Here is a 55,494-nt window from a genome sequence, read left to right as displayed (position 1 = left end):
GAAGACCGGGCCGAGGGGGCTGATCTGGCCGCTGTCGTCGTCTGGCCAGTAGAGGCCGTCGTGTTTGCCGGGTGTGCTGATGATTTTCTGTGCGTATTCGAGGGCACCGTCGCCGTCGCGGTCTTCCGAGGCGTAGTCCATTTGGGCGTCGTGGTAGGCCAGGGCCGATTGCACGGCGGCCAGTTCGTTGTGGCCGATGCGGCGGGCACGGATTTCGGCCTTTGCGGCGTTCATATCGAAGCGCCAGCCGTTTCCGGCCTTGATCAGCGGAATGGGCAGCGTCCAGTGGTCGGGTCCGACGGACAGCACGGCTTTGCTGTCGCCGGTTTTTTCCAGGCTGTGCTGCGCGTGGTATTGAGCCAGAAACGCATCGACGTCGCTGCGTTGCACGCCTTCGCGGGGGATGAAACTGTGCCATTCCTCGCCGAGCAGTTCGGTCAGGCGTTTCTGGTCGGCGTGTTCGGTGCCGAGGGCTTCGACGAAGGCGTCGACGGCTTTTTCCGGGGTTGGAAAGGCCTGTTGGGCGGTAGCGAGGCTCGACCATGCGAGGCCGAGGGCGAAGGCCAGGCAGCCCTTGATAAAAGAATGAGTGTTCATCGGCGGCCACCTCCTCTCTGACGCATCGGTGCGGACGGCCGGTTGATCTGATGGCCGGCGGCGCGGGAGGTGTTGGGGCGTTGCGCGGAAATCTGGCTGGCCCGGCCACGATCGGCCTGTTGCCGGGTTTGCGACGGTGAACGGGCGCCGGCGAAGGCGTTGTTGCGAGCGCTGCCTGCACTGGCGGCCGGGCGGTTTTGCGCGGTCTGGCGTGCCTGAGGCGTACGATTTTCACGCTGGTTGACGCCGGGCTGACGGGCATCGCGCGCATCGCCTTGAGCCCGGTCGGCCGTCCGGGGTCGCTCCGTACCTCCTTGCATCCGGTTTCCCGTATTAGCGGATTGCGCTGCCCGTGCCCGGTCGCGTGCTTCCAGATTGCTGGTGGCCGGGCGCTCGATACCGGCCCTGTCCATGGAGTTACGCGCCTTTTCCCGAGCCTGGGCGCGCTGCGCAGTGTCCCCGCGATAGGCTTCCCGCTGAGCGGCGCCGTCCAGTTGGCGGCCGTATTGGCTGCGGCTGCGATTGTCCCGATAAGGGACGCCGTCGCGGTGAACGGCGTTGTGTTGCCATTTGTTCTGGTTATTGGTGATCCGGTTGTTGCCGTTGATGTTGTTGTAGCGGTTCACATCGATGTCGATGTCGTTATTACCCCAGTCGCAGTCACCCCACAACGACGCGACAATCGCCACACCGGTGCCGAATGCCAGCCCGGCCATCAATGCCTGGCCTGGGTAATACGCGGGAGGTGGCGGGTAGTAAACCGGCGGCGATGCCGGGTACGGCCAGGTGCCGTAGGTGGTGGTCGGGTTGTAGGTCGGGACGTACACCACCTGCGGGTCGGCCGGTTGAATGATGATGGTGGAGCTGCTGGCGGCGGGCGCGGATGCCGGAGCAGCGGTCGGTGCAGGTGCAGGTGCAGGTGCCGCAACGTTCTGTACCGTCACATTCTGATATTGATTGCTCTGCAGATTGCCCGCTGCCTGGGCCTGATGCCGCAAACGCTGCACGCCGTCCATGAGGTCGTCGGGCTGCGCCAGAAACGCATCACCCAGGCGTTGCACCCAGACCGGATCCTGTCCCAGCGTTGCCAGCACCTGCGGAAATGCCACCAACGCTTGCACGCTCGGGTCCCATGGCTGAGTCGCCACTTGCTTGACCGCGTCATCGCCCTTGGCCTTCGGGTTGGCCTTGGACCAGGTCACGGCTTCTGCCACTTCTCCCGGATACGTTGCCGCCATCAGAACCTGCGCCAGCAGTGGATCCGGATACAGCGCAATCGGCGCCAGCATCTGATCCAGCTGTTCCTGGGTAAACACCGCGTCTTTGGCGGGCGCCGTGGCGGGGGCGGAGTCGGAAGCATTCGACGGGGGATCTGCGGCTTGCAGCAATCCCGGTGCTGCGCTCAAAGCGAACACGACTGACACGGCGTACAAGAACGAAATGTGCATGACCGCTTCCCTACGTCGATTGGCAGGCTGAAACGAGCGAGGCATGAGCCGTCGGCAATGAATGCCGCTGATGGAGAATGGTTCGCTATTGGCGTTCCGTCAAAATCCTGCACAGGCTTTTTCGCAATAAGCACGTTGCCCACCGAACGCCGCTTGTTCACTTGCGTTTTGCGATAAATGGCTAAACTTTCCTGTTCCAGGTCATGCGATGCCAGGGGCCCCTGGCAGCCACTTCAACCCTAGAGGTCCGGTCATGGCAAAAGGCAAGAAGAAAGACGCTACCCGCGACACACCTCCCGAGCAGACGAAGCTGTCGAACAAGGACTACCTGAGCGAATTGCGCAGGCTGCATGTCGAGCTGGTGAAAATGCAGGAATGGGTAAAGGCCGAAGGGATCAAGATCTGCATCATCTTCGAAGGCCGGGACGGGGCGGGGAAGGGCGGGACAATCAAGGCCCTGACTGATCGGGTCAGTCCACGGGTGTTTCGCGTGGTGGCGCTGCCGGCGCCGACCGATCGCGAAAAGAGCCAGATGTACATTCAGCGCTATCTGCCTTACTTGCCGGCGGCCGGTGAAGTGGTGATCTTCGATCGCAGCTGGTACAACCGCGCCGGGGTCGAGCGGGTGATGGGGTTTTGCACGGACAAACAGGTCGACAAGTTCCTCAAGACCGTACCGCTGGTGGAACGAGCGGTGGTCGGCTCGGGGGTGATCCTGCTCAAGTACTGGCTCAACGTCAGCGCCGAGGAGCAGACCCGGCGACTGCAAGAACGTATCGCCGACGGCCGCAAGATCTGGAAACTGTCGCCCATGGACCTCAAGTCCTACAGCCGCTGGTATGACTACTCCAGGGCGCGGGACGAGATGATCGAGGCGACCGACACCGATTACGCACCTTGGCTGGTGGCCAATTCGAACGACAAGAAACGTGCGCGCCTCAATATCATCTCCGACCTGCTCAGCCGCATTCCCTACAAGGAAGTGCCACGGGAAAAGGTGACATTGCCCAAGCGGCAGAAACCGGGCGGTTACAAGGAAACGGATTATCCGTTCAAGAACATCCCCGAAAGGTTCTGAATCAGGTTGGCCGCAGCTGCCCGAATCGGCGGGCAGCCCGGCGCCTGGCGTGTTTTCTAGATCTCCCTGACCGGCGTTTCCCCCTGCACGCCCTTGATCAGTTCGATCACATGCAGGCAATCCGCCTTGTTCACATACGACTCGCCACTGGCGATCGTCTCGTGATTGCCCGCCCTCAGCCTCCAGCGCCATTGGCCTTTGCCGGTGCTCAGGGTGCCTTTGGATTGCCTGTAAATCTCGAAATACATTCTGTTCGCTCCATGCGATTGGGATATGGCGACAACCTGTGTGACGCACCGTCGCAAGCCTAGCGGAGCCTCGTCATTTGGCTATCGAGGATTTGTTTCCAATCGTTGGCGAATGTTTCTGCGAAGCGCGGCCCAGAGCGCACGGAACGGCCTCCGGATTGGCCGGAACGCCCTCGTCTCGACCTTGCATGACACTCGAGGGTGCTGCTTAATACGGGGCGGCTCATGGCGTCGAAGCGGTTTCGGCGACCGACTATCACTATAAAAAAAGAGCAGTCCCTTGACTCATCCGCACGGCACGCCAAACGCGGGGCAGGTGACGTTGTCGCTGGTGGTTCCCGTATTCAACGAAGAGGACAGCCTTGACGGTTTCCTCCTGCGCATCCAGCAGGTTTTCGAGCGCGAAGCGCTGATCGACCTGGAACTGGTGTTCGTCAATGACGGCAGCACCGATGCCACGCTGGAGCGCCTGTTGCAGCGTCAACAGAGCGATTCGCGCCTGCGCATCGTCGATCTGAGCCGCAATTTCGGCAAGGAAGCGGCGCTGTCCGCCGGACTGCACACGGCCAGCGGCCAGATCGTGGTGCCGATCGATGTCGACCTGCAGGACCCGCCGGAAGTCATCCTGCAGATGATCGAACGCTGGCGTGAGGGCTTTGAAGTGGTCCTCGGTCACCGGATCAGCCGCCGCAGCGATACCTGGGCCAAACAGACGTCGGCCCACTGGTTCTATCGCTTGCACAACAGAATCGCCGAACAGCCATTGCCCGAGGACGTCGGTGATTTTCGCCTGATGGATCGTTGTGTGGTGGATGCCTTGCTGACGCTGCCCGAGTCCCGACGCTTTATGAAAGGCTTGTTCGCCTGGGTCGGTTTCCGCACCACTCATGTTGAATACGAACGTCCCCAACGGGTGACGGGCAAGAGCAAGTTCAACGGCTGGCGGCTGTGGAATTTTGCCCTCGAAGGCATTACCAGTTTCAGCACCGAACCGTTGCGGGTCTGGACGTATCTGGGGGCGCTGGTGTCGTTGGTGTCCTTTGCGTTCGCCATGTTCATCGTGGTGCGCACGCTGATCTACGGTATCGATCTGCCCGGTTATGCCTCGCTGATGGTCGCGGTGACCTTCCTCGGCGGTTTGCAGCTGATCGGCATCGGTGTCCTCGGCGAGTACCTGGGCCGCACCTATATCGAAGCGAAACGCCGACCGGTTTTCCTGGTGCGGCGCATTTACGATCCCAAGGACTGACCCATGGATCTCAAGGAAACCGACATCCTCGGCGACAGCATCGGGGAGCATTGGTACTACTGCTCGAAAGCGGCAGCGACCACACGGATGCTGGGCGATGCATCGATCAAACGCATTCTCGACGTGGGCGCCGGTTCCGGATTTTTCTCCCACCATTTGCTGACTCACAGTGCCGCGCGCGAAGCCTGGTGCGTGGACATCAGCTACCCGGCCGACTCCAGCGCCAGCACGGCCGGCAAACCGGTGCATTACCGCCGTTCGGTCGATGCGCTGGACGCCGATCTGGTGTTGCTGATGGACGTGCTGGAACACGTCGACGACGACCTCGGCCTGCTCAAGTCCTACGTCGACAAAGTGCCGTCCGGCAGCCGTTTCCTGATGACCGTGCCGGCGTTCCAGTTCATGTGGAGCGGTCACGATGACTTTCTCGAACACAAACGCCGCTACACGCTGGCGCAGTTCGAAACCCTGGCCGGCGATGCCGGATTGACGGTGCAGCGGGGCGCGTATTTCTTTGGCGCGGTGTTCCCGATTGCGGCGGCGCTGCGCCTGCTGCCCGGTGCTGCGAAAGGGGCGCCGCCGCGCTCGCAACTCAAGCGCCATCACCCGTGGGTCAATGCGCTGCTCAAAACCCTGTGCAGGCTTGAGCTGCCATGGATGGCCGGCAATCGCCTGGCGGGTCTGAGCGTGTTCGTGCTGGCGCGCAAACCGTGACCGCAACCGAAAGGGCGGCGTTGATCCAGCGTGGTTTGCGCTTTGCCGTGACCGGTGTGTTCGTCACCGCGCTGCATGCGCTGGTGGCGGTGCTGTTCATCAACTTCGTCAGCCCTCATCCGCCGCTGGCCAATGGTGTGGCGTTCGTCGTGGCGACGGTGGTGTCTTATGTGATCAACACGACCTGGAGTTTTTCTGCCCGATTGCACGGCAAGACCCTGCGGCGTTTCCTGTTGGTGTCGGCCGGTGGTTTTGTACTGGCGATGTTGGTCGCGTGGGCCGCGCAACTGGCCGGTTTGCATTATCTGGCGGGGATCGTTGCGGTGGCGCTGACGATCCCGGCCTTCACCTTTGTGTTGCACAACTTCTGGACGTATCGATGACAGATTCATCCAGGCATCCGGCGTTGGGTCTGTTGCCTTTGCTGTTCGGTGTGCTGACGTTTTTCTGGGTCATCGGGCCGCAAGCGCTGAATCCGCAAAACATCGCCTGGCTGGAGCTGGGCGATACGGCGACGCACTACCTGGGCTGGGAATTTTTCCGGCACTCGCCATGGACATTTCCCCTCGGGCTCAACCCGGCTTATGGACTGGAACTGGGCAGCGCGATCATTTTTTCCGACTCCAATCCACTGCTGGCGCTGTTGTTCAAACCCTTCAGCGCGTGGTTGCCGCAGACCTTCCAGTATTTTGGCCTGTGGCTGCTGGGGTGTTTTGTCCTGCAAGCCTGGTTTGGCTGGAAACTGCTGGGGCTGATCACGACCAATCCCTGGACTCGTCTGCTGGGAGCAGAGCTGCTGGTATTCTCGCCACCACTGTTTCTGCGTATGGGCTGGCACCCTTCGCTGGCGGGGCATTTCCTGATTCTGGCGGCGTTGTACCTGGCGTTGCTGCCGAATTTGCAGCGTCGCTATCTGGCCTGGGGGACGTTATTGGCGGCGACGGCGTTGATTCATGCCTATCTGCTGGCGATGGTGGCGCTGATCTGGGTGGCGGATCTTCTCGGCCAGGCATTCAGCCGACGTCTGACCCTGCGTCACAGCCTGAGCGAAGGCGTGGCGCTGTTCGCGCTGGTGAGCCTGTGTTGCTGGCAGGCCGGGTATTTCAGCATTGCCGACGGCGCGGCGTCCGGTGGTTTCGGCTTGTACCGGATGAATCTGTTGGCGCCGGTCGATCCGGCGGGCTGGTCGTTGCTCCTGCCAAATCTGCCGCAGGCCAGCGGGGACTATGAAGGCTTCAACTATCTGGGCCTGGGCGTGCTTTTGCTGGTGCCGCCGGCGTTGCTCGCGTGGCTTGGAAACCGGCAGCTGTTGAAGGATGAGTTGCGCGCTCGCCCCTGGTTGGTGCTGGCATTGCTCGGGTTGTGGCTGTTCGCGTTGTCGAACCAGATCGGCATCGGCGGGATGACGATTCACTATCCGCTGCCGGAAAAAATCATCGGCCTGGCGAGTATCTTTCGGGCCTCGGGGCGGATGTTCTGGCCGGTGTTTTACGGGTTGATCCTCACGCTGATTTTTCTCGTGGTGCGGGGGTATCGACCGCGCGTCGCCATCTCGTTGCTGGCGCTGGCGCTGCTGATCCAGATCGTCGACACCCGCGACGGTTGGATGGGCCTGCGCGAGGGGAAAATGACCGCATCCTCCTCGACCTGGAACAGCCCGATGGGCGACCCGTTCTGGACCAGCGCCGCCGCGCATTACCCGAATGTGCGCAGCCTGATGCCGCAGAATCAGGCCGAGCGCTGGCAGATGATTGCCGGGTTCGCAGCAACCCACGGCCTGCACACCGATGCGGTTTACCTGGGACGCATGAGCGTCTCGGCGCTGGCGCGGGCGCAGCAGAGCGCGCGACAGATGCTCGACTCGGGTCACTACGGCAGCGATTCGCTGTACATCCTCGATGACGACGCTCTGGCCGATGCTGCCAAGACCATCAACAGCGACGCCGATCTGCTGACGCGGGTGGACGGGCTGGTGGTATTGGCGCCAGGCTGGAAGCGCTGCGCGGCGTGTCTGCCGATGCAGGATGAGGGGCGCGGCATATCGCTGATTCCGCTCACGCATCCGGGGCAGGCGCTGACGTTCAATTACAGCAGCCGCCAGTTGAGCCATGGCTGGGCGACGCCGGAAAGCTGGGGCACCTGGTCCAACGGTCGGCAGGCGCAGATCGCATTGCGGGTGCCCCCTCAGGCGCGAGGGCTGGTGATCGACGCCCTGGCATTCATCCAGCCACAGCACGCCGCGCAACGGGTGATCGCCAGCCTGAACGGCGAGCCGGTGCTGTCCACGCAACTGACGCAACTTCAGGGCAACCGGCTGGAGCTACCGATCAGCCCCGCGATCCGTCAGCGGCTCAAGGACGATGACCGGCTGAATATCGAGTTGCAATTGCCGGACGCCATCAGCCCTCAGGCGCTGGGCATCAACGATGATGCGCGTCTCATGGGCCTGGGCCTGAAGACCTTGACGGTGTATTGACCATCGTCGCGATGGACGCCGCCCCCAAGGCCTTTCTACACTGCCTGACATCTGGGGACGGGGGGCAATGGATGAACCGCAACGAACTTCGCAAGGCCGATATCAACCTGATGGTGGTGTTCGAGACATTGATGCTCGAACGCAACGTAACGCGGGCTGCCGAGAAACTGTTTCTCGGCCAGCCGACCATCAGTTCGGCGCTCAACCGCTTGCGCACGATGCTCAACGATCCGTTGTTCATCCGCGTCGGTCACCGCATGGAGCCGACGGCCCGCGCCGAAGATATTTTTCGCCATCTGAAACCGGCGCTGGACTCGCTGTCGGTGGCGCTGAGCCTGACCCGCGATTTCGACCCCGCCGTCAGTACCATGACCTTCCGCATCGGTCTGTCCGATGACGTCGAATTTGGGTTGCTGCCACCGCTGTTGCGCGCGCTGCGTCAGGAAGCGCCAAGCGTGGTGTTCGTGGTGCAGCATGTCGATTACTGGCGGATTCCCGATCTGCTGGCGTCCGGCGAGATCACTGTCGGTATCAGCCAGACCCGTGGCCTGCCGGCCAACGCCAAGCGCAAGTTGTTGCGGCATATCCTGCCGAGCATCCTGCGCGCCGATGCCTCTGACACACCGCTGACCCTCGATGAATATTGCGCACGTCCCCATGTGCTGGTTTCCCACACGGCCAACGTCAGCGGTTACGCCGATGAATGGCTGGCGGACATTGGCCGCACTCGTCAGGTGGTATTGTCGGTGCCGCAGTACAGCTCGTTGCCGGCGCTGCTGGCCGGCACCGATCTGATTGCCAGCCTGCCGGACTACACCGCCGAAGCCATGGCCGCCTCCGGGCTGTTGTTCAAGGAGCCGTTCCCGTTCAAGACCCCGACCCTGGACCTGTCGATGGTCTGGCTCAGCCACGTCGACAGCGACCCGGCCGAGCGCTGGCTGCGTTCGCGGCTGGAGGCGTTCATGAGCGAGCGGCCGCTGCAGCATGCCATTTAGAGGCTGTGATATACCTACGCCCTTTTCGCCGATCCGATGGAGCACCGACATGCCACACCTGCACATGGAATACACCGCCAACCTGCCGCAGTTGAACGCCGACGTGGCGTTGATCCGGCTCAACAACACTTTGGTGGGGTCCGGTCAGTTCGCGGCGGAGTTCGATATCAAGAGCCGGGCGGTCAAGGTGGAAACCTTCAAGGTCGGCACCGGCATCGGCGAGCGCGGTTTCGTGCATGTGAAGCTGGCGCTGCTCAGCGGACGTTCGCCGGAGATCAAGAAGCAACTGTCGCAAAGCCTGCTGGCCGTGTTGCAGGAGCTGTGCGAATGGCCGACCGAGGTCGAAGTGCAATTGTCCGTGGAGCTGGTTGACATCGACCGTGAGTCCTACAGCAAGATCGCCATCGGCGTGTAGGACTCAGGCGGCCTGCAATTCCTCGCAGGTCTTGACGATCTGCTCGCGCAGCCAGACGTTGGCGCTGTCCTGTTCAACGCTCTGGCTCCACTGCATGTCGAGGGTGAACCCCGGCAAGCCATTCGGCGCCTCGCAATGATTGAACACCGCCTCGTTGGTCAGCAGCCGCTGGATCCGCCGGGGCAGGGTGAGGATGAAGTCGGTGCCGGTGATCATCTTCAATGCCGCGCTGTAGCTGTTGGAGCGGGCGACGATCTGACGCTTCTGCGCCTGTCGCGCGAGCCAGCCATCGACCATGTTGGTGGTGGACGTCCACGGCGTCGGGAACACATGCCGGCGCTCGGTGAAGGCTTGCAGGCTCAGGCGCGGCTCCAGCGGCGTGGCGCGTTTGTCGAAGACGCAGACCAGGTCATCTTCCAGCAGCATCCGTGATTTCAGGTCGGCATGGCTGCGGTGGAAATGCGGGCCGAAACAGATCACCAGATCGAGACTGCCATCGCGCAGTTCCTCGGCGGGTACGTCGGTTTCGAACTTGTGCATGTTGACCATCACCGGCAGGTCATCGAAGTCGAAGCGCTTGAGCAGTCGCGGCAGGATCAGTTGTTCGAAGTATTCCGGGGCGCAAATGTTGAAGGTGACTGCTTGGGCGGTCGGGTCGAAGGTCGGCGCGCCGGCGTGGCACAGGTTGATGCTTTCGAGGATTTTCCGCACATGGTCGTACATGCTGCTGGCCTTGTAGGTCGGGCGCATGCCGGTGCGGGTGTTGACGAACAAGTCGTCCTCGAAGCTGGTGCGCAGCTTTTTCAGGCAGTAACTGACGGTGGACTGGCTGACGAACAGCGCCTCCGACACATCGGTGACGCTGCTTTGCTCATACACGGCGACAAACACCATGAGGTCCTGCATGTCGAGCTTTCGAAGCAAGTTACTGTTCAGCATCCGTTCTGTCTCGCTTGGCTCCTTGCGCTGAATCCGCGCAAACGTGTGCGCATGATCGTAACGGAACGATGGTGCCAGGAGAAACCCCTGTAGGACGTTTCACGTTCAGTTGTGGGACAGAAAGTTTTAGCAACACGACGCTGCAAACCAATCCGCTGAAAGATGGCCAGAAGCCTTTAGCCAGAGCGGGCAGAAACGCCTTTCAGCGAATGTGGCGCGGGTAATCCCGGGGATTGAAGCGCAGCGCGATTAGCAGCATCACCAGCATCACCCCGGTCAGCGACCACCAGGCCCATTCGAAACTGCCCAGCCGATCACGGATTACCCCGGCCAGCAGCGGCGAGAGCCCCGCGATCATATAACCGATGCCTTGCACGAACGCGGTCAGGCCACCGGCGCGTTGCGGATGGTCGAGGTGATCGAGGGACACGATCAGGCTCATCGGGAACAACCCGCCGATCCCCAAACCGAGCAGACACGGCCAGAGCAGGCTCAGAGACCGCGGGCTGAGGGTCAGCCCGCAGAAACCGGCGACGATCAGCCCCAACAGAACCATCAACACCCGACGCCGATCGCGGCTGCGATTGGCGATGGCTGGCACCACCAGGCCGGAAATCACCTCCATGGCCGTCAGAAAACCCAACAGCAGGCCGGCGTTTTGTTCGCTCCAGCCCTTTTCCACGTAGTACGGCGCCAGCCAGGCGAGTACGCAGGTGTAGGACGCGGTGCCCAGGCCGAAGAAGATGGCGAGCAGCCAGGCGCGGGAATTGCGCAGGAAGGATTCTTTTCTGACCGGCGCGCTGGCAGCGACTGGCGTGTTTGCGCGCTGCGTCCACCAAAACAGCAGGGCCAGCAACGCCAGGGTCGCCCAGATCGCCAGCCCGACGCGCCAACTGCCGGTATGCCGCAACACTTGCGGTGCGAACGCGGCAGCAAGTGCCGCGCCACCCATGATCGACGTGACGTACAGGCCCATGCACAACGCAACGTTGTCGGGGAAACGCGACTTGATCAGCGCCGGCATCAGGGCCTGAATCAATGCGATGCCGATCCCGGCGAGAATCGCACTGGCGATCAACTCCGCCGCCGTGTCGAGAAACAGTCGGGACAGCGTCGCCACCCCGATAATCAGCAACGACAACAGCACCGTGCGCTGCTCGCCCAGGCGCTGGCTGATGCCAATGCCGAAAAACATCGCCAGCCCCATGGCCATCACCGGCAGCATGGTCAGCAGCGACGCGAGGCTGAAACTCAGCGGAATATCGCCACGAATTGCCGAGAGCAGCGGACCGACCGCCGCCATCGACGGGCGCAGGTTGAGGGCGACCAGAACAATGCCGAGCATCAACCAGGCAGCGGGGCGGGACGTGGCGCGAGCGATTTCCATCTTCAGACCTGTGTGCGAGAGGCCGTCGATTAGGCGCGTGCAGGGGCGGGGCCGGCAAACCAGAAAGTACCGGGCAGTATTTAAAAACTCGATAACACTCTGCTGCTCCTGTGCAGGCCGCCTGGAATGGCTGATGCAGTTCCCCTCTGTGGGAAGGGGCTCGCTCGCGAAGGTGGTGGGTCAAGCGAGTCAGTCAAACCTGCCGGCCCCCACAAGTAAAAGGTCAATCAATTGAGTCAGTCCAGAACCATTCTCAAATACTCCATCCGATTCGGGTTAATACCGCGAGCCAACTAATCGTTGGCTTCTTTTTCACAAAATATTGATGGTTGCCTGCCTAAAGTTTGTGTCGCTTTAGTCAATGAAATTTTCACAATTGACGGCAGCGTTTCTTTTCAGGAAATAACCCCACACTATGTTGAAGTTAAAAGCCGTGCGCCCGGAATGGGTGACGTTGATTGCCAGTGCCTTTCTTTTGCTCGGATTCAATGCCGTACTCTGGCAACACCTGTTCGAGATCACCGCGACGGACGGCAAGGGCCTGGTAATGCGGGCGGCTTTCGGCGTGATGATCTTCGCTGCATTCAACGTGGTGCTGACATTGCTGGCCTTCCGTCCGGTAATGAAACCGCTATTGACCTTGATATTTTTAATCAGCGCCGGCGTGGCTTATTTCATGAGCCAGTACGGTGTATTGATTGATGCGGGCATGTTTCGCAACTTTGCGGAAACCAATGCCACGGAAGTTCGTGACCTGCTGTCGTTGAAGTTATTCGCTTATTTATTGTTTCTCGGTGTCCTGCCGTCCTGGTTATTGTGGAAGTTGCCCATCCATTACCGGCGCTGGCATCGGGAGCTGTTCAGCAAAGTGCTGGTAAGTGTGGCGTCGGTGGCGGTCATTGGTGGTGTGGCGCTGATCAACTATCAGGGCTTGTCTTCGCTGTTTCGCAATCATCATGAGCTGCGCCTGATGCTGGTGCCGAGCAACTACATTGGCGCATCGGCCGGTTACCTGCGTGAGCAAGTGGTGTCCGCGCGGCAACCGTTCATCAAGATCGCTGAAGATGCCCGGCGCAACCCTGAGCTGCAAAATCACCCGCGCAAATCCCTGACGGTGCTGGTGGTCGGCGAAAGTGCCCGGGCCGAGAACTTCGGCATCCTCGGTTACAGCCGCGACACCACGCCCGAACTGGACAAGGAAGCAGGCCTGATCGCGTTCACCGATGTGCATTCCTGCGGCACTGAAACCGCTGTTTCGGTGCCGTGCATGTTCTCCAACATGGGCCGCAAGGATTACGACGCCAGCAAGGCGAAACATGAAGAAGGTTTGCTGGATGTGCTCAAACGCGCCGGTATCGACGTGATCTGGCGCGACAACCAGTCTGGCTGCAAGGGCACCTGCGATCGGGTTACCCTGCAGGATGTCAGCAATCTGAAGGACCCGGCGCTGTGCGCCAACAGCGAATGCCGCGACGAAATTCTCCTGCAAGGGCTGCAGAGTTTCATCGACAACCTGGACAAGGACACCGTGCTGGTTCTGCACCAGATGGGCAGCCACGGCCCGGAATACTTCAAGCGGTATCCCAAGGCGTACGAGCATTTCACCCCGGTGTGCGAAAGCAATGCGCTGAACAATTGCAGCCGCGAAAGCATCGTCAACGGGTACGACAACACGCTGGTGTACACCGACCATGTGCTGGCGAGCCTGATCGACGTGTTGCGCGCCAATCAGCACAAGGTCGACACCGCCATGCTCTACCTGTCCGATCACGGCGAGTCGCTGGGTGAGTACAACCTGTTCCTGCACGGTACGCCGTACATGCTGGCGCCGGAGCAGCAGAAGCATGTGGCGATGCTGGCGTGGTTTTCCGACAGCTATCAGAAGGCCTACTCGGTCGACACCCATTGCCTGCAAATGAGCCGCGACAAGCCGCTGAGCCAGGACAACCTGTTCCACTCCATGCTCGGCCTGCTGGAGGTACACAGTTCGGCGTATCACCAGGATCTGGACATGTTCGCCGGTTGCCGTGGCTCGGTGATCGACGGGGTGTTGGCCAAGGACTGAGCCTGCGGACACGTTCTGTCAGACTATTCTTGCTCTCACGCAGGAGATTTCATCAAAGCTCCTGCCCTGTAGAGGCGCGGAAAGCGCCGGCGGCGATATATACTGCGCGCCATTCTTCAAGGGAGAGCCGTGTGGCCATCGATATTCACTGGATTCGCGACAACGATAGCCTCGCGCGGTTTTGCGCCGAGTGGCAGCAGTTGCCCTTCGTTGCCCTCGACACCGAATTCATGCGGGTCGACACCTTTTATCCGATTGCCGGCCTGTTGCAGGTTGGCGACGGCAAACGCGCCTACCTGATTGATCCGCTGACCATCGACGCCTGGCAACCGCTGGCCGCGTTGCTGGAGAACCCGGCGGTGCTCAAAGTCCTGCACGCGTGCAGCGAAGACCTCGAAGTCCTGTTGCGCCTGACCGGCAGCCTGCCGGCGCCGCTGTTCGACACGCAACTGGCCGCCGCTTACCTGAACCTCGGTTTTTCCATGGGCTATTCGCGGCTGGTGCAGGAAGTGCTCGGCATCGAGCTGCCCAAGGGCGAGACCCGTTCCGACTGGCTGCAGCGTCCGCTGTCCGACACCCAGATCAGCTATGCCGCCGAAGATGCCGTGCATCTGGCGGAAGTTTTCGTACAACTGCGGCCGAAGCTGTCCGACGACCGATTCGCGTGGGTGCTGGAAGACGGAGCCGAACTGGTCGCCAACCTGCGGCGCGAAACCGATCCTTACGAGGTGTACCGCGACGCCAAGCTGGCGTGGAAGTTGTCCCGGGCACAACTGGCGGTGCTGCGAGAGCTGTGCGCCTGGCGTGAGCGCGAGGCCCGTGCCCGTGACCTGCCGCGTAACCGCATCGTGCGCGAACACTCGCTGTGGCCGCTGGCCCGCACGCAACCGGACAACCTCGGGGCGCTGGCGAAAATCGAAGACATGCACCCGCGTACCGTGCGTCAGGACGGCGAATTTCTGCTTGATCTGATCAAGCGCTCTGGCAGTGTGGGGCCTGATCAATGGCCGCCGGCCATACCGGAGCCGTTGCCGATCGAGGCTGCCGCACTGATCAAGCAACTGCGCGCGCTCGGGCAGGCCGAAGCCGAACGCCTGGGCATCGCGCCGGAACTGATGCTGCGCAAGAAAACCCTCGAAGCGCTGGTCAAAAGCGGCTTCCCCGAGGGGCCTTACCAATTGCCTGATTCGCTGCGTGGCTGGCGCCGCGAATTGATGGGCCAGAAGCTGCTCGACAGCCTGGCCACCGCCGGAGAACAGCCTTGAAACGTATTTGCTCCATTTATCAAAGTTCGAAGAAGGCCGGCATGTACCTCTACGTGCTCAAGAGTGACGCGCTGGAGCGGGTGCCGGAAGCCCTGTTGGCTGCGTTCGGCAAGGCCAGGCACTCCTTTGACCTGGTGCTGACCCCCGAGCGCAAACTGGCGAGCGAAGACATCACCGTGGTCCTGGAAAACCTCGAGAAGCAGGGTTATCACCTGCAAATGCCGCCGGCCGAGGAGGAGTACATCGAACACCTGCCCGAAGAGTTGCTGCGACGCAACGACCCGGTCTGATCCACGAGGCCCCGTCCTGGGGCCTTTTGTAACCCTGGAATTGTTTTTACGGCGATGACCGCCCCGATGCTGGCGGCCGTCTGCACGGCTTGCGAAAGGTTTGAAGATGCGCGTTCTGATTGCTGAACACGACCACGCGATATACGCCCGGCTGCTGCGTCAGGCGGCTCCGGAGCTTGAAGTGATGACCAGCGGCGATTCCGCCGAGCTGGCCCGTCAGGCCGTTGACTGTCCGGTGTGGCTGGGGCAACCGGACCTGCTGGCGACCCTGCTGCGCCAGGGCCATCAGCCGCAATGGTTGCAATCGACCTGGGCTGGTATTACCCCGTTGCTGGCCGATGGCTTGCGCCGCGACTACCGGTTGACCCGGGCGGTGGGGATCTTCGGTCAGGTGATGGCCGAATATGTCCTGACCTACATGCTCGGTCACGAGCGCGAAGTGCTGGCACGGCTGGTCAGTCAGGTCGAGCGCAAGTGGGATAACCGCACCGGCCAGAGCCTGGCCGGGCGCAAGGTGCTGATCGTCGGCACCGGTGACATCGGTCAGAGCGTGGCGCAGTTCCTGCGGCCGTTCGGGGTCGAGTTGTATGGCATCGCCAGCAGCGCCCGTGAGCAGGAACCGTTCGTGGAAGTCGGCTCGATGGCGGACTTGCCACGGCTGGTGGGCGAGGTGGATTACGTGGTCAATCTGCTGCCCAACACCGAGCACACCCACGACATTTACGACGCAGCGCTATTCAAGCAATTCAAACCGACCGGGTTGTTCATCAACGCCGGGCGCGGTGTGGCGGTGGTCGATGCGGATCTGGTGGCCGCATTGAAGGAAGGCCATCTGGCCGGCGCGGTGATCGACGTCTGCCGTCAGGAGCCGTTGCCGCAACGTCATCCGTTCTGGACCGCCTGGGGCTTGCTGCTGACCGGGCACAGCTCGGCGCCGACATCGCCGGCGATGATGGTGCAGTTGTTTGTCGAGAATCTGAAGGCCTGGCAGGCGGGCGAGGCGTTGCGCGGGGAAGTGGATTTCACTCGGGGTTATTGAGTTTCCCCACACCCAGAAGTGGGAGCGGGCAAGCCCGCTCCCACCGTTGTTTTTGCGCTGCGGCTCAGAGGGTGAAGTCGCCTTCGGCCGCCGTTTCGTTCAGCGGGCGACGCGGGCTTGGCTCTTCGCGCGCTTGCAGGTAGTCCGCCAGGGTCGCCTTGTCGCCCAGCTTGCCCACGGCAACTGCCGCGTGCAGCGCGTAACCTTCAGGAATCTTCAGCTCCTTGCGGGTCAGCTCCTGATCGAAACCGGCCATGCCGTGGGTGTGCCAGCCGCTGATGCTCGCTTGCAGCGCCAGGTGGCCCCAGGCCGAACCGGTGTCGAAGGTGTGCCACAGCGCCGGGGTTTCTTCGCTGGCGCCCGGTGCGGTGAACGTGGTCTTGGAGATCACGATCACCAGTGCCGAGGCGTGTTGCGCCCAGGCACGGTTGAATTCGTTGAGCAGACCCAGGTAACGCTCCCAGTTCGGCGTGTCGCGGCGGGCGTAGAGAAAGCGCCACGGCTGCGAGTTGTAGGCCGACGGCGCCCAGCGCGCGGCTTCGAAGAAGCTCAGCAGGGTTTCTTCGGGAATTGCTTCGCCGGTGAAGGCGCGGGGCGACCAGCGATCGGTGAACTGCGGGTGAATGGCGTAATCGGCAACGCGAGGGTTGGCACTCATCGAGAGATTCCTTGCTGTGTTCGAGTAAAAGTCGAAATGAAAACCCGGCGGGATCAGTTGGGCTGAACGATAGGGTCTGGCGCAGGCCTGCAGTTCACCGGAATGCAACGCGGTCGAGCGTTAATGGCACGCCGGTCAGGGCTTGCGGTGCCTGGCAAAGCTACTTGGCCGCGCAAAAACTGACAAGTGCCACGCAACCGGCAGTCGCCAGCGCTTGGCCCGCAAGGCCTTGGGCACTAGACTGGCGGCCTTTTCACCACCTGATGTTGATGCTTGAGCCATGGCCGCCAAAGTCGAACCGTTCTGGATACGCAAAACCCTCGATCAACTCGATCTGGAGGAATGGGAATCGCTGTGCGACGGCTGTGGTCTGTGCTGCCTGCAAAAACTCGAGGATGAGGACGACAACAGCGTCTATTACACGCGAATCGCCTGCAAGCTGCTGGATCTGAAAACCTGCCAGTGCAGCGATTACCCGAATCGCCGTGAGTTTGTCCCGGACTGCATCCAGCTCACGCCGGGCCAGGCCGAAGAATTCAAATGGCTGCCGCCGACCTGCGGCTATCGGCTGGTCAGCGAAGGCAAGGATCTGCCGCTGTGGCATCACCTGGTCTGCGGCGACCGCGATGCGGTACACCACGAGCGGATTTCCCAGTCCGGGCGCATGCTCGCCGAGGGCAGCGTGCCGGAAGAAGACTGGGAAGATCATCTGATTTTCCGGGCGGGCTGAAGGTACTGATTCACGAAGGAGTGTGTATGGCTGGGGGACGGCGCCACGCGCTGATCGTCGGACTGCTGGCGCTGAGCGCGCCGGTGTGGGCGGCGAAGAAGGTCGATCTGGATTATCACGTGCGCCTGTTGCCGCAAAGCGATCAGGCTGAGGTGCGCCTGACCCTGGCCAAGGGCGAGGCGGTGCGCAGCCTCGATTTCGACCTCGGCGATGGCAGCCATTACAGCGACTTCAAGGCCGACGGCCAGTGGCAACTGACGCCGGGCAAGCAGGCGCGCGGGGTGTGGCGTCCGGCGGCGGACAAGGCCAGCCTGACCTACCGCGTGCGTATCAGCCACGGACGCAAGAGCGGCAGTTTCGACACGCGCATGACCCCGACCTGGGCGCTGATGCGCGGCGATGAACTGGTGCCGCCGGCCAGACTCGATCAGCAGGATGGCATCGAGCTGATCTCACGCCTGCAATTCGAACTCCCCGAGGGCTGGAAAAGCGTCGAAACCGCCTGGCCGCGCATCGGCAAGAATAAATTCCGCATCGACAACCCGTCACGTCTGTTCGACCGCCCGACCGGCTGGATGCTCGCCGGGCATCTTGGCAGCCGTCGCACGCGCCTGGGCGAAACCGAAGTCACCGTAGCCTCGCCGCAAGGCCAGGGCATGCGGCGGATGGACGTACTGACCTTGCTGACGTTTGTCTGGCCGCAGGTGCAAGCGGTGTATCCGCGTCACCCGGGCAAACTGCTGATCGTCGGTGCCAACGACCCGATGTGGCGCGGCAGCCTGGCGGCGCGCGAATCGATTTACCTCAACACGCGTTTGCCGCTGGTCAGCGAAAGCGGCAGCAGCGCCGTGGTGCGCGAGTTGGCCCAGGTGTTCGGGCGGATCAACGACGAGCAGCGCAGCGACTGGATCAGCGAGGGGTTTGCCGAGTACTACGCCATCGAACTGGTACGCCGCGCCGGTGGCATGAGCGATGAGCGTTATCAGGCGTTGCAGGCGAAACTGGCGAAGGACAGCCAGAAAGTCACGACCTTGCGCGGCGAACAGGTCAGCCCGGCGCAGCTGTCAAAAGCGGTTCTGTTGATGCAGGAACTGGATCGCGAGATTCGTTTGCAGACGCGCAACAAGCGCTCGCTGGATGATGTGTTGCGTGGCGCGATGCATTTGGGACGGGTCGACACCAAGGAGTTCGTGCAACTGGCCGAGAGCGTCATTGGCGAGTCGTCGAAGGTACTGGATACCGCGTTGCTTCAGTAAAAACGCTTCGCGGGCGAGCCCGGCGCCCACAGAGATTACTCACCCGTGGGAGCCGGGCTCGCCCGCGAAGGGGTCATCGGCCTTGGCGCAAATCGCGCATCAAACCCCGGCTTTCGGCGACTTCACCGAATCATTCCCGGTCACCGTCGCGGTGCTGGTCGCTGCTTCGGCATTGGCCTTCAGCTTGCTCAATTCCTCACCGGCCCGCTCGATTTTGGCGCGCACGTTGTTCATGTCCTGACGGCTTTTTTCCAGCAGGCTTTTGACCGAGCTGTGCCCGGTGATGCCACGGGCCATGGCCACGCCGCCAATCGCCACCTGAATCAGACCGAACACGCCGCCACGGCGCAGGCCCTTGCCGACCATCAGCACACCGCCCGCCAGCGAGCCGATGCGCTCCCAGCCTTCGACGTTCTGTTCGGAACGGCTCTGGAAAGGGGTGGATTCGATACGTTCGACGCGTTTGAGTTCGGTCATGATCTTTCTCCAGGCAATGCGTAATGGATAGATAAGCTGACTGCCGCAGCTGTCAGCTCGTTCCATCGAATGTGCGGCGCTTCAGCGGAATTTCGGCCCGGAGCGGGTGTTCAGGCCCTTGGCCATGCGGTCGTAGAGCACGACGTTGACCGTGGCGGCGAGGTTCATGCAGCCGGTGGTCGGGATGTACACCACGTCTTCGCACCAGTCGCGGATTTCTTTATCCAGCGAGCCGTCTTCCGGGCCGAAGATGTACAGGGCGCGATCCGGGTGGGTGTATTCCGGCAGCGGGCGGGCGCCGTCGACGAGTTCCACGGCCACCGGCACGCAATTGAGCGGCAGGATCTTTTTCAGGTCATCGATGCCGATCAGCGGGATGTCGTAGTGCACACGCTTGGTGTCGGTGACGAAATCGGCGGCGCGCTCATAGCGCTTGCCGGTGTAGAACACGGACGCCACGCCATAACAGCCTGCGGCGCGCATCACCGAACCGACGTTCTCCGGTGACTTGGGGTTATACAAACCAATGCAGCTGTACCGTTTGTCTGCCACGAGCGGGGTGCCTTCGGGAAAAAGAGGGCGATTATACGGGGATTGGGGGAGGGGCGGCAGCTTGTCGATTTGCGGTGTCTGTACCGGCCCCTTCGCGAGCAAGCCCGCTCCCACAAGGCAAGACATTCCCCTGTGGGAGCGGGCTGGCCTGCGAAGAGGCCAGCCCGGACGACGAAGATTTCAGTCGTCTTTCTTCATCAACCCGGCGAGCGCCGCAAATGGATTGTGCGTGGCCTTGGCGATTTTCGGCGTGCTCAGGGAGCCTTCGCCGAAATACTGCTGGTCGGTGTAACGCGAGTGTTCGTTGTCGTGGCAGTACAGGCACAACAGTTCCCAGTTCGAGCCGTCCTGCGGGTTGTTGTCGTGGTTGTGATCGCGGTGATGCACGGTCAGCTCGCTCAGGCGCTTGCCGGAAAACTCACGGGCGCAGCGGCCGCACACATGCGGGTACATCTTCAGGGCCTTGTCGCGGTAGCCCATTTCCTTGTCGCGCTGGTTGTCGGCGAGGATGCGATCCAGCTTCGAAGTGTTGGTCGGGGTGGACGAACTCATGGGTTCACCTTTGTAAAAGACTAATGACGGTTATGGGGTGAAGTTTAGCTCAGCCCTTGAGCTTCTCGGCAATCCAGATCGTGTGGCGGGTGCCCTTGTTGCCGTGGGCGTAGACCTGCACTTCTTCGGCCTTGAAACCGGCGTGCTTCAATTTTTCGGAAAACTGCCGGTCGGCGCTGGCCGACCACACCGCCAGCACGCCTTTGGGTCGCAGGGCCTTGGCGCAGGCGTGCAGTCCGGCGGCGGAGTACAGCCAACTGTTGGCCTTCTGGGTCAGGCCTTCGGGGCCGTTGTCGACGTCGAGCATGATCGCGTCGAAACCGTTCGGCTCGCTTTGCAGCACCTTGGCTACATCGTCCTGACGGATCAGCGTGCGCGGATCGAGCAACGGACGACCGGATTTTTCACCGAGCGGGCCACGGTTCCACTCGACCACGCCGGGCACCAGTTCGGCGACCACCACTTCAGCGGTTTTCCCCAGATGCTTGAGCGCGGAGGCGAGGGTGAAGCCCATGCCGAGTCCGCCGATCAGCACGCGCGAATTCGGTCGGCCGGCGACCTTGCGGCAGGGGATCTCGGCCAACGCATCTTCGGAGCCGTGCATGCGGGTGTTCATCAGTTGCCCGCCATCGCCGCCCTGGATCTTGATCACGAAATCCTCGCCGTACTCGAACAGGCACAGGGCTCCGCCATTGTCAGGGATCGGCGTGGTGTCGAGCAGAACGAAACGTTTCATGGAATTCTCTACAAGGGGAAGGCAAGCAGGCGCGGTTGGAGTAGCCTGAACGCAGACTCAAGGCCAACGGAGCCATTGATGAAGTGCCTCATTCTAACGGCCATTACCCTGGCCGCGCTCTCGATAACGACGGTACAGGCCCAACAGGCCATTCCCGTCAGCCCGACGCCGCAACCCGGCTCGCCCGGCACCGCGACACCGACCCCGTATCCGCAGATCAGCCCGGTCCCGACTCCCCGCACTGGCCCCGGCAGCGGTGGACCGCCGCTGGTGCCGATCGACCTGCCGACCCCGCCGGCCAAGGATCAGCCACTGCCGGGCCTCGAGCAGAACGACACCCGGAGCAAATCCCCCGGCGGCTAGATCTGCTGCGCCGCCAGTTGACCGTCGGCCATGCGCAGGCGTTTGGACAGCGAGACGGCGAGGGCGCGGATGATCTTGGCGGCGATCTTCGGTGCGTCGTTGAGCATCTTTTCCAGCGAGTCCTTGCCCAGATTGAGCAACTGACAATGGGTTGCCGCCACGCAAGTCGCTGAACGGCGTTCGCCGTCGAGCACGGCCATTTCGCCGAACGCCCGACCGCTGCGCAGGGTGGCCATGGTCACCATCTGGCCATCGCCGTTGGTCTTCTGCACGGCCACCTGGCCGGTGTGGATGATGCACATGAAGCTGCCGGCATCGCCCTCGCGAAAAATCGCCTCGCCTTCAGCTACGGTGCTGATGCTGAAATACCCCGAGGCAGCGGCGAAGTCCGCCAGTTGCAATTGATCGAACAGGCCACAGTCCATCAGCCAGCCACGGATTTCGTTGTTCAGTAAAGTTGGTTCTGACATGTCGTCGAGATCTTTTTTGTTTTCACTGTTTCGAGGCTCTACACAGACTTTGCGGGAGCGGGCAAGCCTGCTCCCGCAAAGGGGATGTGTCTGCTATCGGCCTGCGCTGTCGGGAGTTAAGACCCGACTGACCGACGGAGTTCCTCAGGCGATCCCGAGAACCTTGAAAACAAATGCATATTCGAGCGCTACGTCACGTAATCCCTGATAGCGCCCGCTCATCCCGCCATGGCCGGCGCCGAGTTCGGTCTTGAGCAGCAACGGATGGTCGTCGGTCTTGGTCGCGCGCAGTTTCGCCACCCACTTGGCCGCTTCCCAATACTGCACGCGGCTGTCGTTGTAGCCGGCGATCACCAGCGTCGCCGGATACGCCTGGGCAGTGACGTTTTCGTACGGCGCGTAGGCCTTGAGCCGCTCATAGACTTGCGGCTCTTCAGGATTGCCCCATTCGTCGTATTCGGTGACCGTCAGCGGCAGATCCGGGTCGAGCATGGTGTTGAGCACGTCGACGAACGGCACTTCGGCAATCGCCACGCCGAACAGCTCGGGACGCTGATTGAGCACCGCGCCGATCAGCAAGCCACCGGCACTGCCGCCGCTGATCGCCAGTTGCGCGGCGGTGGTGATGCCGTTGAGGATCAAGAACTCGGCGCAGGCAATGAAGTCGCTGAAGGTGTTCTGCTTGTGCTCCTGCTTGCCGGCGCGATACCAGGCTTCGCCCAGCTCACCGCCGCCGCGCACGTGGGCGATGGCAAACGCCATGCCGCGATCGAGCAGGCTCAGACGCGCGTGGGAGAACCACGGATCGAGGTTCGAGCCATACGCGCCGTAGCCATACAGATACAGCGGCACCGGTTTGCCAAGCATTTCGCGCTTCATCACCAGACTGATCGGCACCTGTGTGCCGTCCGATGCGGTGGCCCACAGGCGCTGGCTGACGTAGGTATCGGCGTCGAACGGGCCGAGTACCGGGGTTTCCTTGAGCACTTTTTGCTCGCCGGAGGCGAGAATCAACTGACGAACCTGGGCCGGACGGTTCAGGGCTTCATAGCGCAGGCGAATGCGGTCGCTGTCGAATTCCAGGCTGTTTTGTACATAGAGGCTGTAGGCCGCGTCCGGCAGCTGTACGCGATAAGGCGCCAGACCTTGTGGGTGAACCTCTATGACCGGCAGACCACCTTCGCGCAGGCTCAGGGTCATGGCGGCGGCATTCAGGCTCACACCGTCGAGCATCACTTCGTCGTTGTGTGGGATCAGGTTCTGCCAGTCGGACTCACTCGGCGCGACGCCGGTGTCGGGCGCCTGATACAGGGCAAAGTTGATGCCGTCGCGGTTGGTGCGGATAAACCATGTCCACTCGCCATCGAGCTTGCCGTGGTCGACGTCGTACTCGTGATCCTCGACCCGTGGCGCCAGGCAGGTGAATGGCTGCTGTGGCTGATTGGCGTCCAGCACCCAGACTTCGCTGGTGGTCTTGCTGCCCAGGGACAGGAGCAATTGCTGTTCGGAACTGGAGCGGTAGCAATGCAGGAAGAAACGCCCGTCCGGTTCGTGGAACACCTCTTCGGCGGCGGTGCCGTCGAGGCGGTAGCGGAACAGTTTGCATGGGCGATGGGTGTCGTCGAGGGTGCCGAAGAACAGGGTCAGGCTGTCGTTGGCCCAGGTCATGGAGCCGTCGCAGTCCTGGAACTCCAGTTCACTGACACGGCCGTCGGACAATTCCTTCACGAACAGGGTGTAAATCTCGTCACCCGAGGCATCGACGCTGTAGGCCAGGCGTTGGTGATCGGGGCTGATGCTGAACGCGCCGAGGGAGAAAAAGCCGCCGTTGGCCAGCTCGTTCGGGTCGAGCAGCAACTGCTCGCGGCTTTCGTCGAGGGTCAGGCTGTCGTCGGCCGGGCGCGGGCAGCGGTAGTGGCGGGCGTATTCATCGCCGGCGGTGGTGCGGGTGTAATAGAGATACGGTCCCCACGGCGAGGGCAGGGACAGGTCGGTTTCGAGGATCCGGCCCTTGATCTCTTCGAACAGGGTTTCACGCAGTTCGGCCTGATCGGCGGTCTGCGCCTGCTGGTAGGCGTTTTCGGCCTTGAGGTAGTCGAGCACCGCGTCGGTGTCGCGTTCCTGCAGCCAGGCATACGGGTCGACACCGGCGTCCTTGCGGGCGATCGGGGCACTGATGGCGTTGGCGGATTGGGGCATGGAAGGCTCTCGGACAAATACTGAAATGGGGTTTCGCGGATCTTGAGGTCACAACCGAACCTGTGGGCGCGGGCTGCACCGGACCGACTGGCATTGGGACAAGCCTGGCGGGCGAAAAGTCGTTACTATAAGCGCCTATTTGCCTGCCTTGCCATGGACACCATGACCGAGAACGACTATCTGATCGCCTGGGGCCTCTACGCCTTCGCCGCTTTGGGCTGCCTGCTGGTGTGGATGCGGATGACCCGCTGGATGTGGCGCTGGCTGCGCGAGCCGCTGCGTGTATTGATGGCAGTGTTGCTGTTCAGCCCGACCATCATTGACCCGGTGAAGGAAAAATACGCCCCGGCGGTCGCCATCACGGCGCTGGATCTGGCGTTCAAGGTCGGCAACAACGCCTTCCGCGCGATTTCCGAACTGCTCATGTACGCCATGATCGCCTTGGGCCTGTATCTGGTGTTCGTGCTGATCCGCCTGCCTATCGAACGTGCTTCCAATGCGCGCAAGGAGAAGGCCGAGGCTGCCCGTGCAGCGGCGCGTGTCGAGGAGCGGGACGACGATCAACCGTTCGGCGGTGCCGGGGATGACCGTTACGGCCGCCCGCCAGTGCCGAGCAACCCGCAGCGCATGCGGGTCGAGCCGCGTCTGTAATCACGAGAGTCCGCACATGTGTGAATTACTGGGCATGAGCGCCAACGTGCCGACCGACATCGTGTTCAGCTTCACCGGGCTGATGCAGCGCGGCGGTCGCACCGGCCCGCACCGCGATGGCTGGGGCATTGCATTCTATGAAGGTCGCGGCTTGCGCCTGTTCCAGGACCCGGCGGCCAGCAGCGAGTCGGAAGTGGCCAATCTGGTCCAGCGTTACCCGATCAAGAGCGAAGTGGTGATCGGGCACATTCGCCAGGCCAACGTCGGCAAGGTCTGCCTGTCCAACACCCATCCGTTCGTCCGCGAGTTGTGGGGCCGCAACTGGTGCTTTGCACACAACGGCCAGCTCGCCGACTTCACACCGATCAAGAGCTTCTACCGCCCGGTCGGCGACACCGACAGCGAAGCGGCGTTCTGCGATTTGCTCAATCGCGTAAGGGCGGCGTTTCCCGAGCCGGTGGACATCGAAGTGTTGCTGCCGGACCTGGTCGCCGCGTGCGCCGAATACCGCAGCAAAGGCGTGTTCAATTGCCTGCTCAGCGACGGCGACTGGCTGTTCTGCTATTGCTCGACCAAACTGGCCCAGATCACCCGCCGTGCCCCGTTCGGCCCGGCGCGACTCAAGGATGTCGATGTGATCGTCGACTTCCAGGCCGAAACCACGCCCAACGACGTGGTCACGGTGATTGCCACCGAACCCTTGACCGAAAACGAAACCTGGACCCGCTACGAGCCGGGCCAATGGAGCCTGTGGCGACGCGGCGAATGCGTCAGCCAGGGCACGACCGAATAAGGATCTCTCCCCGATGTTGCTCAGTTATCTACGGCTGGTGTTGTTTGCGGCGGGCCTGTTGATCGGTGTCCAGGTGCCGGGGTTCATCAACGATTACGCGAAACGGGTCGAAGCGCATCTGATCGAGGCCCAGACCGGCTTGCGCGGTTTCCAGGGCACCGCCGAGCAGTTCTTCAAAGGTGATTTGCAGGCGCTGGTCGCACATTACCGTGCCAGCGAAGACCCGGTGTTTCGCAGCGACGCCGACAGCCTGAGTACCTTGCTCAATCGCCAGCTCGCGCTGGATAAACAGTTCCAGGCCATGCAAGGCCCGTGGTACATCCGCTTCCTGCAAGTGGTGCTGGCCGCCGACCCGGACATTCGCAAGGAAACCTGGAACGGCTACAGCTACCAGATCCTGCTGACGCCAGAGGCGATGATCTGGGGCATGAGCGGCGCAATGCTGTTGTCGTTCGGCCTCGAATGCCTGTTCCGTCTGATCGACTGGGTGGTGCTTGGCGGCAAGCGTGCGCGGCAGAGCCGGCCGATCGAAGACCGGGATGTGCGCGGCTTGTAACCGAAACCCTCCGCTGATCGTTCCCGCGCGTGGGAACGATCAGGTCAGGCTGATGTAGCTTTCGCCCACCTTGCGCGCATACCCCTCCAGCACCTGCTGACACAGCGTCACGATTTCCTCGACCCACTCGACACCCGTGCGCCACGACACCACCACTTGCAGGTTCGGTGGCCGTTGATCGAGATCCAGCAATGTCAGTTCACCTCGCGCCAGTTCTTCGGCCACCAGCACTGGTGGCAAGGCGCCGATCCCGAAGCCGTCGCGCAACAGCCGGGTAATCGCCGACACCGAATTCACGCAGTTCAGCCGTGGCGCCAGCACGCCGTGGGCCTGCATCAGCGCGAGGATGTCCTGATGCGGACGGGAGTTTTTCGAGTAAGTGATGATCCGCTCCCGGGCCAGATCGGCGAGGCTGGCGTAGTCGCGGTTGTAGATCGAGCTACTGGCGACGATCCAGCCGATCGGATGGCTGGCCAGCTCCAGGCTGCGCACACTTTCATGGCGCACCAGATCGGTTTGCAGGATCAGGTCGAGAAAGCCTTTTTGCAGCTGATCGCAGAGGTTCAGCGACGTATCCGCCACCAATTCGATTTCCACCCGTGGATACAAATCGGTCATCTGCGCCACCAGCGGGCTGAGCCAGGTGTGGATCACCGTGTCCATCACCCCGATCCGCACCCGCCCGACCTTGCTTGAGCGGGTCTCGATTGACTGTTTCAGCGCCTGCATCGTGTCGAGCATCTGCTCGGCGTATTCCAGCACTTTCAACCCTTCCGGCGTCAGGCTGACGCCTCGGGAATCACGCAGAAACAGCTTCACCCCAAGCTCGCTTTCGAGCACGGCGATACGGCTGGAAATCGACGCCTGGGTGGTGAAGAGCTTGTCGGCGGTCAGGCGAAAATTCTTCAACCGGGCGACCCAGACAAAGGTTTCGAGAAACTTCAGGTTCATGGCAACAAATTTTTCTTATGTCTTGGGCGGGTTTTTATTCGTTGGACGCCGCCGGGCTGCGCGCCCAAAAATCGACGCATCCGGCTCCCACGATAGGCGTCGTCGGAGCTACGAACAAGACCAATAAAAACCGCGGAGATTTGCCATGATTGCTCCCGACACCCTCGATTTACCCAAGGCTTCGGCGCGTCCCGGGCCGTTCGACTGGTATCGCAATATCAATCAGCAGGAGCGCCGCACCTTCTGGAGCTGCAAGATCGGCTATGGCCTGGACGGCATGGACACCCAGATGCTCAGCTTTGTGGTGCCGACCCTGATTGCGATGTGGGGCATCACCACTGGTCAGGCCGGGCTGATCCACACCAGCACCCTGATCGCCTCGGCCATCGGCGGCTGGGTCGCGGGGATTCTCTCCGACCGCATCGGTCGTGTGCGCACCCTGCAACTGACGGTGCTGTGGTTCGCCTTCTTCACCTTCCTCTGCGGTTTCGCCCAGAACTACGAACAATTGCTGATCGCCCGGACCCTGATGGGCTTTGGTTTCGGCGGTGAGTGGACCGCCGGCGCGGTACTGATCGGCGAAGTGATCCGCGCCAAGGATCGCGGCAAAGCGGTAGGGATGGTGCAATCGGGCTGGGCCATCGGTTGGGGGCTGACGGCGATTCTGTATGCGCTGCTGTTCTCGGTTTTGCCGCCGGAAGACGCCTGGCGTGCGCTGTTCATCCTCGGCATCGTTCCGGCCATTTTCGTGATTTTCGTGCGGCGTCTGGTGAAAGACCCGGAGATCTACCGCGAAGCCAAGGCCCGGCAAACCCCGGAGAATCCAGCGAAGTTCTACGAGATCTTCGCTCCCGGCATGCTCTTCACCACGATTCGCGCGTCATTGCTGACCACCGGTGCGCTGGGTGGCTACTACGCGATCACGTCCTGGCTGCCGACCTTTCTGAAGAACGAACGCGGCTTGAGCGTACTCGGCACCGGCGGTTATCTGGCGATGGTGATCGTCGGTTCCTACGTCGGTTACGTCATCAGCGCGTATCTGACCGACCTGCTGGGGCGCAAGAAGAACTTCATCCTGTTCGCCGTCGGTTCGTTCACCATCGTTCTGCTCTACACCCAACTGCCGGTCAGCAATGGCGTGATGCTGTGGCTCGGGTTCCCGCTGGGCTTCTTCGCTTCGGGGATCTTCAGCGGCATGGGCGCGTTCCTCACCGAGCTGTTTCCGACGCGGATTCGCGGCTCGGGCCAAGGCTTTTGCTACAACGTCGGCCGGGCGCTGGCGGCGTTGTTTCCGCTGCTGATCGGCCTGCTCAGCCAGAAAGTCCCGCTGAGTGTCGGCATCGGCGCCTTTGCGGCGGTGTCCTACGGGGTGGTGATTCTCGCGGCGCTGAGCCTGCCGGAAACCCGTGGCAAGCAACTCGATGCGCGGTAACTGATAACCTGCGGGGCAAACGTCCTACAGCAAAAGAGACACGAATCTACAGGAGTGTTCACCGTGAGCCGCCTGCTATTGAACTGCGACATTGGCGAGAGCTTCGGCAACTGGACCATGGGTCTGGATGCGGAGGTCATGCCCTTCATCGATTGCGCCAATATCGCCTGCGGTTTCCACGCGGGTGACCCGAGCATCATGCGCAAGACGGTCAGCCTGGCCCTGAGTCATGGCGTGCAGATCGGCGCGCATCCGGCCTATCAGGATCTGGTCGGCTTCGGCCGACGTTCCATGGCCTACACCGCCCAGGAACTGCAAGACATCCTGCATTACCAGATCGGCGCCCTCGACGGCATCTGCCGCGCCCAGGGGGGGCGGGTCAGCTACGTCAAACCCCATGGCGCGATGTACAACGACATGATGGCCAACCCGGCGCAACTGCGCGCGGTGATCCAGGCCGTCGCGGCCTATGACCGCACGTTGCCGCTGATGCTGATGGCGACCCGCGACAACGCACCGGCCCAGCAACTGGGTGACGAATACGGCGTGACTTTGTGGTTCGAAGCGTTCGCCGATCGCGCCTACGACAGTGCTGGCCGGCTGGTGTCGCGGCAACTGCCGGGCGCCGTGCATCACGATCCGCAAACCATCATCGGGCAGGCGCTGACCATCGCCCGTGGCGACAACCTCACCGCCAGCGACGGCAGCGCCCTGCATCTGCAAGCCAATACCCTGTGCGTGCATGGCGACAATGCCAGTTCGGTCGCCGCCGTACAGCGCATTCGTCAGGCCTTGAACGAGCAGGGTGGCGCATGAATCCGCGGGTGGAAGTGGTGGCGCTGGATTGCCTGATGCTGCGCCTGTTCGACGAAATCGCCGAAGCGAACATGCCGTGGATGCTTGCCGCCAGCGAGCGATTGCGCGCAGCGTTCGGCGCGCATCTGATCGATCTGGTGCCGTCCTACACAACGTTGATGGTGCATTACGACCTGACGGCGCTGAACCCGAATCAGGCCCGGGAGTTGATCGCCGAGGCGCTGATCGATCTGTCGCCGAATGCGCGCACCGGCGGCCAGTGCCATGTGCTGCCGGTCTGGTACGACCTGAGTGTCGGCCCGGAACTGAGCCTGTTGTCTCGGCGCAGCGGGCTGGCGGTGGAGGAGGTGATCCGCCGCCACAGCGCCCGGGAATATCAGGTATTCGCCCTCGGGTTCGCACCGGGCTTTGCCTTCATGGGGCTGGTGGAAGAGGTCCTGGCGGCGCCGCGTTTGAACACCCCGCGCAAGAAAGTCGCCGCTGGCAGCGTCGGTATCGCCGAGCGTCAGACCGCCGCGTACCCGGTGGTATCGCCCGGTGGCTGGAACCTGATCGGTCGTACACCGGCCAGACTGTTCGACCGTAATCGAGAGGGCTACAGCCTGATGCAGCCCGGCGACACCGTGCGTTTCGAGGCGGTGAGCCATGCCGAATTCATCAATCTCGGCGGTGACGACACGCCTCTGGAGGCGCTGGCATGAGCCGACTGACGATTGAAGCAAGTACGCCGCTGTGCCTGTTGCAGGACGCCGGACGCTTCGGTGTGCGGCACCTGGGCGTGACCCAGGGCGGCGCGGCGGACTGGCGCTCGATGGCCTGGGCCAACTGGCTACTGGGCAACGGGCTGAATCTGCCGGTGATCGAAATCACCCTCGGCGGATTCACTGTGGTGGCCGAAGAGGATTGCCTGCTGGCCTTGGCCGGGGCGGATCTCGGCGCGCGGATCGACGGCGAGGTGTTGGCGCCGTGGCGCAGTTTCAAGTTGCGCAAAGGGCAGACCTTGCAGTTCACCCAGCCATTGCTCGGCGCGCGGGCCTATCTGGCGGCGCCCGGTGGCTTCAGTGCGCCGCAGGTGTTGGGCAGCAGCGCCACGGTGGTGCGGGAGGAACTCGGTGGACTCGATGGCAGGGGCGTGCCACTGGCCAAGGGCGCGACCCTGAGTTATCAGGGGGAAACCCTGCTGGTGCGCGAAGTGCCGGCGCAGCATCGTCCGGATCTGCGGCTCGATACGCCGCTGGATCTGGTACTGGGGGCGCAGATCGGCGAGTTCAGCGGGCAGAGTCTGTTCGATGTGTTCAACAGCCCATGGACTCTGGACAGCCGCGCCGACCGCATGGGCATTCGGCTGCTGGGCACGGCGTTGCAGTATCAGGGCCGGCCGATGATTTCCGAGGGCATCCCGCTGGGGGCGGTGCAGGTGCCGCCGGACGGGCAGCCGATTGTGTTGCTCAATGATCGGCAGACCATCGGCGGCTATCCGCGATTGGGGGCGTTGACGCCCTTGGCACTGGCGCGGCTGGCGCAGTGTCTGCCGGGGACGCAGGTGCGCTTGAAACCGGTGGTGCAGGAGGTGGCGCACCGGGAGCAAGTCGAGTATCTGCAGCGCTTTATCGACCGATAAAAGCTTCGCGGGCAAGCCCGCTCCCACAGGATGTGTGCTGTTCACAACCCTGTGGGAGCGGGCTTGCCCGCGAAGAGGCCATTACTGGCGACGCCTATCTACTTGGACAGAAAGCGCATCCCTTCCTCCAGCCCACGCAACGTCAGCGGATACATCTGATCCTCGATCAGATCGCGCACGATGTTGGTTGAGGAGGTATAGCTCCAGGTGTCCTTCGGATACGGGTTGATCCAGATGAGCTTCTTGTATTTCTCCATGAAGCGCTGCATCCACACGTAACCCGGCTCCTCGTTCCAGTGCTCGACGCTGCCGCCGGCCTGGGTGATTTCGTAAGGCGCCATGGCCGCGTCGCCGATGAAGATCACTTTGTAGTCGGCACCGTACTTGTGCAGCAGGTCCTGGGTCGAGGTGCGCTCTGAGGTGCGGCGCATGTTGTTCTTCCACACCGACTCATAAATGAAGTTGTGGAAGTAGAAATACTCCAGGTGTTTGAACTCGGTCTTGCAGGCCGAGAATAGTTCCTCGCAGATCTTCACATGGGCGTCCATCGAGCCGCCGATGTCGAACAGCAGCAACAGCTTCACCGTGTTGCGCCGTTCCGGACGCATCTGGATGTTGAGCAGGCCGGCATCCTTGGCGGTGTGGTCGATGGTGCCGTCGATGTCCAGTTCTTCCGCTGCACCCTGACGGGCGAATTTGCGCAGGCGGCGCAGGGCGACCTTGATGTTGCGGGTGCCTAGCTCCACCGAGTCGTCGAGGTTCTTGTACTCGCGCTGATCCCAGACTTTCACCGCTTTGCCCTGGCGCTTGCCGGCATCGCCGACCCGGATGCCTTCCGGGTTGAAACCGCCGGAGCCGAACGGGCTGGTGCCGCCGGTGCCAATCCATTTGTTGCCGCCGGCGTGGCGTTCCTTTTGTTCTTCCAGGCGTTTCTTGAACTCTTCGATCAGCTTGTCCAGCCCGCCGAGGGACTGGATCTGCGCGCGTTCTTCATCGGTCAGCGAGCGTTCGAATTCCTTGCGCAGCCAGTCCTCGGGAATCAGCGCCTGCAGGTGATCGTCGAGTTTTTCCAGGCCATTGAAGTAGGCCCCGAAGGCGCGGTCGAACTTGTCGAAATGCCGTTCGTCCTTCACCAGAATCGCCCGGGACAAGTAGTAAAACTCGTCCATATCGGCGAAGGTCACGCGCTGTTTCAGCGCGTTGATCAGGTCGAGCAGCTCGCGCACCGACACCGGCACCTTGGCGGCGCGCATTTCATTGAACAGGTTGAGCAACATGGCTTCAGCCTCTTAACGGGTGCCGCGACGGCTCATGAACGCCAGGCGCTCAAGCAGTTGCACGTCCTGTTCGTTTTTCACCAGGGCGCCGGCCAGCGGCGGGATGGCCTTGGTCGGATCGCGCTCGCGCAGCACCGCTTCGCCGATGTTGTCGGCCATCAGCAGTTTCAGCCAGTCGACCAGTTCGGAGGTCGAAGGCTTCTTCTTCAGCCCAGGCACCTTGCGCACATCAAAGAACACGTCCAGCGCTTCGCTGACCAGGTCCTTCTTGATGTCCGGATAGTGCACGTCGACGATTTTCTGCAGGGTGGTGCGGTCGGGGAAAGCGATGTAGTGGAAGAAGCAGCGGCGCAGGAACGCGTCCGGCAGTTCTTTCTCGTTGTTGGAGGTAATGATGATGATCGGGCGCTTTTTGGCCTTGATGGTCTCGTCGATCTCGTAGACGTAGAACTCCATCTTGTCGAGTTCCTGCAACAGGTCGTTGGGGAACTCGATGTCGGCCTTGTCGATTTCGTCGATCAGCAGAATGACCCGCTCCTCGGACTCGAAAGCCTCCCAGAGCTTGCCCTTCTTCAGGTAGTTGCGCACGTCGTGGACTTTTTCATTGCCCAGTTGCGAGTCACGCAGACGGCTGACCGCGTCGTACTCGTACAGGCCCTGATGGGCCTTGGTGGTGGACTTGATGTGCCAGGTGATCAGCTTGGCGCCGAACGATTCGGCCAGTTGCTCGGCGAGCATGGTCTTGCCGGTGCCCGGCTCGCCCTTGACCAGCAGCGGCCGCTCCAGCGTGATGGCGGCGTTGACCGCCAGCTTCAGGTCATCGGTGGCAACGTAGGCCTGGGTGCCTTCGAACTTCATCTGCTAATCCTCGAACGGTAACGCCGACCTGCACGGGCAGGGCGGAGGCGAAAAAATCGGATGCCCGACTATAACGCGCAGTCCGGTCGACTGTGAACGCAGACGGCTTATTCAGTCTCTGAATGGAGCGTCACATGTTGACTCAGTCTCGGCCGATGGCCAGTATTCAGGTATCGCCGATTTGGCGATAGCTTCTGTTGCATGTCTACCAAATACCGATTTAGAGATAAATACCGCATTCAGTTGCGCGAAAAAGATCACCCGCCGCCCCATGTACACCTGACCGGCGGCGGGGTGGACGTGATGCTGAGCCTGGAAACCTTAGAGGTCATGATGGGCAAGGTGCCGTCGCTGATCATTAAAGAGGCGCAAGCTTGGGTCGCGGCCCATCAGACTCAATTATTGGAGGACTGGAAACGATGCTACCCATGAAGCGGCCACGATTGTCGGCAGTAAAGGTACTAGGGGACTGGCGTCTGGCTTTGACCTTTATCGACGACCAGCAACTGACCCTCGATTTGAGCCGTGATCTGTACAAATACCCGGGTTTGAGTCCGCTGCTCGATCCCGGCGTATTCGCCACGGCCACGTTGGAAGACGACGGTTGGAGCGTGGAGTGGCCGGGGCCGGATATTCAGATTGGCGCCGATACGCTGTATCGGGACGCGTTGGCACAGAATACGGTGGACGAAAACACCCGGATCTTCATCGATTGGCGCGCCCGTACGGGGTTGCCACTGGTGCAGGCTGCCGAAGCGCTGGGTGTCAGCCCTCGCAGCATCAGTCGCTACAGCAATGGCCGTGAGGCGGTTCCCCGTTCGTTGGCTCTGGCTTGTCTGGGCTGGGACTCGTTGCAACAGGGCTCCCTGGCGGCGGAGGAGTCGGGTCGCTACATTGTCAGCCGAAAACCCTAACCGGCCTCCGGCTTCGGCCGCTCATACCGGGCGTTGAAGGCCTGGATGAAGCCGTTGCGCAAGATCTGCAAAAATGCTTCGAACGCGCTGATATCTTGCTGATGCACGCTGCCGCTGAGTTCGACCCGGGTGGCGAACTGGTTTTTGCCCTGATTCTTCAGCACGGTTTCGGTGCCGCCGACCAATGCTTCCCAGATCGAACGGAAAATGCCCTTGTTCTTGTTTTCCACGTCCTGCTGCCAGTTGAATACGTCGACGTCGCGCAGCAGTGGTTTGATGTAGCCCTTGAGCTGGGCCTTGCTGGCCTGGGCTTCGATCACCACGTCACCGTGGCCGGCGTTGAAGTCGAACTTGCCGTAGGCCGAAGCGAAGTCGTTCATGCTTTTGAGTTCGATGTCGCGGGCGCGCAGGCGGAATTCGAAGTCTTCGAAGTTGCTCAGCGGATCGAAGGTGGCGCTGGTTTCCAGCGGTGCGTGGCCCAGTAGCAAGGCTTTACCTTCGAAGGTGGCGTCGCGCTTGCCCTGTTTGTCGACCACGTTGGTCAGGTTATAGATGCTGGCCTCGACCCGGGTCGCGTTCATGTTCACCGGCGGTTTGGAGTTGAAGTTGCGGAAGCTGATGCGCCCGTCGTGGATCTGCACTTCGTCGAGGGTGATTGGCAGCAGCTTGCCCAGTTGCGCGCGCCAGTCGGTGCCTTGACCGGTCTGGGAGTTCTGCTTGTTGGCCCCGCCATCGACGAAGTTCACCTGGGGTTTGAAGAACTTCACTTGCGCCACCACCGCATGGTCGTACCACAGCGAATGCCAACTGACCGACAGATCGATCAGCGGCGCATCGACGAACGGTACGGGCACCTTGCCGTCGACCTTGACGATTTTCAGCCCGTTGATCTTGTAGGCACCGCGCCATAGCGCCAGGTCGACGTCGGTGATCTGCCCACGGTAATCGCCCATGTTCGCCAGTTTGTCGTTCAGGTAATCGCGCACCAGATAGGGCAGGGCGATGTGCAGGGCAACCAGCAACACGACAACGGTGGCGAGGGTCCACAACGGCCAGCTGTAGCGACGCTTCATGACGGCGATTTCCGGACAATGTAAGCGATTGACTTCCGGTGGCCGCAGACGTTCGACCCGACTGGACTGACAGGGGCAACAGGCTTACCTTGGAGCGCTGAATTCAACGCTGCTTAAGGACCCGGTCATGAGCCGTATTTTTGCTGACAACGCCCATTCCATCGGCAATACGCCGCTGGTGCAGATCAACCGTATTGCGCCGCGTGGCGTGACTATCCTGGCGAAGATCGAAGGGCGTAACCCCGGTTACTCGGTCAAGTGCCGGATCGGCGCGAACATGATCTGGGACGCCGAAAGTAGCGGCAGGCTCAAGCCGGGCATGACCATCGTCGAGCCGACCTCGGGCAACACCGGTATCGGCCTGGCCTTTGTGGCCGCTGCCCGTGGTTACAAACTGATGCTGACCATGCCGGCTTCGATGAGCATCGAACGACGTAAAGTTCTCAAGGCCCTTGGCGCAGAGCTGGTGTTGACCGAGCCGGCGAAGGGCATGAAAGGTGCGATCGATAAAGCGACCGAGATTGTCGCCAGCGACCCGAACCAATATTTCATGCCGGCGCAGTTCGATAACCCGGCCAACCCGGCGATCCACGAGAAGACCACCGGCCCGGAAATCTGGAACGACACCGACGGCGCCGTCGACGTGCTGGTGGCGGGTGTCGGCACCGGCGGAACCATCACCGGCGTTTCGCGGTATATCAAGAATACCCAGGGTAAACCGATTCTCTCGGTGGCCGTGGAACCGACGGCTTCCCCGGTGATTACCCAGGCCCTGGCGGGCGAAGAGATCAAACCGAGCCCGCACAAGATCCAGGGCATCGGTGCCGGTTTTGTGCCGAAGAACCTGGATCTGTCGATGGTGGACCGCGTTGAGCAGGTCACCGACGACGAGTCCAAGGCCATGGCGCTGCGCCTGATGCAGGAGGAGGGAATTTTGTGCGGAATTTCTTGCGGGGCTGCGATGGCGGTTGCCGTTCGTCTGGCGGAAACCCCGGAAATGCAGGGCAAGACCATTGTCGTGGTGCTGCCGGATTCCGGTGAGCGTTATCTGTCGAGCATGCTGTTCAGCGACCTGTTCACCGAGCAGGAGACCCAGCAATAAGCCGTTGAGCCAGGGATCGCAACCCAACGCTGCGATCCATTGATCTTCATGATCCATGTCAGCCAGGGTTCAGGACTCATATGTTAATAAGTGCTTTGTTGCGCAATCCTTAATACTGAATCTTGGGTTTGGCGGGTGTTTCCCGGCGCCGGTAGTGTTTATCATGGCCGGCTGCCATGCCGGGTAAATGGCGTTGTGCAGCGTGTCTTTTTTCAAGGAGTTGTTGATGACCTTTCCTTTAGCCGCCAAGGCGTTGGTGCTGTTGCTGTTTCTGGGCAGCACTCTCTATGTGCATTTGCGCGGCAAGGCGCGTTTGCCAGTACTGCGTCAGTTCGTCAACCACTCGGCATTGTTCGCCCCGTACAACGCCTTGATGTACCTGTTCTCCGGCGTGCCGTCCAAGCCTTATCTGGATCGCAGCAAATTCCCCGAACTGGATGTGTTGCGCGACAACTGGGAAACCATCCGCGACGAAGCCATGCACCTGTTTGACGAGGGTTACATCCGCGCCGCCGAGAAGAATAACGACGCCGGGTTCGGTTCGTTCTTCAAGAAAGGCTGGAAGCGTTTCTACCTCAAGTGGTACGACAAACCGCTTCCGTCGGCCGAGACCCTGTGCCCGAAAACCGTGGCGCTGGTCAGCGCGATTCCCAATGTGAAGGGGGCGATGTTCGCGTTGCTGCCGGGCGGAAGTCACCTCAACCCGCACCGCGATCCGTTTGCCGGTTCCCTGCGTTATCACCTCGGGCTGTCGACACCGAACTCCGACGATTGTCGGATCTTCGTCGACGGCCAGGTCTACGCCTGGCGCGACGGTGAAGACGTGATGTTCGATGAAACCTACGTGCACTGGGTCAAGAACGAAACCGACAAGACCCGCGTCATCCTGTTCTGCGACATCGAACGGCCGCTAAGCAACCGCCTCATGACCCGCATCAACCGCTTCATCAGCGGCTGGCTGGGTCGGGCCACGGCACCGCAGAACCTCGACGACGAACGCGTCGGCGGGATCAATCAGGCGTATGCGTGGAGCAAGAACTTCAGCGACAAGTTCAGCGGCGTGGTCAAACAGTGGAAACGCCGTAATCCCAAGGCCTATCGCGTGATGCGGCCGGTGCTGGCGGTGGCGGTGTTGACGTTGTTGGGGTACTGGCTGTTTGGTTGAGGCTGGATGCAATAAAAAAGCCGCTCTTAGTGAGCGGTTTTTTTATGCAGGGAAAGCGAACGAGGCGCCGGCGAGAACCCCCCCAGGTTCCTCAACGGCGGGATTTGCTAATGCCTCTCTGATTCGCTGCAACTCCCTTTCAGACAATTCTTCACAAGAGCGCTTTCTATCGGCTCTGGTCGATGGGGGGGCTGAGACTTTGTTTTCAACGACAGCTTTCATGGCGTTCCCGACATTGATCATTAAATGAACAGGTTTCCCGATACTAGTCTTAGTCAATAAGCTTCACAAGCCGACCCTCTGTATCGAACTCAAAACCCAGTTGTCGATAAAGAGCAATCACTCCCGGGAGAGGTTCCTGAATTTCGATTTGCTTGCTGCCAATGATCCGCGCGAAGTGAGTGACGGCGGTCAAAGCAAACGTCGCTACGCGGCTCTTGAGCGGGTGATCGTTTCCCGGCTTGCCTTCCAGGCGTACGATTTTGACGCGCAACCGGCTTTGATTGGGATTTGCAAAGCAGAGTCCGCATAGCTCCTGATCAAACCAGATTGCCAGATCGAAGCCCATGGGTTCTCTGGCTTTCCACCTGACAACTTCCTGCCAGGAGAAATGAGGATCAAGCCATTCGTCATAGGCATTCAGTGCCAAGGCATCGATCGCTTCAAAGCGAACTCTGGAATGATCGACATCCACAATCCCTCGCTGCGCCAAATCGTTCTGTAGTTTTGCGAAAGTAATACCGGCCTGTTTCCTGGCCTGTGACCGATACAACTGATACCGCAAATATGTCCGTTCCCTTGGCATGTGATCTCTTGCATTCCCTGTACCCCGTCGTTGGGCGCTGCCGTTGCCAATCAGCCTATTCACCTCCCTGTGGCCTGTCGCTGCTGGCCCTTTGTCCAAGTCGTTGCAATCCATGTCCGGTGCTGGTTATAGTCGGCGCTCGTGAGTCGCATGACCCACTTTTCCTCCCTCGAAAAAGATCAGCCCAAATGCCTGCATCCCTCATCAACGCGGTAGTCGATTCAGCGGTCAACGCTGGCGTCGTGCCGTGCGGGAATCAGCAGCCTGTGCAGATCAGTCATTACCCTCCACCTGTCAGTAGCACGCCGGTGTGCGCAGTCGTATCACCGCCGGGCGTTGGCGTTTCGGGCTGATCGGCGTTTTCTGCTGACCCCTGTGCCCGCCTGAACAAACCTACTGAATTTCAGCTTCGGCTGAGTTGGCCATGTGCCTGACTACAGGTGGTATTCATGTTTGTCCTTTCGAAAAAGTCCGCGCTCGCGGCGACGTCCACGAGCCTGTTCGTTCTGCTGTGGAGCAGCGGGGCGATTTTCTCCAAGTGGGGCCTGGCCCATGCCTCGCCCTTTGCGTTCTTGCTGTTTCGCTTCGCCATTGCCCTCTGTGGACTGGTGCTGCTGGCGCCGTTGCTCAAACTGAAATTGCCCAAGGGCGGCAAGCCGATGCTGTATGCGATTGCCACCGGCGTGGTGTTGTTGGGGGCTTATCAGATCTTTTATCTGCTGGCCCTGGACTGCAAAGTCACGCCGGGGGTGATGGCGACCATCATGGGCGTGCAGCCGATCCTGACCGTGGTGCTGATGGAGCGCCAGCGTTCGGCGAGCCGGATGTTCGGTCTGGCGCTGGGCCTGGCCGGACTGATCATGGTGGTGTATCAGGGCATCGGTCTGGCCGGGATGTCCTGGGCGGGCATGCTGTTCGGTTTGCTGGCGCTGGCGAGCATGACGTTCGGCTCGATCATGCAGAAACGCATCACCGACAATCCCCTCGGCACGCTGCCGGTGCAGTACCTGGCGGGGCTGTTGCTGTGCGGGATTTTCGTGCCGTTCCAGCCGTTTCACTTCGAACACGGCAGCGGTTTCATCGTGCCGGTGCTGTGGATGGGCCTGGTGGTGTCAGTGCTGGCGACGCTGTTGCTTTATCGCCTGATCGCGCGGGGCAATCTGGTCAATGTCACCAGCTTGTTCTACCTGGTGCCGGCGGTGACGGCCGTGATGGACTACCTGATTTTCGGCAATCGTCTGGCCGCGTTGAGCGTGTTGGGGATGGTGTTGATCATCATTGGTCTGGCGTTTGTGTTCCGTAAGACTCAATAACCCTCGCTTCACCTTCGCGAGCAACCCGCTGTGGCGGCGGGTTTGCTCGCGAAGGCTGATTCAGCCGCGACAACGCTAGCGTACCGCCACCTCGGCCGGCTTCACCGCCGTCGGTTTCAATACCAGCCACAACGCTGCCGCAATCAACACCCCGCCATACACATGGGCCATCGACAGCGGCTCATCGAGCAGCAACGCCCCCCACAACACGCCGAATGGCGGAATCAGGAAGGTCACGGTCATCGACTTCACCGGGCCGATCGAACTGAGCAGACGGAAATACACGATGTAGGCAAACGCCGTGCAACCCAGGCCCAGGCCCAGCAGCGACAGCCAGACATTCCAGCCGCCCCAGCTTGCCGGTGGCTGGGTGGCGACGCTGTAGCCGAACAGCGGCAGCAGGAACAACGTCGCCCCGAGCATGCTGCCCAGCGCCGACAAGCGACTGTCCAGCCCGCCGGCCTGATCCAGCCAGCGCCGCGCGAGGAATCCGGCGAAACCGTAGCAAGTGGTGGCGAGCAGGCAGGCGAGGGCGCCCATCAGCAATGGCAGGTCGAATGCCACGGGACCCGCGCGCGTCAGCACGCCGACGCCGAGCAATCCGAGGAACACTCCGCCGAGCTTGGCTGCGGTCAATTTTTCGCTGAAGAACAAGCCGCCAATCAACACGCCCATCAGCGGCGTGGTGGCATTGAAGATTGCCGAATAACCGGCCGGCAGCACCTGGGCCGCCACCGAATACAGCGTCGCCGGAATGCCCGAATTGATCAGGCCCAGCAGCATCACCGTCTTCAGTTTGCCCTTGAAGTCCCAGCTGATACGCATCAGACCGAGGATCACCAGCAGACCGACGGCAGCGATCGACACGCGGAAAAACGCCGTCGGAATCGTGCCGATCACCGGCGCGATGATGCGCATGAACAGAAAACTCGCGCCCCAGATGGCTGCCAGCGACAACAAACGGAAAATATCGACAGGGCTCACGGCGGGTCTCCTTCCTTGATCGGGACGAGAGTGTTGCCGAGCGCCCTGACGATGGCAACCGCTATTCGGGCATTTAACTTTCCGTCAGATCACAAAGCGCGTGACCAGCCCGTTCAGGTCGACCGCCAGCCGCGACAGTTCCTGGCTGGCGGCAGAGGTCTGGGTGGCACCGGCAGCGGTTTGTGTCGAGAGATCGCGGATGGTCACCAGGTTCTGATCGACCTCGCGCGCGACCAGTGCCTGTTGCTCGGCGGCGCTGGCGATCACCAAGTTGCGCTGGTTGATCTGCGAGATCGACGCGGTGATTTTCTCCAGCGCCTGTCCGGCACTGTTGGCACGGCGCAAGGTATGGCCAGCCTGTTCGGCACTGCTTTGCAGCGCGCCGACGGTGGCGCCGGTGCCTTGCTGGATGCTGCTGATCATTAGCTCGATTTCTTCCGTGGAGTTCTGCGTGCGCTGCGCCAGCGAGCGCACTTCATCGGCCACCACCGCAAATCCGCGCCCGGCCTCACCGGCCCGCGCCGCTTCGATGGCGGCGTTGAGCGCCAGCAGATTGGTCTGCCCGGCGATGCCGCGAATCACTTCGAGCACTTTGCTGATGTCCTGCGCCTGCGTCGCAAGGCCTTCGGCACGTTCCGAGGCACCGAGTACCGCGCTGACCAGTTCCTGGATCGAGCTGATGGTTTCGCTGACCTGCACATGCCCGTGCTTGCTGTCCTCGTTCGACGCCTCGGACGCTTCAGCGCTGGACACCGCGTTGGCCGCGACTTCATCCACCGCCGTGCTCATCTCGGTGACGGCGGTGGCGGCCTGTTCGATCTGGTCGTTCTGCTGTTGCAGGCCACGGGTGCTTTGCTCCATCACCGAACTCATTTCCTCGGCGGCAGAGGCCAGTTGCTGCGCCGACTCGCTGATGCCACGAATGGTCGAACGCAAGTTGTTCTGCATCTCGGCCAGGGCTTCGAGCAGATGTGCCGCTTCATCCTTGCCGCTGCTGACGATCCGGCCACTGAGGTCGCCGGCCGCAATCCGCCGCGCCACGTCGAGGGCCTGATTGATCGGTGTGGTGATGCTGCGGGTCAGTTGCCAGGCCAGCAGCAGGGGGGCGACCAGAGCGATCACGATGATCGTCGTGACGATCCACAACGCCCGCTGATAACTCGCCGAGGCCGCTTTGGCGGCGGCATCCGCGCCTTGCTGATTGAGGCCGATCATCTGCTCCAGGGTTTTGTCGAGCACCGTGCCTTGCGGCGCCAGTTCAGTGCTCAGGCGGTTGTAGGCCTGTTCGTTTTGCCCGGCGTCGATATTCCCGATGATCTGGTCGAGGATGCTCAGGTACTTGGCGGTATCCGCGCTCAAGCCGTCGAGCATCAGCCGTTCCTGATCGTTGGCGACCAAGGCCTTGTGGTCGTCGAGGCGCTTGAGCAATTCCTGGCGCTGGGCCTTGAGGAGGCCTTTGCTGCGCTCGCGAACGGCAGCCTGGGTGCTGGTGATCAGGCGCAGGGATTCGAGGCGGATGCTGGCGATGTTCGCCGCGCTGTCATGAATGCTTTCGATACTGGGCATCCACGACTCCTCAATCACCGCCGCGCTTTCGCGCAGGGCTTTCATCTGGCCCAGGCCAAACAGGCCGACCACCATCAGCAGACCGGCCAAAACGGCAAAACTCAGACTGGCTCGTAAACCTATGCGCAGATTCCGAATAGACATCAATAAGCTCCTTGGGCTTTGAGAGAGAGGTCGTCCTCGTGGATCGAGGATCTTGTTGTCAGGCGGGTAGTGGCGGGCTGTATATCAAAGTGCCACTATTTTGGTAAGACCAATCCGAAAGCTCTGAGGAGGCAGATGGCCAGGCCGGCGCATTCGCAGCAAAGCCGCACGCTAGAGATGCTGGCTCGAAATTGGATCCGAAACCCGGAGAATCCGTGGGCTGGCGGCGATCTGCCGGGAGAACCCGAAAGGGCAATTGCTGACCAAACGGTCGATTAAAAAAACTTTGATAAAAACTGTGTCGTTGTACAACCCCGTCGCGCAATTGGCAGAAATTGCGCTTCTCCTGTGACCGCTTCCGTGGCTAAGCTCAGCCACGGATTTCCACATGCACGCAGAGGTTTCATCTATGCCGCAGCCATGGCCAGCCACCGACATCGCCCGCATGATCCTCGACGGCTTCGACGACTACCGCGAGCATTTCCGGCGGATCACCGATGGCGCCCGGGAACGCTTCGAACAAGCGCGCTGGCAGGAGATCCAGACGGCCTCGGCGGCACGGATCAATCTCTACGAAGAGAAGGTCAGCGAAACGGTGACGCGCCTGCGTGAGTATTTCGAGGCGCCGACGCTGATGGATGTCAGTTGCTGGCCGCTGGTGAAAAGCGCCTACATCAGCATCATCGACCTGCGCTTCGACGATGAGTTGTCTGAAACCTGGTACAACTCGATTTTCTGCGGGCTGTTCAGTCATGACCTGATCAGCGACGGCTGCATGTTCATTCACACCACCCGCCCGAGCCTGCGCCGCGCCCGGGCCGCGCAGACCCGGACCTATAAGCCTGAGGGCCAGTTGTCGGCCATGCTCGAGAAGATCTTCGCCGACTTCCGGTTCAGCGAGGATTACGCCGATCTGCCGCGCGATTTGCAGCGCCTTGAAGCGCAATTGCGCGAGAACCTGCCGGACTGGGTGTGCAAGGATCCGGAGCTGAGCGTCGAGCTGTTTTCCTCGGTGCTGTACCGCAACAAGGGCGCGTACCTGGTCGGGCGCATCTACACCCGCGATGAACAGTGGCCGCTGGTGATTCCGTTCCTGCACCGCGAAGGCCACGGCATCCAGATCGACGCGCTGATCACCGACGAAGCCGATGTGTCGATCATCTTCTCCTTCACCCGTTCGTATTTCATGGTCGATGTGCCGGTGCCGGCGGAGTTCATCGGCTTCCTGCGGCGCATTCTGCCGGGCAAGCACATCGCCGAGCTGTACACCTCGATCGGTTTCTACAAGCACGGCAAGTCGGAGTTCTACCGCGCGCTGATCAATCACCTGGCCAACACCGACGATCAATTCATCATGGCCCCCGGCGTGCGCGGCATGGTCATGAGCGTGTTCACCCTGCCGGGCTTCAACACCGTGTTCAAGATCATCAAGGACCGTTTCTCGCCGTCGAAAAACGTCGACCGCGCAACGGTGATCGAGAAATACCGCCTGGTGAAAAGCGTCGACCGGGTAGGGCGCATGGCCGATACCCAGGAGTTCGCCGATTTCCGTTTTCCGCTGAGCAAGTTCGATCCGGCATGCCTTGAGGAGTTGCTGGAAGTGGCGCCCTCCACGGTGTCGGTGGAAGGCGAAACCGTGCTGATCCGCCACTGCTGGACGGAACGGCGGATGACCCCGCTCAACCTGTACCTGGACAACGCCAACGAAGCCCAGGTGCGTGAAGCGCTGGAGGATTACGGCCTGGCGATCAAGCAACTGGCGGCGGCCAACATCTTTCCCGGCGACATGCTGCTGAAGAACTTTGGCGTCACCCGCCACGGCCGCGTGGTGTTTTACGACTACGACGAAATCTGCTTCCTCACCGAAGCCAACTTCCGCCACATCCCGCCGCCGCGCACCCCCGAGGATGAGATGGCTTCGGAGCCGTGGTATTCGATCGGGCCGCTGGATGTGTTCCCCGAAGAGTTTCCACCGTTTCTGTTTGCCGATTCGGCGCAGCGCAAACTGTTCGATCAGTTGCATGGCGAGTTGTACAACGCCGATTACTGGAAGGGTTTGCAGGAGGCGATTCGGGCGGGGAAGGTCATCGATGTTTTCCCGTACCGGCGCAAGGGTTTGGATAACGAGTAACTGCTTCCCCTCACCCCAGCCCTCTCCCGGAGGAGAGGGAGCCGACAGAGGTGTCTCACGTCCAGCGCCGACCTGAAAGACCTTGGCGATTCTGGATTTGATGAAGCTCGTTCAGGTCGGCGGAGCTGGCAAAGTTGACTCGGTCGATTCCCTCTCCCTCCGGGAGAGGGTGAGGGCTGCATTCCCCCTGACCCGCCACAAATCCGCCAAATCTGCGACAATCGCCCCCTTGCGCCACTAGACGACTGAATTGCGTACCCGATGACCGACGAATCGCCCACCATCGACAAACTGCTGAAAAACCTCGATCACGCCATGCTCGCCGACCGGCACCGGTTGCGGCGGCAGTTGCTTGAGCTGCGCAAGAAACCCGACGAGGCCAAACTGGCCCAGTGGGTCGCGCGGATGCAGGCGTCCTGCGATCAGGTGCTGGCGCGCAAGGCCAGCCTGCCGGTGATCCGTTACGACGACAGCCTGCCGATCGCGGCCAAGCGTGACGAGATCAAGAAGGCGCTGGAGAAGCATCAGGTCCTGATCATTGCCGGTGAAACCGGCTCGGGCAAAACCACGCAGTTGCCGAAAATCTGTCTGGAAATCGGTCGCGGTCAGCATGGCCTGATCGGCCACACCCAGCCACGCCGGATCGCGGCGCGCAGCGTCGCCAGCCGGGTCGCCGAAGAACTCGGTACGCCGCTTGGCTCGCTGGTCGGCTATCAGGTGCGGTTCGAGGACCAGAGCGATGCCAACACCCTGATCAAACTGATGACCGACGGCATCCTGCTGGCGGAAACCCAGAACGACCGCTACCTCGAACGCTACGACACGATCATCGTCGACGAAGCCCACGAACGCAGCCTCAACATCGACTTCCTGCTCGGCTACCTGAAGACCCTGCTGCCGCGTCGTCCGGACCTGAAAGTCATCATCACCTCGGCGACCATCGATCTGGAGCGTTTCTCCAGACACTTCGACGATGCGCCGATTGTCGAAGTGTCCGGTCGCACCTTCCCGGTGGACACCTGGTATCGCCCGCTGACCCTGGAGCAGGACGAGGAAGGCAACCGCGTCGAGGATGACCTGACGGTGGATCAGGCGATCCTCGCCAGCCTCGATGAAATCGCCGCTTATGAGCGCAGCGAACGCCGCAGCCCTGGCGATGTGCTGGTGTTCCTGCCCGGCGAGCGCGAGATTCGCGATGCGGCCGACATGCTGCGCAAGGCCCAGCTCAAGCACACGGAAATCCTGCCGCTGTACGCGCGTCTGACGCCGGCCGAGCAGCAGAAGATTTTCCAGTCCCACCCGGGCCGGCGCGTGGTGCTGGCGACCAACGTCGCCGAAACCTCGCTGACCGTGCCGGGCATCCGCTACGTGATCGACAGCGGCACCGCGCGCATCAGCCGCTACAGCTATCGCGCCAAGGTGCAGCGCCTGCCGATCGAAGCGGTTTCCCAGGCCAGCGCCAACCAGCGCAAAGGTCGCTGCGGGCGGGTCGAGCCGGGCATTTGCATTCGTCTGTACAGCGAGGAAGATTTCCTCGCCCGCCCGGAATTCACCGATCCGGAAATCCTGCGCACCAACCTCGCGGCTGTCATTTTGCAGATGCTCCATCTGCGCCTCGGTGAAATCACCGCGTTCCCGTTTATCGAGCCGCCGGACGGCAAGGCGATCAGCGACGGTTTCAACCTGCTGCAAGAGCTCTCGGCGGTGGACCGCAACAGTCAGCTGACGCCGCTCGGCCGCCAGTTGGCGCGCCTGCCGGTGGACCCGCGCATGGGCCGGATGCTGCTCGAAGCGGCGAAGCTCGGCAGCCTCCAGGAAGTGCTGATCGTCGCCAGCGCCATGTCGATCCAGGATCCGCGCGAGCGTCCGCCGGAGCGTCAGCAAGCGGCGGATCAGGCCCACGCGCAATGGAAGGACGCCGATTCCGACTTCGCCGCGCTGGTCAATCTGTGGCGTGGTTTCGAAGAGCAGCGTCAGGCGCTGACCGCCAATCCGCTGCGCAACTGGTGCCGCAAGAATTTCCTCAACTACCTGCGTTTGCGCGAGTGGCGCGACTCCCATCGGCAGTTGGCGCTGATCTGCCGCGACCTGCAACTGAGCGTCAATAAAGAGCCGGCGGATTATCCGAAGCTGCACAAGGCGGTGCTGGTCGGCCTGCTCAGCCAGATCGGCCAGAAAACCGAGGACGGCGATTACCTCGGCGCCCGCCAGCGGCGCTTCTGGATTCACCCGTCATCCGGGATCGGTCGCAAGCGTCCGCAATGGGTGATGACCGCCGAACTGGTGGAAACCACCAAGCTCTACGCGCGAATGGTGGCGAAGATCGATGCCGACTGGATCGAGCCGTTGGCCGGGCATCTGATCAAGAAAAACCATTTTGAACCGCACTGGGAAAAGAAGCGTGGCCAGGTCGTGGCGTTCGAGCAGATCACGCTGTTCGGACTGATCGTGGTCGGTCGCCGGCCGGTGCATTACGGCCCCGTGGACCCAGTGGTTTCCCGCGAGCTGTTCATCCGCGAAGGCCTGGTGCGCGGCGAGATTCAGTCCCGGGCCAAGTGCCTGAGCGCCAACAAGCAACTGCTGGAGCAACTCGACGAACTGGAAGCCAAGGCCCGCCGTCGCGACATTCTGGCCGACGAGGAAACCCTGTACGCCTTCTACGATGCGCGGTTGCCGGCGGAGATTCACCAGACCGCGACCTTCGACAGTTGGTATCGGGTCAACAGCCAGAAGAATCCGCAGTTGCTGATCATGCGCGAAGAGGACGTGCTGGCCCGCGAGGCCAGCGAAGTCACCGCGCGGGATTACCCGGACACTCTGCACATCGGCGATCTGGAGCTGGCGCTCACTTATCACTTCGAGCCCAATCACCCGCGCGATGGCGTGACCCTGCGTGTGCCGGCACCACTGTTGCCGATGCTGCCGCCGGAGCGTCTGGAATGGCTGGTTCCGGGACTGATCGAGGCCAAGTGCATCGCGCTGGTGCGCAATCTGCCCAAGGCGCTGCGCAAGAACTTCGTGCCGGTGCCGGACTTCGTCAAAGCCGCGTTGCAGCGCATGACCTTCGCCGAAGGCTCGTTGCCGCAGACGCTGGGCCGTGAACTGTTGCGCATGACCGGTGCGCGGGTCAGTGATGAGGCGTGGGCGGAAGCGGCGCAGCAGGTCGAGGGGCATCTGCGGATGAACCTGGAAATCGTCGACGGCCAGGGCAAGTTCCTGGGCGAAGGGCGCGATCTGGCCGAACTGACCGCGCGTTTCGCCGAAGCCAGCCAGGCGGCATTGGCCGTGCCGCAGAGCGCGAAAAGCCAGCAACCGGTGGAGGCCAAGGTCTTCGCTGCGGTGGCGCAAAAGACTCAACAGAAGATTGCCGGCCTGTCGATGACGGTCTATCCGGCGCTGGTGGAAGAGGGCGGCACGGTCAAGGAAGGGCGTTTCTCGACCCCGGCCGAAGCCGAGTTCCAGCACCGTCGCGCATTGCAGCGTCTGCTCTTGCAGCAATTGGCCGAGCCGGCCAGATTTCTGCGCGGCAAGTTGCCGGGGCTGACTGAGCTGGGCTTGCTCTACCGTGAGCTGGGCCGCGTCGATGCGCTGGTCGAAGACATTCTGCTGGCCAGCCTCGATAGCTGCATCCTCGAGGGTGAAGATCCGCTGCCTCGCGATGGCGCCGGTCTGGCGTCGCTGGCCGAGCGCAAGCGTGGCAGTTGGTCCGAACACGCCGACCGCGTCGCGCGCCTGACGCTGGAGATCCTCAAGCTCTGGCACGGCCTGCAAAAACGCTTCAAGGGCAAGATCGATCTGGCCCAGGCCGTGGCGCTGAATGACATCAAGCAGCAGCTCAGCCAACTGGTCTATCCGGGCTTTGTCCGGGAAACGCCGATGGTCTGGCTCAAGGAGCTGCCGCGTTACCTGAAAGCGGTCGAGCAGCGTTTCGAAAAACTCGCAGCCCAGGTGCAGAAAGATCGGGTCTGGAGCGGCGAACTGGCCGGCCTCTGGACGCAATACCAGACGCGCGCGGCCAAACACGCCCAGGAAGGCAAACGCGATCCGCAACTCGAGTTGTACCGCTGGTGGCTAGAGGAATACCGGGTTTCCCTGTTCGCCCAGCAGTTGGGCACCAAGGCGCCGATCTCCGACAAGCGTCTGAGCAAGCAGTGGAGCCAGGTCGAGGCTTGAGGCTTGTACGCCCCCGTGTGGGGGCGGTGTGCTTGAGAATGGGGCCAAAACCTCGGGTTTATGGCAAACTTCGCGACCATAAACGCCGCTTTCGCGACCCAGAGCCCTCGGCCCGGTCACAAAACGGCGCAGAGCGATGCCGGATTTGCGTCCCCGGGATGGGAATAGACCCTTTGTGTGTTGGTACGTCGGTGCCAGCGCTTTCTGCCTGAACAGATTAGAGAAACGACCATGCATAACGTCGTCATCAGCGGCACCGGCCTGTTTACCCCGGCCAACAGCATCTCCAACGAAGAGCTGGTGCAGTCTTTCAATACCTACGTCGCGCAGTTCAATGCCGACAACGCCGACGCCATTGCCCGTGGCGAAATCGAGGCCCTGACCGAATCCAGCGCCGCCTTCATTGAAAAGGCCTCCGGGATCAAGAGCCGCTTTGTCATGGACAAGGAAGGCATTCTCGACCCGCAGCGCATGGCGCCACGCCTGCCGGAGCGTTCCAACGACGAATGGTCGGTGCTCTGCCAGATGGCGATCGGTGCTGCCGAACAAGCCCTGCAGCGCGCCGGCAAGACGGCCGCCGACATCGATGGCGTGATCGTCGCCTGCTCCAACCTGCAACGTGCCTACCCGGCCATCGCCATCGAAGTCCAGGAAGCACTGGGCATCCAGGGGTTCGGCTTCGACATGAACGTCGCCTGCTCGTCGGCGACCTTCGGGATTCAGGCCGCCGCCAACAGCGTGCAACTGGGCCAGGCCCGGGCGATCCTGATGGTCAACCCGGAAGTCTGCACCGGTCACCTGAACTTCCGTGATCGCGACAGCCACTTCATCTTTGGTGATGCCGCCACGGCCGTGGTCATCGAGCGCGCCGACCTCGCCACCTCCCAGTACCAGTTCGACGTGGTCAGCACCAAGCTGCTGACCAAGTTCTCCAACAACATCCGCAACAACTTCGGCTTCCTCAACCGCGCGGCGGAAGAGGGCATCGGCGCCCGCGACAAGCTGTTCGTGCAGGAAGGCCGCAAGGTGTTCAAGGACGTTTGCCCTATGGTCGCCGAGCTGATCGGTGAGCATCTGCAAGAGAACCAGCTCAACGTTGGCGACGTGAAGCGTTTCTGGCTGCACCAGGCCAACCTGAGCATGAATCACCTGATCGTGCGCAAGCTGCTGGGCCGCGAGGCCACCGCAGAAGAAGCCCCGGTGATCCTCGACACTTACGCCAACACCAGCTCCGCCGGCTCGGTGATTGCCTTCCACAAAAACCAGGACGACCTGGCGGCCGGTTCGCTGGCGGTGCTGAGTTCGTTCGGTGCCGGTTATTCGATCGGCAGCGTGATCTTGCGCAAGCGTTAAGAGACGGCTTCATTTCCTCTTAATCGCGCTGACCTTTCCTACATCCGGATCGGCGCGAACGCTGTAATTTTCGGAAGTGGCGGCAGGAGAGATCCTGCCGTTATTATTTTCGGAGTCGGGACAAGGGGATTGATGGATGGCGGCTGACGACACCCAACTGCTTGCGCGCTTGCTGGCAGGTGAGCAAAAGGCTTTCAAGGAACTGGTCACCACTTATCAGAGTGCGATGCGCGCGGTGGCGTATGCCATTGTCGGTCAGCGGCATGTCGAGGAGGTGGTACAGGACGCCTGGTTGTCGGTGGTGCGCCATATCGGCAGCTTCGAAGGCCGCTCCAGCCTCAAGACCTGGCTGCTGACCATCACCGCCAACTCGGCCAAGGGCCGGTACAGGCTCAATCGCCGCGAAGTGCTGCTCGATGACCTGCCATCGCCCCACGGCACCATCGATGACGACCGCTTTTCCCCCGGCGACGGCCACTGGCTGGTTGCGCCGTTTGCCTGGCACCAGGACACGCCCGAAGCCTTGCTGACCGAAAGCGAACTGCGCGAATGCCTGGAGCACACGCTGCTGAGCCTGTCGGAGCTGCAAAGCAGCGTACTGCTGTTGCGCGAGCGTCAGGGCCTGGAGCTGGAAGAGATCTGTAATCTTCTGGAGATCTCGCTCTCCAATGTCCGCGTGCTGCTGCATCGGGCACGTCTGAAGGTCTTCGCGACCGTGGAACATTTTGAGGAGACCGGAGAATGTTGACCTGCAAGGAGCAAGTGGCACGATCCAGCGATTATCTCGACGGCCAATTGAGCTTTCGCGAGAAGCTGATGGTGCGCCATCACCTGTTGTTCTGCCCCAATTGCCGGCGTTTCATTCGTCAGATGCGGCTGATGCAGGCGACGTTGCGAGCGATGCCGGAACGACCATCGGATGATGTCGATGAGCTGGCGGCGCGCCTGGCGGCGCAGCGGCGGGACGACAGTCCCTAGGAAATGAAGCCTGGCGCGGCTGCGGCGGACGGATGATGGGGACCGCCGCAGCCGCGCCAGACTATTGAAACACCTCAAGCGATGCACCCGGATGAGAAGCGCAGCGCCTGAGATCTGTTGCCGTGTTGCTTAGAACTTCGCTTCCGCGTCCAGCTGCAGGGTGTTGGTGTCTGCATCGCGCTGGGTACGGCTGGAGAAGTCAGCCTTGGTCAGGAAGTAAGTGGCACCGATGGCGAAGTTCTTGTCGATGTCATAGCCGACCTTGAACTTGTGACCACGGGAACCGGTGGTGCCGTTGGCGAAGTCGGAGTCGGTGAAGGCGCCGACCACGGCATTGCGCTGCACGTCACGATAGTTGTAGTCCAGGTTCAGGCCGAAGACTTTCGACTTGGCGCCGACCAGCCAGGCAGTGTCCTGATCGGTGACGGCATCGTTGTTCTTCACGTACTGACCGTAGAACGACAGAGGCATTGGCAGGCCGCCGATGTCGACCTGGCTGAAGCCTTCGTACAGACGGAACTCGTTGTTGGCCGAGTTGCCGTTGACTGCCAGAGCGCACGGCGTCGAGGTGCCGGTGCAACGGCTGTCTTCGTCGTTCTGGTAGGCGTAGACGCTGCCGCCCAGGGTCAGTTTCAGGTTGTCGGTGATCGCGAAACGGCTGCCCAACTGGCCAGCGGTCAGACGCAGGTCGTGACGGAACTGCACGCCTTCGCCGTCGACGTTGTCCTTGAGGGTGTAGTTACCCAGGCTGCCGAACAGTTCGGCGCTGCTGCCCAGCGGGTACTTGTAGGTGACGGCCAGACCTTCCGGGTTGATGTCGCTATCCCAGATCACGTCGCCCATGCTCACCCACGGCTGCATCATCTTGCCGCCAATGATGTGCAGGTTCTTGATTGCGTCCGGGTGGTAGTCGATGTAACCCAGGTCCAGCCAGATCTGCTTCTTGTCGAAGTAGTTGTCCATGTCCTGGTTGGTCGAACGGGCATCGTCGCCGCCGCCGGTGGCGATCCGGATACCGGTGTCCACTTGCGGGTTGATTTCGGTGTAGGCGCCGAGGCGGGCGCGGATGCGCTGGCGATCCTTGTCACGACCACCGTTGTTGGCTTCGCCATCGATCTTGACCGTTTCCTGGCGGATGCGCACGTCACCCTTGAATTGGGTCTTGGCGGCCCAGGCCAGTTTCTGGTCGAAAACGCTTTGCTCGTTGGTCTTTTTCGCGACTGCAGCGACCTGTTCGTTGGTCTCTTGCTGAGCCTGCTGGGCAATTTGCTGAGCCTTCTGATCCTTGGCCAGTTCAGCTTGCAGTTCTACATACTGCGCCTGGGAAATCGAACCGTTAGCCTTGAGCATGTCGAGCAGTTTGGCGTCGACTGCGGCACTGGCCGGAACACTCATGGCCAGCAACAGGCCACCGCACAGGGCCGCCGCAGTTTTCGTGGAAGCAAGACGCATAGCAATCTCCGAAGATGAGAGGGATGGCCGAACCACCCCGGGCACAACCGACGGTTGAAGGTCGGAAAACAATGTCCGGGTAGAACCCGGCGCTCTAAAAACAGGCGCCAGTATCGCGATGGTTTATGACAGAGCAGTGGCACGGTGATGGCAGGTTGATGACGTTAGAAGATCGTCCTGAACTATTGAGCTAGAGCGCTGTCGGGCAAATGCTCGTGTGCAAAGGATGGCGATAGGCGATACTCGCGGGGCTTTGAAGCCAAGATGTGGAGAGCTCGTTGATGCCGTTGCAACGCCTGCAAAACCTGTCGGAAATTGCCCCGGCGACATGGGACGCCCTGGTCCCGGAAAACCAGCCGTTCCTGCGCCATGCTTTTCTCGCGTCCCTGGAAGACAGCGGCAGCGTCGGCCCGCATACCGGCTGGCAAGCGGAGCATTTGCTGCATGTCGAAGACGATCGGCTGCTCGCGGCCCTGCCTGCCTATCGCAAATGGCACTCTTACGGCGAATACGTGTTCGATCATGGCTGGGCCGACGCCTGCGCCCGTGCCGGGATCGATTACTACCCCAAACTGTTGGTCGCGGTGCCGTTCAGTCCGGTCAGCGGTCCACGGCTGTTGGCCGCCAATGTCGAGGACGGCTTCGAACTGCTCAAGAGCCTGCCGGGTTACCTGGAAATCGAAGAACTCTCCAGCGCCCACGTCAATTTCACCGACCCCTTCACCGACGCCGCCATGGCTGAACAGCCAGGCTGGCTGCAACGCATTGGCTGTCAGTACCACTGGCACAATCGCGGTTATCGCGACTTTCAGGACTTTCTCGACGTCCTCAGTTCGCGCAAGCGCAAACAGATGCGCAAGGAGCGCGAGCAAGTGGCGGGGCAGGGGTTCGACTTCGAATGGCTGGAGGGCCGGGAGCTGGACGAGGCGCAGTGGGATTTTGTCTACGCCTGCTACGCCAATACCTACGCGGTGCGTCGCCAGGCGCCGTACCTGACGCGGGAGTTTTTCAGTCTGCTGGCCGAGCGCATGCCCGAAGCCATTCGCGTGGTGCTGGCCAGACAGGGTTCACGGCCGGTGGCGATGGCCTTCAGCCTGGTCGGTGGCGACAGTTTCTACGGACGTTACTGGGGTTGCCTGGCCGAGTTTGACCGGCTGCATTTCGAAACCTGTTTCTATCAGGGCATGGACTATGCGATTGCCCAGGGAATTCAGCGTTTCGATGCCGGTGCCCAGGGCGAGCACAAGCTGATTCGCGGCTTTGAGCCGGTGATTACCCACTCGTGGCATTACCTGCGTCATCCGGGCCTGAAGGCTGCCGTCAAGGACTTCCTCCACCAGGAGCGCGCCGGCGTACTGGCCTATGCCGAGGAGGCGCGGACAGCCTTGCCCTATCGCCAAGCCTAGACCCTCTGTGGGAGCAGGCTGGCTCCCACAGAGGGTCTAGGCGTGCGGCTCAAGTGTCTTCGCTGCCCAGCCCGCGATAGATCACTCCACCCACCACCGCGCCCAACAGCGGCGCGACCCAGAACATCCACAACTGCGCAATCGCCCAGCCACCCACCATCAGCGCCGGTCCCGTACTGCGGGCCGGGTTGACCGAGGTGTTGGTGACGGGGATCGAAATCAAGTGGATCAGCGTCAGGGCCAGACCGATGGCGATCGGTGCCAGCCCCGGTGGGGCGCGTTTGTCGGTGGCGCCGAGGATGATCACCACGAACATCGCCGTCATCACCAGTTCAGTGACAAACCCGGCGGCCATCGAGTATTTGCCGGGAGAATGCTCGCCGTAGCCGTTGGAGGCCAGGCCGTTGGCGATGTCGAAGCCTTCCTTGCCGCTGGCGATGTAGTACAGCAGCGCTGCGGCGAGAATCCCGCCCAGCACCTGGGCGATGATGTAGGCGGGCAACTCGTTGGCCGGGAACCGGCCGCCGACGAACAGACCGACCGAGACGGCCGGGTTCAGGTGACATCCGCTGATGTGGCCGATGGCGAACGCCATGGTCAGCACCGTCAGACCAAATGCCAGGGCTACCCCCAGCACGCCGATTCCCAGCGGCGAAGACGCGGCCAGTACTGCGCTGCCGCAACCACCCAACACCAACCAGAATGTACCCAACAACTCAGTGACTGAACGTTTGAACAGAGACATGAGCGTGTCCTTGATAGTCCTGCTATCGAGACTGAATCGCGTTGTGCTTCCTTGCAGTCTTACGACAGGTCCCGTTCCGGAACCTTGGCTGAGTACAGCAGGGTTTGCGCGGATTTCCAGCGCCCGTAAAAAACCGCCAGCGCCCGTGGTTGGCGGGCTCTGGCGGTTTTCGAGGTTGTTTGTGGGAACGGACCTGCTCCCACGGGGTACACAAGATCAATCGATCCCGACGAAGCCCCCGGTCTGGTGCGCCCACAACCGCGCGTACAGGCCGCGATGGGCCAGCAGTTCGGCGTGGGTGCCGCTCTCGGCGATCTTGCCGTTTTCCAGCACCACCAGCCGATCCATGCGGGCGATGGTCGAGAGACGGTGGGCGATGGCGATCACGGTCTTGCCCTGCATCAGGGTTTCGAGGCTTTCCTGGATTGCCGCTTCGACTTCCGAGTCCAGCGCCGATGTCGCCTCGTCCATGATCAGGATCGGCGCGTCCTTGAGCAACACCCGGGCAATCGCAATGCGCTGGCGTTGACCACCGGACAGCTTCACCCCGCGCTCGCCGACATGGGCGTCGAACCCGGTGCGGCCCTCGGCGTCCGACAACAGCGGAATGAACTCGTCGGCACGGGCCTTGTGTACCGCGTCCCAGAGTTCGGCGTCGGTGGCGTCAGGTTTGCCGTAGAGCAGGTTGTCGCGGATCGAACGGTGCAGCAGCGAGGTGTCCTGGGTAATCATGCCGATCCGCGCGCGCAGGCTTTCCTGGCCGACTTCGGCGATGTTCTGCCCGTCGATCAGAATCCGCCCGCCCTCGACGTCGTACAGACGCAACAGCAGATTGACCAAGGTCGATTTGCCGGCGCCGGACGGGCCGATCAGGCCGATTTTTTCTCCCGGCCTGATGTTCAGGTTGAGGTCGCCGATGATGCCTTTCTTCTTGCCGTAGTGAAAATCCACGTGTTCGAAACGCACTTCGCCACGGGCCACCGCCAGCGGTTGGGCCTGTTCCCGGTCGGTGACGCTGACCGGTTGCGAGATGGTCT

The 55,494-nt window shown here is 61.6% G+C and carries 54 protein-coding genes (2 of these 54 running past the window's edge); 32 read left to right on the top strand and 22 right to left on the bottom strand.

The features are described 5' to 3' along the window. Positions 1-597: the 5' portion of a DUF2950 domain-containing protein gene (locus tag KVQ74_RS12595; RefSeq protein WP_217831406.1), read on the bottom strand. 300 nt of this gene lie to the left of the window's left edge; 597 of the gene's 897 nt are visible here — the first part of the coding sequence; the start codon lies at positions 595-597; the stop codon falls past the left edge of the window. Beyond that, on the bottom strand, positions 594-2,045 hold the full coding sequence (locus KVQ74_RS12590) for a DUF3300 domain-containing protein (protein WP_217831405.1): 1,452 nt from the start codon (positions 2,043-2,045) through the stop codon (positions 594-596). Before KVQ74_RS12590 ends, KVQ74_RS12595 begins: the two co-directional genes overlap by 4 nt. Positions 2,046-2,298: 253 nt before the next feature. On the opposite strand from KVQ74_RS12590, the gene ppk2 reads away from it, so the two are divergent. Beyond that, complete coding sequence (gene ppk2 / locus KVQ74_RS12585; RefSeq protein ID WP_217831404.1) at positions 2,299-3,123, top strand: polyphosphate kinase 2; 825 nt, start codon at positions 2,299-2,301, stop codon at positions 3,121-3,123. A 56-nt stretch (positions 3,124-3,179) separates the two neighbouring features. Here the strand turns inward: ppk2 and KVQ74_RS12580 are convergent, their stop codons facing one another. Continuing rightward, positions 3,180-3,371 (bottom strand): YegP family protein, encoded by a 192-nt coding sequence (locus KVQ74_RS12580; RefSeq protein ID WP_217831403.1) that lies wholly within the window; start codon positions 3,369-3,371, stop codon positions 3,180-3,182. 280 nt (positions 3,372-3,651) lie between these two features. Here KVQ74_RS12580 and KVQ74_RS12575 point away from each other — a divergent pair, with 280 nt between their 5' ends. The 6 genes from KVQ74_RS12575 to KVQ74_RS12550 all read left to right on the top strand — a co-directional run bounded on the left by KVQ74_RS12575 (position 3,652) and on the right by KVQ74_RS12550 (position 9,220). Continuing rightward, the gene (locus tag KVQ74_RS12575) at positions 3,652-4,620 is read left to right on the top strand and encodes a glycosyltransferase family 2 protein (protein ID WP_217831402.1); all 969 of its coding nucleotides are present in this window, start codon (positions 3,652-3,654) and stop codon (positions 4,618-4,620) included. A gap of 3 nt (positions 4,621-4,623) precedes the next feature. Continuing rightward, complete coding sequence (locus KVQ74_RS12570) at positions 4,624-5,334, top strand: class I SAM-dependent methyltransferase (protein WP_217831401.1); 711 nt, start codon at positions 4,624-4,626, stop codon at positions 5,332-5,334. Continuing rightward, positions 5,331-5,717 carry a GtrA family protein gene (locus tag KVQ74_RS12565; protein ID WP_217831400.1) on the top strand — a complete coding sequence of 129 codons (387 nt, stop codon included), beginning with the start codon at positions 5,331-5,333 and terminating at the stop codon, positions 5,715-5,717. Before KVQ74_RS12570 ends, KVQ74_RS12565 begins: the two co-directional genes overlap by 4 nt. Then, the gene (locus tag KVQ74_RS12560; RefSeq protein WP_217831399.1) at positions 5,714-7,810 is read left to right on the top strand and encodes a DUF6311 domain-containing protein; all 2,097 of its coding nucleotides are present in this window, start codon (positions 5,714-5,716) and stop codon (positions 7,808-7,810) included. Before KVQ74_RS12565 ends, KVQ74_RS12560 begins: the two co-directional genes overlap by 4 nt. A gap of 71 nt (positions 7,811-7,881) precedes the next feature. Continuing rightward, positions 7,882-8,805, top strand: a complete 924-nt coding sequence (locus KVQ74_RS12555) for a LysR family transcriptional regulator (protein ID WP_217831398.1) — start codon at positions 7,882-7,884, stop codon at positions 8,803-8,805. 49 nt (positions 8,806-8,854) lie between these two features. Beyond that, a complete protein-coding gene (locus tag KVQ74_RS12550; protein WP_217831397.1) occupies positions 8,855-9,220 on the top strand; it encodes a 5-carboxymethyl-2-hydroxymuconate Delta-isomerase in 366 nt (121 codons plus the stop codon). Positions 9,221-9,223: 3 nt separating this feature from the next. On the opposite strand, the gene KVQ74_RS12545 is transcribed toward KVQ74_RS12550, so the two are convergent. Beyond that, positions 9,224-10,159, bottom strand: coding sequence for a LysR family transcriptional regulator (locus KVQ74_RS12545; protein WP_217831396.1), 936 nt, complete (start codon positions 10,157-10,159; stop codon positions 9,224-9,226). 202 nt (positions 10,160-10,361) lie between these two features. Beyond that, positions 10,362-11,546 carry a cyanate transporter gene (locus KVQ74_RS12540; protein ID WP_217831395.1) on the bottom strand — a complete coding sequence of 395 codons (1,185 nt, stop codon included), beginning with the start codon at positions 11,544-11,546 and terminating at the stop codon, positions 10,362-10,364. Positions 11,547-11,961: 415 nt separating this feature from the next. Between KVQ74_RS12540 and KVQ74_RS12535 the strand changes: the two genes are divergently transcribed. From KVQ74_RS12535 to KVQ74_RS12520, 4 genes are all read left to right on the top strand, one after another. Continuing rightward, positions 11,962-13,611 carry a phosphoethanolamine transferase gene (locus KVQ74_RS12535; RefSeq protein WP_217831394.1) on the top strand — a complete coding sequence of 550 codons (1,650 nt, stop codon included), beginning with the start codon at positions 11,962-11,964 and terminating at the stop codon, positions 13,609-13,611. A gap of 131 nt (positions 13,612-13,742) precedes the next feature. Then, positions 13,743-14,876, top strand: coding sequence for a ribonuclease D (gene rnd / locus KVQ74_RS12530; protein WP_217831393.1), 1,134 nt, complete (start codon positions 13,743-13,745; stop codon positions 14,874-14,876). After that, complete coding sequence (locus tag KVQ74_RS12525) at positions 14,873-15,166, top strand: YcgL domain-containing protein (protein WP_217831392.1); 294 nt, start codon at positions 14,873-14,875, stop codon at positions 15,164-15,166. The genes rnd and KVQ74_RS12525 overlap by 4 nt, the downstream gene beginning before the upstream one ends. Before the next feature lie 106 nt (positions 15,167-15,272). Then, positions 15,273-16,205 carry a D-2-hydroxyacid dehydrogenase gene (locus KVQ74_RS12520; protein ID WP_217831391.1) on the top strand — a complete coding sequence of 311 codons (933 nt, stop codon included), beginning with the start codon at positions 15,273-15,275 and terminating at the stop codon, positions 16,203-16,205. Positions 16,206-16,269: 64 nt separating this feature from the next. Here the strand turns inward: KVQ74_RS12520 and KVQ74_RS12515 are convergent, their stop codons facing one another. Further along, positions 16,270-16,863: a nitroreductase family protein gene (locus tag KVQ74_RS12515; protein ID WP_217831390.1), complete on the bottom strand. Its 594-nt coding sequence runs from the start codon at positions 16,861-16,863 to the stop codon at positions 16,270-16,272. A 280-nt stretch (positions 16,864-17,143) separates the two neighbouring features. Here KVQ74_RS12515 and KVQ74_RS12510 point away from each other — a divergent pair, with 280 nt between their 5' ends. Beyond that, positions 17,144-17,593: a YcgN family cysteine cluster protein gene (locus KVQ74_RS12510; RefSeq protein ID WP_217831389.1), complete on the top strand. Its 450-nt coding sequence runs from the start codon at positions 17,144-17,146 to the stop codon at positions 17,591-17,593. 26 nt (positions 17,594-17,619) lie between these two features. Continuing rightward, the gene (locus KVQ74_RS12505) at positions 17,620-18,849 is read left to right on the top strand and encodes a hypothetical protein (RefSeq protein WP_217831388.1); all 1,230 of its coding nucleotides are present in this window, start codon (positions 17,620-17,622) and stop codon (positions 18,847-18,849) included. Positions 18,850-18,948: 99 nt separating this feature from the next. On the opposite strand, the gene KVQ74_RS12500 is transcribed toward KVQ74_RS12505, so the two are convergent. The 4 genes from KVQ74_RS12500 to KVQ74_RS12485 all read right to left on the bottom strand — a co-directional run bounded on the left by KVQ74_RS12500 (position 18,949) and on the right by KVQ74_RS12485 (position 21,166). Beyond that, the gene (locus tag KVQ74_RS12500) at positions 18,949-19,326 is read right to left on the bottom strand and encodes a YgaP family membrane protein (RefSeq protein ID WP_217831387.1); all 378 of its coding nucleotides are present in this window, start codon (positions 19,324-19,326) and stop codon (positions 18,949-18,951) included. Between the two features lie 81 nt (positions 19,327-19,407). Continuing rightward, positions 19,408-19,878 (bottom strand): RNA methyltransferase, encoded by a 471-nt coding sequence (locus KVQ74_RS12495; RefSeq protein ID WP_046816778.1) that lies wholly within the window; start codon positions 19,876-19,878, stop codon positions 19,408-19,410. A gap of 180 nt (positions 19,879-20,058) precedes the next feature. Continuing rightward, positions 20,059-20,430 (bottom strand): YajD family HNH nuclease, encoded by a 372-nt coding sequence (locus tag KVQ74_RS12490; protein ID WP_008034789.1) that lies wholly within the window; start codon positions 20,428-20,430, stop codon positions 20,059-20,061. 49 nt (positions 20,431-20,479) lie between these two features. After that, entirely contained in the window at positions 20,480-21,166 is a 687-nt protein-coding gene (locus tag KVQ74_RS12485) for a spermidine synthase (RefSeq protein WP_217831386.1), read from the bottom strand. 78 nt (positions 21,167-21,244) lie between these two features. Between KVQ74_RS12485 and KVQ74_RS12480 the strand changes: the two genes are divergently transcribed. Further along, the gene (locus KVQ74_RS12480; RefSeq protein ID WP_217831385.1) at positions 21,245-21,529 is read left to right on the top strand and encodes a hypothetical protein; all 285 of its coding nucleotides are present in this window, start codon (positions 21,245-21,247) and stop codon (positions 21,527-21,529) included. On the opposite strand, the gene KVQ74_RS12475 is transcribed toward KVQ74_RS12480, so the two are convergent. Together KVQ74_RS12475 and KVQ74_RS12470 are read right to left on the bottom strand one after the other, a co-directional pair. Then, complete coding sequence (locus KVQ74_RS12475; protein ID WP_217831384.1) at positions 21,526-21,999, bottom strand: cyclic nucleotide-binding domain-containing protein; 474 nt, start codon at positions 21,997-21,999, stop codon at positions 21,526-21,528. The two genes, KVQ74_RS12480 and KVQ74_RS12475, sit on opposite strands and share 4 nt — an antisense overlap. Positions 22,000-22,143: 144 nt before the next feature. After that, positions 22,144-24,198: a S9 family peptidase gene (locus tag KVQ74_RS12470; protein WP_217831383.1), complete on the bottom strand. Its 2,055-nt coding sequence runs from the start codon at positions 24,196-24,198 to the stop codon at positions 22,144-22,146. 153 nt (positions 24,199-24,351) lie between these two features. Here KVQ74_RS12470 and KVQ74_RS12465 point away from each other — a divergent pair, with 153 nt between their 5' ends. From KVQ74_RS12465 to KVQ74_RS12455, 3 genes are read left to right on the top strand one after another with little or no spacing between them, the layout of a single operon-like run. Then, positions 24,352-24,849, top strand: coding sequence for an MFS transporter (locus KVQ74_RS12465; RefSeq protein WP_217831382.1), 498 nt, complete (start codon positions 24,352-24,354; stop codon positions 24,847-24,849). 16 nt (positions 24,850-24,865) lie between these two features. Next, a complete protein-coding gene (locus KVQ74_RS12460; RefSeq protein ID WP_025110635.1) occupies positions 24,866-25,642 on the top strand; it encodes a class II glutamine amidotransferase in 777 nt (258 codons plus the stop codon). A gap of 13 nt (positions 25,643-25,655) precedes the next feature. After that, entirely contained in the window at positions 25,656-26,198 is a 543-nt protein-coding gene (locus KVQ74_RS12455) for a DUF2937 family protein (protein ID WP_217831381.1), read from the top strand. A 39-nt stretch (positions 26,199-26,237) separates the two neighbouring features. On the opposite strand, the gene KVQ74_RS12450 is transcribed toward KVQ74_RS12455, so the two are convergent. Continuing rightward, positions 26,238-27,149, bottom strand: a complete 912-nt coding sequence (locus KVQ74_RS12450; protein ID WP_217831380.1) for a LysR family transcriptional regulator — start codon at positions 27,147-27,149, stop codon at positions 26,238-26,240. A gap of 145 nt (positions 27,150-27,294) precedes the next feature. On the opposite strand from KVQ74_RS12450, the gene KVQ74_RS12445 reads away from it, so the two are divergent. The 4 genes from KVQ74_RS12445 to KVQ74_RS12430 all read left to right on the top strand — a co-directional run bounded on the left by KVQ74_RS12445 (position 27,295) and on the right by KVQ74_RS12430 (position 31,018). Next, entirely contained in the window at positions 27,295-28,581 is a 1,287-nt protein-coding gene (locus KVQ74_RS12445) for an MFS transporter (protein WP_217831379.1), read from the top strand. A gap of 63 nt (positions 28,582-28,644) precedes the next feature. Then, entirely contained in the window at positions 28,645-29,397 is a 753-nt protein-coding gene (locus tag KVQ74_RS12440) for a 5-oxoprolinase subunit PxpA (protein ID WP_217831378.1), read from the top strand. Beyond that, positions 29,394-30,098 carry a 5-oxoprolinase subunit B family protein gene (locus KVQ74_RS12435; RefSeq protein WP_217831377.1) on the top strand — a complete coding sequence of 235 codons (705 nt, stop codon included), beginning with the start codon at positions 29,394-29,396 and terminating at the stop codon, positions 30,096-30,098. Before KVQ74_RS12440 ends, KVQ74_RS12435 begins: the two co-directional genes overlap by 4 nt. Further along, the gene (locus tag KVQ74_RS12430; RefSeq protein ID WP_217831376.1) at positions 30,095-31,018 is read left to right on the top strand and encodes a 5-oxoprolinase subunit C family protein; all 924 of its coding nucleotides are present in this window, start codon (positions 30,095-30,097) and stop codon (positions 31,016-31,018) included. Before KVQ74_RS12435 ends, KVQ74_RS12430 begins: the two co-directional genes overlap by 4 nt. Positions 31,019-31,116: 98 nt before the next feature. On the opposite strand, the gene KVQ74_RS12425 is transcribed toward KVQ74_RS12430, so the two are convergent. Then, entirely contained in the window at positions 31,117-32,295 is a 1,179-nt protein-coding gene (locus KVQ74_RS12425) for a vWA domain-containing protein (RefSeq protein ID WP_217831375.1), read from the bottom strand. Positions 32,296-32,307: 12 nt separating this feature from the next. Beyond that, positions 32,308-33,153, bottom strand: coding sequence for an AAA family ATPase (locus KVQ74_RS12420; RefSeq protein ID WP_007911294.1), 846 nt, complete (start codon positions 33,151-33,153; stop codon positions 32,308-32,310). A gap of 201 nt (positions 33,154-33,354) precedes the next feature. Here KVQ74_RS12420 and KVQ74_RS12415 point away from each other — a divergent pair, with 201 nt between their 5' ends. Beyond that, positions 33,355-33,585, top strand: a complete 231-nt coding sequence (locus KVQ74_RS12415; protein ID WP_217831374.1) for a DUF4160 domain-containing protein — start codon at positions 33,355-33,357, stop codon at positions 33,583-33,585. Beyond that, positions 33,573-34,067 (top strand): DUF2442 domain-containing protein, encoded by a 495-nt coding sequence (locus tag KVQ74_RS12410; RefSeq protein ID WP_217831373.1) that lies wholly within the window; start codon positions 33,573-33,575, stop codon positions 34,065-34,067. The genes KVQ74_RS12415 and KVQ74_RS12410 overlap by 13 nt, the downstream gene beginning before the upstream one ends. Here the strand turns inward: KVQ74_RS12410 and KVQ74_RS12405 are convergent. After that, positions 34,064-35,140: a DUF748 domain-containing protein gene (locus KVQ74_RS12405; RefSeq protein WP_217831372.1), complete on the bottom strand. Its 1,077-nt coding sequence runs from the start codon at positions 35,138-35,140 to the stop codon at positions 34,064-34,066. The genes KVQ74_RS12410 and KVQ74_RS12405 overlap by 4 nt on opposite strands. Positions 35,141-35,267: 127 nt before the next feature. On the opposite strand from KVQ74_RS12405, the gene cysK reads away from it, so the two are divergent. Both cysK and KVQ74_RS12395 read left to right on the top strand, forming a co-directional pair. Further along, positions 35,268-36,242, top strand: a complete 975-nt coding sequence (gene cysK / locus KVQ74_RS12400) for a cysteine synthase A (RefSeq protein ID WP_217831371.1) — start codon at positions 35,268-35,270, stop codon at positions 36,240-36,242. Between the two features lie 226 nt (positions 36,243-36,468). Beyond that, positions 36,469-37,407: an aspartyl/asparaginyl beta-hydroxylase domain-containing protein gene (locus KVQ74_RS12395; RefSeq protein ID WP_217831370.1), complete on the top strand. Its 939-nt coding sequence runs from the start codon at positions 36,469-36,471 to the stop codon at positions 37,405-37,407. A 271-nt stretch (positions 37,408-37,678) separates the two neighbouring features. Here KVQ74_RS12395 and KVQ74_RS12390 read toward each other — a convergent pair whose 3' ends face one another. Beyond that, positions 37,679-38,212: a hypothetical protein gene (locus tag KVQ74_RS12390; RefSeq protein WP_217831514.1), complete on the bottom strand. Its 534-nt coding sequence runs from the start codon at positions 38,210-38,212 to the stop codon at positions 37,679-37,681. A 449-nt stretch (positions 38,213-38,661) separates the two neighbouring features. On the opposite strand from KVQ74_RS12390, the gene KVQ74_RS12385 reads away from it, so the two are divergent. Continuing rightward, positions 38,662-39,525, top strand: coding sequence for a DMT family transporter (locus KVQ74_RS12385; RefSeq protein WP_217831369.1), 864 nt, complete (start codon positions 38,662-38,664; stop codon positions 39,523-39,525). Between the two features lie 75 nt (positions 39,526-39,600). On the opposite strand, the gene KVQ74_RS12380 is transcribed toward KVQ74_RS12385, so the two are convergent. Then, complete coding sequence (locus tag KVQ74_RS12380; RefSeq protein WP_217831368.1) at positions 39,601-40,509, bottom strand: DMT family transporter; 909 nt, start codon at positions 40,507-40,509, stop codon at positions 39,601-39,603. A gap of 84 nt (positions 40,510-40,593) precedes the next feature. After that, positions 40,594-42,150 carry a methyl-accepting chemotaxis protein gene (locus tag KVQ74_RS12375; protein ID WP_404822676.1) on the bottom strand — a complete coding sequence of 519 codons (1,557 nt, stop codon included), beginning with the start codon at positions 42,148-42,150 and terminating at the stop codon, positions 40,594-40,596. Positions 42,151-42,628: 478 nt separating this feature from the next. On the opposite strand from KVQ74_RS12375, the gene aceK reads away from it, so the two are divergent. The 5 genes from aceK (at position 42,629) to KVQ74_RS12350 (ending at position 50,854) form a co-directional block, all read left to right on the top strand. Further along, positions 42,629-44,350 carry a bifunctional isocitrate dehydrogenase kinase/phosphatase gene (aceK, locus tag KVQ74_RS12370; protein WP_217831366.1) on the top strand — a complete coding sequence of 574 codons (1,722 nt, stop codon included), beginning with the start codon at positions 42,629-42,631 and terminating at the stop codon, positions 44,348-44,350. 261 nt (positions 44,351-44,611) lie between these two features. Continuing rightward, on the top strand, positions 44,612-48,523 hold the full coding sequence (hrpA, locus tag KVQ74_RS12365; RefSeq protein WP_217831365.1) for an ATP-dependent RNA helicase HrpA: 3,912 nt from the start codon (positions 44,612-44,614) through the stop codon (positions 48,521-48,523). Positions 48,524-48,754: 231 nt separating this feature from the next. Further along, positions 48,755-49,876 (top strand): beta-ketoacyl-ACP synthase III, encoded by a 1,122-nt coding sequence (locus KVQ74_RS12360; protein ID WP_217831364.1) that lies wholly within the window; start codon positions 48,755-48,757, stop codon positions 49,874-49,876. A 136-nt stretch (positions 49,877-50,012) separates the two neighbouring features. Continuing rightward, positions 50,013-50,624: an RNA polymerase sigma factor gene (locus KVQ74_RS12355; protein ID WP_217831363.1), complete on the top strand. Its 612-nt coding sequence runs from the start codon at positions 50,013-50,015 to the stop codon at positions 50,622-50,624. Next, complete coding sequence (locus KVQ74_RS12350; protein WP_217831362.1) at positions 50,618-50,854, top strand: anti-sigma factor family protein; 237 nt, start codon at positions 50,618-50,620, stop codon at positions 50,852-50,854. Before KVQ74_RS12355 ends, KVQ74_RS12350 begins: the two co-directional genes overlap by 7 nt. 129 nt (positions 50,855-50,983) lie before the next feature. Here KVQ74_RS12350 and KVQ74_RS12345 read toward each other — a convergent pair whose 3' ends face one another. Then, entirely contained in the window at positions 50,984-52,306 is a 1,323-nt protein-coding gene (locus KVQ74_RS12345; protein WP_217831361.1) for a putative porin, read from the bottom strand. A 281-nt stretch (positions 52,307-52,587) separates the two neighbouring features. Between KVQ74_RS12345 and KVQ74_RS12340 the strand changes: the two genes are divergently transcribed. Continuing rightward, on the top strand, positions 52,588-53,712 hold the full coding sequence (locus KVQ74_RS12340) for a GNAT family N-acetyltransferase (protein WP_217831360.1): 1,125 nt from the start codon (positions 52,588-52,590) through the stop codon (positions 53,710-53,712). Between the two features lie 49 nt (positions 53,713-53,761). Here KVQ74_RS12340 and aqpZ read toward each other — a convergent pair whose 3' ends face one another. Both aqpZ and KVQ74_RS12330 read right to left on the bottom strand, forming a co-directional pair. Continuing rightward, positions 53,762-54,457 carry an aquaporin Z gene (aqpZ, locus tag KVQ74_RS12335; protein WP_217831359.1) on the bottom strand — a complete coding sequence of 232 codons (696 nt, stop codon included), beginning with the start codon at positions 54,455-54,457 and terminating at the stop codon, positions 53,762-53,764. Between the two features lie 216 nt (positions 54,458-54,673). Continuing rightward, positions 54,674-55,494: the 3' end of an ABC transporter ATP-binding protein gene (locus tag KVQ74_RS12330; RefSeq protein WP_217831358.1), read on the bottom strand. Its footprint extends 1,012 nt past the window's final position; the window shows 821 of its 1,833 coding nt (coding positions 1,013-1,833); its start codon lies beyond the right edge, outside the window; the stop codon is at positions 54,674-54,676.

The sequence above is a fragment of the Pseudomonas botevensis genome, assembly GCF_019145475.1.
Lineage (GTDB): Bacteria > Pseudomonadota > Gammaproteobacteria > Pseudomonadales > Pseudomonadaceae > Aquipseudomonas > Aquipseudomonas botevensis.
This window is presented reverse-complemented; position numbering and strand designations above follow the sequence as displayed.

Coding starts and splice junctions, on each gene's coding strand:
- KVQ74_RS12435 (WP_217831377.1), top strand. CDS start 29,394: ATGAATCCGCGGGTGGAAGTGGTGGCGCTGGATTGCCTGATGCTGCGC.
- KVQ74_RS12500 (WP_217831387.1), bottom strand. CDS start 19,326: ATGACCGAACTCAAACGCGTCGAACGTATCGAATCCACCCCTTTCCAG.
- KVQ74_RS12570 (WP_217831401.1), top strand. CDS start 4,624: ATGGATCTCAAGGAAACCGACATCCTCGGCGACAGCATCGGGGAGCAT.
- KVQ74_RS12460 (WP_025110635.1), top strand. CDS start 24,866: ATGTGTGAATTACTGGGCATGAGCGCCAACGTGCCGACCGACATCGTG.
- KVQ74_RS12535 (WP_217831394.1), top strand. CDS start 11,962: ATGTTGAAGTTAAAAGCCGTGCGCCCGGAATGGGTGACGTTGATTGCC.
- KVQ74_RS12405 (WP_217831372.1), bottom strand. CDS start 35,140: ATGAAGCGTCGCTACAGCTGGCCGTTGTGGACCCTCGCCACCGTTGTC.
- KVQ74_RS12485 (WP_217831386.1), bottom strand. CDS start 21,166: ATGAAACGTTTCGTTCTGCTCGACACCACGCCGATCCCTGACAATGGC.
- aceK (WP_217831366.1), top strand. CDS start 42,629: ATGCCGCAGCCATGGCCAGCCACCGACATCGCCCGCATGATCCTCGAC.
- ppk2 (WP_217831404.1), top strand. CDS start 2,299: ATGGCAAAAGGCAAGAAGAAAGACGCTACCCGCGACACACCTCCCGAG.
- KVQ74_RS12450 (WP_217831380.1), bottom strand. CDS start 27,149: ATGAACCTGAAGTTTCTCGAAACCTTTGTCTGGGTCGCCCGGTTGAAG.
- aqpZ (WP_217831359.1), bottom strand. CDS start 54,457: ATGTCTCTGTTCAAACGTTCAGTCACTGAGTTGTTGGGTACATTCTGG.
- KVQ74_RS12345 (WP_217831361.1), bottom strand. CDS start 52,306: ATGCGTCTTGCTTCCACGAAAACTGCGGCGGCCCTGTGCGGTGGCCTG.
- KVQ74_RS12515 (WP_217831390.1), bottom strand. CDS start 16,863: ATGAGTGCCAACCCTCGCGTTGCCGATTACGCCATTCACCCGCAGTTC.
- KVQ74_RS12505 (WP_217831388.1), top strand. CDS start 17,620: ATGGCTGGGGGACGGCGCCACGCGCTGATCGTCGGACTGCTGGCGCTG.
- KVQ74_RS12510 (WP_217831389.1), top strand. CDS start 17,144: ATGGCCGCCAAAGTCGAACCGTTCTGGATACGCAAAACCCTCGATCAA.
- KVQ74_RS12475 (WP_217831384.1), bottom strand. CDS start 21,999: ATGTCAGAACCAACTTTACTGAACAACGAAATCCGTGGCTGGCTGATG.
- KVQ74_RS12545 (WP_217831396.1), bottom strand. CDS start 10,159: ATGCTGAACAGTAACTTGCTTCGAAAGCTCGACATGCAGGACCTCATG.
- KVQ74_RS12360 (WP_217831364.1), top strand. CDS start 48,755: ATGCATAACGTCGTCATCAGCGGCACCGGCCTGTTTACCCCGGCCAAC.
- KVQ74_RS12375 (WP_404822676.1), bottom strand. CDS start 42,150: ATGGTGGTCGGCCTGTTTGGCCTGGGCCAGATGAAAGCCCTGCGCGAA.
- KVQ74_RS12340 (WP_217831360.1), top strand. CDS start 52,588: ATGCCGTTGCAACGCCTGCAAAACCTGTCGGAAATTGCCCCGGCGACA.
- KVQ74_RS12350 (WP_217831362.1), top strand. CDS start 50,618: ATGTTGACCTGCAAGGAGCAAGTGGCACGATCCAGCGATTATCTCGAC.
- KVQ74_RS12390 (WP_217831514.1), bottom strand. CDS start 38,212: ATGCCAAGGGAACGGACATATTTGCGGTATCAGTTGTATCGGTCACAG.
- KVQ74_RS12465 (WP_217831382.1), top strand. CDS start 24,352: ATGGACACCATGACCGAGAACGACTATCTGATCGCCTGGGGCCTCTAC.
- KVQ74_RS12490 (WP_008034789.1), bottom strand. CDS start 20,430: ATGAGTTCGTCCACCCCGACCAACACTTCGAAGCTGGATCGCATCCTC.
- KVQ74_RS12395 (WP_217831370.1), top strand. CDS start 36,469: ATGACCTTTCCTTTAGCCGCCAAGGCGTTGGTGCTGTTGCTGTTTCTG.
- KVQ74_RS12580 (WP_217831403.1), bottom strand. CDS start 3,371: ATGTATTTCGAGATTTACAGGCAATCCAAAGGCACCCTGAGCACCGGC.
- KVQ74_RS12445 (WP_217831379.1), top strand. CDS start 27,295: ATGATTGCTCCCGACACCCTCGATTTACCCAAGGCTTCGGCGCGTCCC.
- KVQ74_RS12560 (WP_217831399.1), top strand. CDS start 5,714: ATGACAGATTCATCCAGGCATCCGGCGTTGGGTCTGTTGCCTTTGCTG.
- KVQ74_RS12540 (WP_217831395.1), bottom strand. CDS start 11,546: ATGGAAATCGCTCGCGCCACGTCCCGCCCCGCTGCCTGGTTGATGCTC.
- KVQ74_RS12590 (WP_217831405.1), bottom strand. CDS start 2,045: ATGCACATTTCGTTCTTGTACGCCGTGTCAGTCGTGTTCGCTTTGAGC.
- KVQ74_RS12520 (WP_217831391.1), top strand. CDS start 15,273: ATGCGCGTTCTGATTGCTGAACACGACCACGCGATATACGCCCGGCTG.
- KVQ74_RS12430 (WP_217831376.1), top strand. CDS start 30,095: ATGAGCCGACTGACGATTGAAGCAAGTACGCCGCTGTGCCTGTTGCAG.
- KVQ74_RS12470 (WP_217831383.1), bottom strand. CDS start 24,198: ATGCCCCAATCCGCCAACGCCATCAGTGCCCCGATCGCCCGCAAGGAC.
- KVQ74_RS12425 (WP_217831375.1), bottom strand. CDS start 32,295: ATGTTGCTCAACCTGTTCAATGAAATGCGCGCCGCCAAGGTGCCGGTG.
- KVQ74_RS12455 (WP_217831381.1), top strand. CDS start 25,656: ATGTTGCTCAGTTATCTACGGCTGGTGTTGTTTGCGGCGGGCCTGTTG.
- KVQ74_RS12355 (WP_217831363.1), top strand. CDS start 50,013: ATGGCGGCTGACGACACCCAACTGCTTGCGCGCTTGCTGGCAGGTGAG.
- KVQ74_RS12385 (WP_217831369.1), top strand. CDS start 38,662: ATGTTTGTCCTTTCGAAAAAGTCCGCGCTCGCGGCGACGTCCACGAGC.
- cysK (WP_217831371.1), top strand. CDS start 35,268: ATGAGCCGTATTTTTGCTGACAACGCCCATTCCATCGGCAATACGCCG.
- KVQ74_RS12550 (WP_217831397.1), top strand. CDS start 8,855: ATGCCACACCTGCACATGGAATACACCGCCAACCTGCCGCAGTTGAAC.
- KVQ74_RS12480 (WP_217831385.1), top strand. CDS start 21,245: ATGAAGTGCCTCATTCTAACGGCCATTACCCTGGCCGCGCTCTCGATA.
- KVQ74_RS12555 (WP_217831398.1), top strand. CDS start 7,882: ATGAACCGCAACGAACTTCGCAAGGCCGATATCAACCTGATGGTGGTG.
- KVQ74_RS12415 (WP_217831374.1), top strand. CDS start 33,355: ATGTCTACCAAATACCGATTTAGAGATAAATACCGCATTCAGTTGCGC.
- KVQ74_RS12420 (WP_007911294.1), bottom strand. CDS start 33,153: ATGAAGTTCGAAGGCACCCAGGCCTACGTTGCCACCGATGACCTGAAG.
- KVQ74_RS12410 (WP_217831373.1), top strand. CDS start 33,573: ATGCTACCCATGAAGCGGCCACGATTGTCGGCAGTAAAGGTACTAGGG.
- hrpA (WP_217831365.1), top strand. CDS start 44,612: ATGACCGACGAATCGCCCACCATCGACAAACTGCTGAAAAACCTCGAT.